This window comes from uncultured Dechloromonas sp. (assembly GCF_945957265.1).
Taxonomy (GTDB): Bacteria; Pseudomonadota; Gammaproteobacteria; order Burkholderiales; family Rhodocyclaceae; genus Azonexus.
This window is the reverse complement of sequence record NZ_CAMFKO010000033.1, coordinates 1-47527: the sequence shown is the minus strand read 5'-3', so window position 1 is coordinate 47527 and position 47527 is coordinate 1. Positions and strand designations below refer to the sequence as shown.

At 63.8% G+C, this 47527-nt stretch carries 37 protein-coding genes and 1 pseudogene; 15 read left to right on the top strand and 23 right to left on the bottom strand.

Translation table 11 applies throughout. From position 1 onward, the window contains the following. Both Q0P59_RS15535 and aceK read right to left on the bottom strand, forming a co-directional pair. Positions 1 to 256 (bottom strand): annotated as a pseudogene (locus Q0P59_RS15535) (NAD(P)(+) transhydrogenase (Re/Si-specific) subunit alpha); the annotation flags it as partial. A gap of 65 nt (positions 257 to 321) precedes the next feature. Beyond that, on the bottom strand, positions 322 to 2094 hold the full coding sequence (gene aceK / locus Q0P59_RS15530; protein WP_295007900.1) for a bifunctional isocitrate dehydrogenase kinase/phosphatase: 1773 nt from the start codon (positions 2092 to 2094) through the stop codon (positions 322 to 324). A 214-nt stretch (positions 2095 to 2308) separates the two neighbouring features. Between aceK and Q0P59_RS15525 the strand changes: the two genes are divergently transcribed. The 4 genes from Q0P59_RS15525 to Q0P59_RS15510 all read left to right on the top strand — a co-directional run bounded on the left by Q0P59_RS15525 (position 2309) and on the right by Q0P59_RS15510 (position 8048). After that, complete coding sequence (locus Q0P59_RS15525; protein ID WP_295007898.1) at positions 2309 to 4546, top strand: NADP-dependent isocitrate dehydrogenase; 2238 nt, start codon at positions 2309 to 2311, stop codon at positions 4544 to 4546. 209 nt (positions 4547 to 4755) lie between these two features. Continuing rightward, positions 4756 to 5997, top strand: coding sequence for an NADP-dependent isocitrate dehydrogenase (icd, locus tag Q0P59_RS15520; protein ID WP_295007896.1), 1242 nt, complete (start codon positions 4756 to 4758; stop codon positions 5995 to 5997). Positions 5998 to 6061: 64 nt separating this feature from the next. Next, entirely contained in the window at positions 6062 to 6847 is a 786-nt protein-coding gene (murI, locus tag Q0P59_RS15515) for a glutamate racemase (RefSeq protein ID WP_295007894.1), read from the top strand. Between the two features lies 1 nt (position 6848). Beyond that, positions 6849 to 8048 (top strand): CaiB/BaiF CoA-transferase family protein, encoded by a 1200-nt coding sequence (locus Q0P59_RS15510; RefSeq protein WP_295007892.1) that lies wholly within the window; start codon positions 6849 to 6851, stop codon positions 8046 to 8048. A 100-nt stretch (positions 8049 to 8148) separates the two neighbouring features. Here the strand turns inward: Q0P59_RS15510 and Q0P59_RS15505 are convergent, their stop codons facing one another. Then, a complete protein-coding gene (locus Q0P59_RS15505) occupies positions 8149 to 9777 on the bottom strand; it encodes a methyl-accepting chemotaxis protein (protein ID WP_295007890.1) in 1629 nt (542 codons plus the stop codon). Between the two features lie 314 nt (positions 9778 to 10091). Beyond that, positions 10092 to 10619: an energy transducer TonB gene (locus Q0P59_RS15500; protein WP_295007888.1), complete on the bottom strand. Its 528-nt coding sequence runs from the start codon at positions 10617 to 10619 to the stop codon at positions 10092 to 10094. A 79-nt stretch (positions 10620 to 10698) separates the two neighbouring features. Here Q0P59_RS15500 and Q0P59_RS15495 point away from each other — a divergent pair, with 79 nt between their 5' ends. Both Q0P59_RS15495 and Q0P59_RS15490 read left to right on the top strand, forming a co-directional pair. Continuing rightward, on the top strand, positions 10699 to 11685 hold the full coding sequence (locus tag Q0P59_RS15495) for an ankyrin repeat domain-containing protein (protein WP_295007885.1): 987 nt from the start codon (positions 10699 to 10701) through the stop codon (positions 11683 to 11685). Between the two features lie 89 nt (positions 11686 to 11774). Continuing rightward, a complete protein-coding gene (locus Q0P59_RS15490; protein ID WP_295007883.1) occupies positions 11775 to 12107 on the top strand; it encodes a hypothetical protein in 333 nt (110 codons plus the stop codon). A gap of 47 nt (positions 12108 to 12154) precedes the next feature. On the opposite strand, the gene Q0P59_RS15485 is transcribed toward Q0P59_RS15490, so the two are convergent. From Q0P59_RS15485 to Q0P59_RS15445, 9 genes are all read right to left on the bottom strand, one after another. Beyond that, positions 12155 to 12763 (bottom strand): response regulator transcription factor, encoded by a 609-nt coding sequence (locus Q0P59_RS15485; protein WP_295007881.1) that lies wholly within the window; start codon positions 12761 to 12763, stop codon positions 12155 to 12157. After that, positions 12756 to 15119, bottom strand: a complete 2364-nt coding sequence (locus tag Q0P59_RS15480) for a PAS domain S-box protein (RefSeq protein WP_295007879.1) — start codon at positions 15117 to 15119, stop codon at positions 12756 to 12758. Before Q0P59_RS15480 ends, Q0P59_RS15485 begins: the two co-directional genes overlap by 8 nt. 80 nt (positions 15120 to 15199) lie before the next feature. Then, positions 15200 to 17497 (bottom strand): ATP-binding protein, encoded by a 2298-nt coding sequence (locus Q0P59_RS15475; RefSeq protein ID WP_295007877.1) that lies wholly within the window; start codon positions 17495 to 17497, stop codon positions 15200 to 15202. Then, complete coding sequence (locus Q0P59_RS15470) at positions 17494 to 18597, bottom strand: ABC transporter substrate-binding protein (RefSeq protein ID WP_295007875.1); 1104 nt, start codon at positions 18595 to 18597, stop codon at positions 17494 to 17496. Before Q0P59_RS15470 ends, Q0P59_RS15475 begins: the two co-directional genes overlap by 4 nt. Next, on the bottom strand, positions 18594 to 20810 hold the full coding sequence (locus Q0P59_RS15465) for an EAL domain-containing protein (protein ID WP_295007873.1): 2217 nt from the start codon (positions 20808 to 20810) through the stop codon (positions 18594 to 18596). The genes Q0P59_RS15470 and Q0P59_RS15465 overlap by 4 nt, the downstream gene beginning before the upstream one ends. A gap of 115 nt (positions 20811 to 20925) precedes the next feature. Further along, complete coding sequence (locus tag Q0P59_RS15460; RefSeq protein ID WP_295007871.1) at positions 20926 to 21648, bottom strand: LrgB family protein; 723 nt, start codon at positions 21646 to 21648, stop codon at positions 20926 to 20928. Beyond that, on the bottom strand, positions 21645 to 22004 hold the full coding sequence (locus Q0P59_RS15455) for a CidA/LrgA family protein (protein ID WP_295007868.1): 360 nt from the start codon (positions 22002 to 22004) through the stop codon (positions 21645 to 21647). The genes Q0P59_RS15460 and Q0P59_RS15455 overlap by 4 nt, the downstream gene beginning before the upstream one ends. 98 nt (positions 22005 to 22102) lie before the next feature. Beyond that, complete coding sequence (locus Q0P59_RS15450) at positions 22103 to 23041, bottom strand: nucleoside recognition family protein (RefSeq protein ID WP_295007866.1); 939 nt, start codon at positions 23039 to 23041, stop codon at positions 22103 to 22105. A 122-nt stretch (positions 23042 to 23163) separates the two neighbouring features. Further along, on the bottom strand, positions 23164 to 24081 hold the full coding sequence (locus tag Q0P59_RS15445) for a LysR family transcriptional regulator (RefSeq protein ID WP_295007864.1): 918 nt from the start codon (positions 24079 to 24081) through the stop codon (positions 23164 to 23166). Positions 24082 to 24193: 112 nt separating this feature from the next. Here Q0P59_RS15445 and Q0P59_RS15440 point away from each other — a divergent pair, with 112 nt between their 5' ends. Together Q0P59_RS15440 and Q0P59_RS15435 are read left to right on the top strand one after the other, a co-directional pair. Continuing rightward, complete coding sequence (locus Q0P59_RS15440) at positions 24194 to 24967, top strand: glucose 1-dehydrogenase (protein ID WP_295007861.1); 774 nt, start codon at positions 24194 to 24196, stop codon at positions 24965 to 24967. Positions 24968 to 24978: 11 nt separating this feature from the next. After that, positions 24979 to 25977, top strand: coding sequence for an aldo/keto reductase (locus tag Q0P59_RS15435; RefSeq protein WP_295007859.1), 999 nt, complete (start codon positions 24979 to 24981; stop codon positions 25975 to 25977). A gap of 111 nt (positions 25978 to 26088) precedes the next feature. On the opposite strand, the gene aceB is transcribed toward Q0P59_RS15435, so the two are convergent. Next, the gene (gene aceB / locus Q0P59_RS15430) at positions 26089 to 27687 is read right to left on the bottom strand and encodes a malate synthase A (protein ID WP_295007857.1); all 1599 of its coding nucleotides are present in this window, start codon (positions 27685 to 27687) and stop codon (positions 26089 to 26091) included. A gap of 114 nt (positions 27688 to 27801) precedes the next feature. Between aceB and Q0P59_RS15425 the strand changes: the two genes are divergently transcribed. Together Q0P59_RS15425 and Q0P59_RS15420 are read left to right on the top strand one after the other, a co-directional pair. Continuing rightward, entirely contained in the window at positions 27802 to 28704 is a 903-nt protein-coding gene (locus Q0P59_RS15425; RefSeq protein WP_295007855.1) for a LysR family transcriptional regulator, read from the top strand. Next, the gene (locus tag Q0P59_RS15420; RefSeq protein ID WP_295007853.1) at positions 28704 to 29057 is read left to right on the top strand and encodes a YbaN family protein; all 354 of its coding nucleotides are present in this window, start codon (positions 28704 to 28706) and stop codon (positions 29055 to 29057) included. Before Q0P59_RS15425 ends, Q0P59_RS15420 begins: the two co-directional genes overlap by 1 nt. Here the strand turns inward: Q0P59_RS15420 and Q0P59_RS15415 are convergent. Then, complete coding sequence (locus tag Q0P59_RS15415) at positions 29054 to 32596, bottom strand: EAL domain-containing protein (protein ID WP_295007851.1); 3543 nt, start codon at positions 32594 to 32596, stop codon at positions 29054 to 29056. The two genes, Q0P59_RS15420 and Q0P59_RS15415, sit on opposite strands and share 4 nt — an antisense overlap. 279 nt (positions 32597 to 32875) lie before the next feature. Continuing rightward, entirely contained in the window at positions 32876 to 34186 is a 1311-nt protein-coding gene (aceA, locus tag Q0P59_RS15410; protein ID WP_295007849.1) for an isocitrate lyase, read from the bottom strand. A 324-nt stretch (positions 34187 to 34510) separates the two neighbouring features. On the opposite strand from aceA, the gene Q0P59_RS15405 reads away from it, so the two are divergent. Then, complete coding sequence (locus tag Q0P59_RS15405) at positions 34511 to 36307, top strand: methyl-accepting chemotaxis protein (RefSeq protein ID WP_295007847.1); 1797 nt, start codon at positions 34511 to 34513, stop codon at positions 36305 to 36307. A gap of 54 nt (positions 36308 to 36361) precedes the next feature. Here the strand turns inward: Q0P59_RS15405 and rraA are convergent, their stop codons facing one another. The 3 genes from rraA to clpS all read right to left on the bottom strand — a co-directional run bounded on the left by rraA (position 36362) and on the right by clpS (position 39484). After that, complete coding sequence (gene rraA, locus Q0P59_RS15400; RefSeq protein WP_295007846.1) at positions 36362 to 36853, bottom strand: ribonuclease E activity regulator RraA; 492 nt, start codon at positions 36851 to 36853, stop codon at positions 36362 to 36364. A gap of 64 nt (positions 36854 to 36917) precedes the next feature. Further along, positions 36918 to 39176 carry an ATP-dependent Clp protease ATP-binding subunit ClpA gene (gene clpA, locus Q0P59_RS15395; RefSeq protein ID WP_295007844.1) on the bottom strand — a complete coding sequence of 753 codons (2259 nt, stop codon included), beginning with the start codon at positions 39174 to 39176 and terminating at the stop codon, positions 36918 to 36920. After that, positions 39176 to 39484: an ATP-dependent Clp protease adapter ClpS gene (clpS, locus tag Q0P59_RS15390; RefSeq protein WP_295007842.1), complete on the bottom strand. Its 309-nt coding sequence runs from the start codon at positions 39482 to 39484 to the stop codon at positions 39176 to 39178. Before clpS ends, clpA begins: the two co-directional genes overlap by 1 nt. Positions 39485 to 39756: 272 nt before the next feature. Here clpS and Q0P59_RS15385 point away from each other — a divergent pair, with 272 nt between their 5' ends. After that, positions 39757 to 39960, top strand: coding sequence for a cold-shock protein (locus Q0P59_RS15385; RefSeq protein ID WP_150429503.1), 204 nt, complete (start codon positions 39757 to 39759; stop codon positions 39958 to 39960). A 77-nt stretch (positions 39961 to 40037) separates the two neighbouring features. Here Q0P59_RS15385 and soxZ read toward each other — a convergent pair whose 3' ends face one another. Genes soxZ through moaC form a run of 3 tightly spaced genes read right to left on the bottom strand, consistent with a single transcriptional unit; the run spans position 40038 to position 41321 of the window. Beyond that, positions 40038 to 40349, bottom strand: a complete 312-nt coding sequence (gene soxZ, locus Q0P59_RS15380; protein WP_295007840.1) for a thiosulfate oxidation carrier complex protein SoxZ — start codon at positions 40347 to 40349, stop codon at positions 40038 to 40040. Between the two features lies 1 nt (position 40350). Next, positions 40351 to 40824 (bottom strand): thiosulfate oxidation carrier protein SoxY, encoded by a 474-nt coding sequence (gene soxY, locus Q0P59_RS15375; RefSeq protein WP_295007838.1) that lies wholly within the window; start codon positions 40822 to 40824, stop codon positions 40351 to 40353. Positions 40825 to 40829: 5 nt separating this feature from the next. Beyond that, positions 40830 to 41321, bottom strand: a complete 492-nt coding sequence (gene moaC / locus Q0P59_RS15370; protein WP_295007836.1) for a cyclic pyranopterin monophosphate synthase MoaC — start codon at positions 41319 to 41321, stop codon at positions 40830 to 40832. 64 nt (positions 41322 to 41385) lie between these two features. Here moaC and Q0P59_RS15365 point away from each other — a divergent pair, with 64 nt between their 5' ends. Genes Q0P59_RS15365 through pabB form a run of 3 tightly spaced genes read left to right on the top strand, consistent with a single transcriptional unit; the run spans position 41386 to position 44857 of the window. Then, entirely contained in the window at positions 41386 to 42834 is a 1449-nt protein-coding gene (locus Q0P59_RS15365) for a M48 family metalloprotease (RefSeq protein WP_295007834.1), read from the top strand. A 38-nt stretch (positions 42835 to 42872) separates the two neighbouring features. Beyond that, positions 42873 to 43100 carry a sulfurtransferase TusA family protein gene (locus tag Q0P59_RS15360; protein ID WP_295007832.1) on the top strand — a complete coding sequence of 76 codons (228 nt, stop codon included), beginning with the start codon at positions 42873 to 42875 and terminating at the stop codon, positions 43098 to 43100. Then, complete coding sequence (gene pabB / locus Q0P59_RS15355; protein ID WP_295007902.1) at positions 43043 to 44857, top strand: aminodeoxychorismate synthase component I; 1815 nt, start codon at positions 43043 to 43045, stop codon at positions 44855 to 44857. The genes Q0P59_RS15360 and pabB overlap by 58 nt, the downstream gene beginning before the upstream one ends. A 44-nt stretch (positions 44858 to 44901) precedes the next feature. On the opposite strand, the gene Q0P59_RS15350 is transcribed toward pabB, so the two are convergent. Continuing rightward, positions 44902 to 45384, bottom strand: coding sequence for a hypothetical protein (locus Q0P59_RS15350; RefSeq protein WP_295007830.1), 483 nt, complete (start codon positions 45382 to 45384; stop codon positions 44902 to 44904). Positions 45385 to 47527: the final 2143 nt, after the last annotated feature.

The window sequence follows — 47527 nt, the reverse complement described above, 5'->3', positions numbered from 1 at the left end:
GCATGGCGGCGATTTCCTCGGCGCTGGGCGGCGTGACGCGAAGGATCAGGCCGGCGTTGGCGTAGGCGTCGGCAATGCCGCCGACGAGTTTGACTCCGGCGTAGTCCGAGTCGAGGAAGTGGCTTTGGATGCCCGCGCTTTGCTCCATGCAGAGCTGGGCGCCGAGGGCGGCGAACTTCTTGGCCGTCTCGGGAACCAGCGCGACGCGGCTTTCGCCGGACGAGCGCTCCCTCACGACCGCGATGGTTAGCGGCATGCTGTTACTCCAGTGGGTAGCACAGGGGTATTTTTCCCCTGTATTTTTTTGTTGATGAAAATGCGTCAGTCTGCTTGGGTCGGATTGTTACAGAAACGCAGCGCTTGTGGGTAGGGGAAAAAGTCCTCGACGTGCCCATCGCGGATTTTCTGCTGCGATTCCTGCCAGAATTTGGGTGAAAGCAGGTCCTTGTGATGCTTCATGAAAATCTTGCGCACCTGTGGCGAGGCGAGCAGGAAGGTGGCGAACTCCTCCGGGAAGACGTCGTTCCGGGCCACCGCATACCAGACCTCGCCGGACATTTCCGTCTCGAAGTCGGGCGCCGGCGGAATCTTGCGGAAGTTGATGTCGGTCATGTATTCGATTTCGTCGTAGTCGTAGAACACGACGCGGCCGAAACGGGTGATGCCGAAGTTCTTCCACAGCATGTCGCCCGGGAAGATGTTGGCCTGGGCCAGTTCGCGGATGGCGCTGCCGTATTCCCTGATGGCGTGTTCCATGCCTTCGAGGTTGTTGGTCTTGTCCATGCGGTCGAGGTGGATGTTCAGCGGCTCCATGCGGCGCTCGATGTACAGGTGCTTGATGATCAGCTGGTCGCCGTCGACCTCGAACTTGGAAGGGGCGAGTTTCTGCAGTTCGCCCAGCACTTCGTCGTCGAAGCGCTTGAGGGGGAACATCACGTTGGAGAATTCCAGCGTATCGGCCATGCGCCCGACGCGGTCGACCTGCTTGACCATCATGAACTTGCGCTTGACGGTGGCCTGGTCCATTTCCTTCGAGCTGCCGAACACGTCCTTGATGATCTTGAAGACGTAGGGGTAGGACGGCAGCGTGAAGACGAGCATGACCAGGCCGCGGATGCCGGGGGCCATGATGAATTTGTCTTCCGAATGGTGCAGGTGGTAGATGAAATCCCGGAAAAACATGGTCTTTCCCTGCTTGCCGAGGCCGAGCATGATGTAGATCTCGGAGCGCGGCTTGTTGGGCATGATCGAGCGCAGGAATTGCACGTAGCCCGAGGGGACTTCCATGTCGACCATGAAGTAGGCCCGCGACAGCGAGAAGAGCAGGCCGATCCGCCAGGCGTCGAGCAGGATGGTGTCGAGGTAGAGGCGGTCGTTGTCGTCGTGCAGGACGGGAATGGCGAACGGGTATTCGTTGGCGCCGTTGATCGCCTTGCCCAGGATGTAGGCGGCCTTGTTGCGATAGAAGGCGGAAGCCAGCACCTGGATCTGGAAATTCACCTCGCGCCGCGGCATGCCGCTCAGGTAGCCGAGCACGGCCTGGTAGACATGCTCCAGGTCGCGATCCAGGTCGGCGAACGGGCGCTGCCAGCCGAAGTCCGCCACGATGTCGCGGACGGCGCCGCGGAGCCCGTCTTCCTTGGCGTAGTAGCTGCGGTAGGTCGGCGTGTCCTCGCTCTCGATGTTCTCCGTCGAGATGGTGGGGCGCACGAAGATGAAATCGTTGTGGAAATAATTGCGGTGCAGGATCTTGGTGGTGACCGAGTTGAAGAAGGTCTCGGCCAGCTCGGGTTGCTTGTGGTTGAGCAGCAGGCCGATATAGAGCAGCTTGACCTGCTGCCAGGTGGCGTCGTCGATGGTCCCCGCGTCGAACTCGCTGCGCAGGCGCTCCACGCACTCGTCGACACGGTCGTCGTAGAAGCGGATCCGTTCCTTGACAGCCTTGTGCACGCCCAGCCAGTCGCTTTGCTCGAAGCGCGTCTTGGCCTCGCGGCTGGTTTGCCGGAAGAGGGTGTAGTGCTTGTTGAATCCCTGGATCATGGCCAGGGCAATCTGGTGCGCGTTGGTGCCGTAGAGTCCGACAGATATCTTCATGGTGGCCGATCCAATGGACAGTCTGAAATATAGCATCGGGCAGGTTCTGAAAAAAATGCCATTTTTCAAGGACATCGCAATGTGAAAACGCGTTTCGTTGACTGAGATTCGATGGGGGCCGATACTCTCAATGTTTTGCTTCTGCAAACCGGTTTACAAAGGGTCGAGTCTTACCCTCGGCCCAAAAAACTCAATCCAACGCAAGGGGATATACATGGCTGGTGGAAAGTCAAAAATCATCTACACGCTGACCGACGAAGCGCCGCTGCTCGCGACGTGCGCGTTCTTGCCGATCATCCGCACCTTTACCGGTCCGGCTGGCATCGAGGTCGAAAAGGCTGACATTTCCGTGTCCGCCCGTGTCATTGCCGAATTCCCGGAATGCCTGACCGAAGCGCAGCGCCTGCCGAACACGCTCGGTGAACTGGGCAAGAAGTGTCTGCTGCCGGACACCAACATCATCAAGCTGCCGAACATTTCGGCCTCCGTCGCCCAGCTCAAGGCCTGCGTCAAGGAATTGCAGGAAAAGGGCTACGCCATCCCCGACTACCCGGAAACCGCCGATACCGATGAAGCCAAGGCGCTGAAGGCCCGCTTCGGCAAGTGCCTCGGTTCCGCCGTCAACCCGGTCCTGCGCGAAGGCAACTCCGACCGCCGCGCGCCGGGCGCCGTCAAGAACTACGCCAAGAAGCACCCGCACTCCATGGGCGAGTGGAAGCAATGGTCGCAGACCCACGTTTCCCACATGCACCACGGCGACTTCTATCACGGCGAAAAGTCGATGACCCTCGACAAGCCGCGCGAAGTGCGCATGGAACTGATCGCCAAGGGCGGCAAGACCACCGTGCTGAAGCCGAAGCTGTCGCTGCTCGAAGGCGAGATCATCGACTCCATGTTCATGAGCAAGAAGGCGCTCTGCGACTTCTACGAAGACCAGCTCGAAGACTGCCGCCAGTCCGGCATCCTGTTCTCGCTGCACGTCAAGGCGACGATGATGAAGGTGTCGCACCCCATCGTCTTCGGCCACTGCGTCAAGATCTACTACAAGGAAGCCTTCGAGAAGCACGGCAAGACCTTTGCCGAACTGGGCATCAACGTCAATAACGGCATGGTCGATCTGTACGAGAAGATCAAGGCCCTGCCCGAATCCAAGCGCGACGAGATCATCCGCGACCTGCACGCCTGCCAGGAGCACCGTCCGCGTCTGGCCATGGTCGATTCGGCCAAGGGAATCACCAACTTCCACTCGCCGAACGACATCATCGTCGACGCCTCCATGCCGGCCATGATGCGTCAGGGCGGCAAGATGTGGGGCGCCGACGGCAAGCAGTACGACTCCAAGTGCGTCATGCCGGAATCGACCTTTGCCCGCATCTACCAGGAGATGATCAACTTCACCAAGTGGCATGGCAACTTCGATCCGAAGACCATGGGCACCGTGCCGAACGTCGGCCTGATGGCCCAGCAGGCCGAGGAATACGGCTCGCACGACAAGACCTTCGAGATCGCCGAAGACGGCATCGCCAACATCGTCGACAACAACAGCGGCGAAGTGTTGCTGACGCAGAACGTCGAAGCCGGTGACATCTGGCGCATGTGCCAGGTCAAGGACGCGCCGATCCGCGACTGGGTCAAGCTGGCCGTCACCCGCGCCCGCAACTCCAACACCCCGGCGGTGTTCTGGCTCGATCCGTACCGTCCGCACGAAGCCGAACTGATCAAGAAGGTCGAAAAGTACCTCAAGGATTACGACACCTCGGGTCTCGAGATCAAGATCATGTCGCAGGTCCGCGCCATGCGTTTCACGCTGGAGCGCGTCGCTCGCGGCCTGGACACCATCTCGGTGACCGGCAACATCCTGCGCGACTACCTGACCGACCTGTTCCCGATCATGGAACTGGGCACCTCGGCCAAGATGCTGTCCATCGTCCCGCTGATGAACGGCGGCGGCATGTACGAAACCGGTGCCGGCGGCTCGGCCCCGAAGCACGTGCAGCAGTTGACGCAGGAAAACCACCTGCGCTGGGATTCGCTGGGCGAGTTCCTGGCCCTGGCCGTGTCGCTCGAAGAGCTGGGGATCAAGGAAAACAACGCCAAGGCCAAGCTGCTGGCCAAGACGCTGGATGCCGCGACCGGCAAGCTGCTCGACAACAACAAGTCGCCGTCGCCGAAGACCGGTGAGCTGGACAACCGCGGCTCGCAGTTCTACCTCGCCATGTACTGGGCGCAGGAACTGGCTGCGCAGAAGGACGATGCCGAACTGGCCGCCCACTTCGCGCCGCTGGCCAAGACCCTGACCGACAACGAAGCCCAGATCGTCGCCGAAATGAAGACGGTGCAAGGCAAGGCGGTCGATATCGGCGGCTACTACAAGGCCGATCCGGAGAAGACCAAGGCCGTGATGCGTCCGAGCCCGACGCTGAATGCAGCGCTGAAGTCGGCACGCGCCTAAGCCGCAGTCAGGCCCTATGGCCCGGCAGGTCCGACAGGGCCTGCCGGGCCTTTTTCTTTGTTGCCGCCGCCTGGCCGACGGCTGACACGGCCCCGGCTTTTGCCGCATAATCATCGCCAACGTCGGGGAGGGAGACGCAGCCCCCGGCGCCATCGCAGAGACCGGCTTCGACGTCAGGCCGCCGTCCGATAACAACGCATGGAGTGACTATGACTTCTCACATCAAGGTTCCGCAAGGTGGTTCGAAAATCGTTCCGGGGCAGGCGATTCCGGATAATCCGATCATTCCGTTCATCGAAGGCGACGGTATCGGCATCGACATCACGCCGGTGATGATCAAGGTCATCGATGCGGCGGTCGACAAGGCTTATGGCGGGAAGAAGAAAATACACTGGATGGAAGTGTACGCCGGCGAGAAATCGACCCGCCTCTACGGTTCGGACGAGTGGCTGCCCAAGGAAACCTTCGATGCGCTGAAGGAATACGCGGTGTCGATCAAGGGGCCGATGACGACGCCGGTCGGCGGCGGCATCCGCTCGCTGAACGTGGCCCTGCGCCAGGAGCTCGACCTCTACCAATGCGTCCGGCCTGTGCAGTATTTCAAGGGCGTTCCGTCGCCGCTGAAGCATCCCGAGCTGACCAACATGGTCATCTTCCGCGAGAACACCGAGGATATCTACGCCGGCATCGAATGGGCCGTCGGTTCGGAAGGCATGAAGAAGGTCGTCAAGTTCCTGCAGGAGGAAATGGGCGTCAAGAAAATCCGCTTCCCCGAGAGCTCGGGCATCGGCATCAAGCCGGTTTCGGTCGAGGGCACCTCGCGCCTGGTGCGCGCCGCCATCCAGTACGCCATCGACAACGACCGCAAGTCGGTGACCATCGTGCACAAGGGCAATATCATGAAGTTCACGGAAGGCCTGTTCCGTGACACCGCCTACAAGCTGGCCCAGGAGGAATTCGGCGCCGAGCTGATCGACGGTGGCCCGTGGTGCAAGATCCGCAACCCGAAATCCGGGCGTGAGATCATCGTCAAGGATTCCATCGCCGACGCCTTCCTGCAGCAGATCCTGCTGCGTCCGGCCGAGTACGACGTGATCGCCACCACCAACCTGAACGGCGACTACATTTCCGACGCGCTGGCGGCGCAGGTCGGCGGCATCGGCATCGCACCGGGCGCCAACATTTCCGACAAGTATGCCTGCTTCGAGGCCACCCACGGCACGGCGCCGAAGTACGCCGGGCTGGACAAGGTCAACCCGGGCTCGCTGATCCTCTCGGCCGAAATGATGCTGCGCCATCTGGGCTGGGTCGAGGCGGCCAACCTGGTCATCAAGTCCATGGAAGCGGCCATCGGCGACAAGCAGGTGACCTACGATTTCGCCCGCCTGATGGACGGCGCCAACGAGCTTTCCTGCTCGGAATTCGGCGACGCGATGATCGCCCGGATGTAATTCGCTGCCGATTGTGATTGAATGAGGCCCCCGCCAAGGGGGCTTCTTTTTTATCAGGCCAATCTTGAGTAACCAGCACATTGCCGTCTTCGATTCGGGCCTGGGTGGCCTGACCGTGCTGCACGCCCTGCGAGAGCGCTTGCCGCATGAGGATTATTTCTACTTTGCCGACACCCGGTTTTTGCCCTATGGCGACCGTTCGGAGAGCTTTCTCCGGGAGCGTGGCGTGGTCATCGCCGAGGCGCTGGCGCGGCGTGGCGCCAAGGCCCTGGTCGTCGCCTGCAATACGGCCACGGCAGCTGCCGCCGAAGCCATTCGCGCCGCCATCGAGTTGCCTGTCGTTGCCCTTGAACCAGGGGTGAAACCGGCGGCTGCGCTGAGCCGGCGAGGCGTCATCGGTGTTTTGGCAACGACCCGGACGCTGCATAGCGAACGCTTCCAGCGACTGGTCGGCAATCATGCCCATCAGCTTCGCGTCGTGACCCAGGCCTGTCCGGGGCTGGCCGAGGCGATCGAGGGCGAGGGGCCGGGCAGCCCGCTGGTCGAGCATCTGCTCGACGAATACGTCGCGCCCCTGGCCGATGCGGCGGCGGATGTCGTGGTGCTCGGCTGTACGCATTACCCCTGGGTCGCCGCTTCGATTGCCCGCCGTTTGCCGGATGGCGCGACCCTGCTCGACACCGGGGAAGCGGTAGCGCGGCAACTCGAACGCCTGCTGGCGGCCGGCGGCCTGCTCGGCGGCGGCAGCGGCTGCTTGAGTCTGGCAACCAGCGGCGCGCCGCAACAGGTCGCGGCGACGGTTGACCGTTTGCTCGGACAGAAAATGCGGGTCGAACATTGGGAGCCCTGACATGAAGGATGCGATAAAGCCGCTTGCCGGGCTGCGCGTTGTCGAACTCGGTACCTTGATTGCCGGGCCGTTCTGCACCCGCATCATGGCCGAGTTCGGCGCCGAGGTGATCAAGGTCGAAGCGCCGGATGGCGGCGATCCCCTGCGCAAGTGGCGCAAGCTGTACGAAGGGACGTCGTTGTGGTGGTACGTCCAGGCGCGCAACAAGAAATCGGTGACGGCCAACCTGAAGCATGCGGAAGGGCGCGAGTTCGTGCGTCGCCTGATCGCCGGGGCCGATATCCTGGTCGAGAACTTCCGGCCGGGCGTGCTGGAAAAGCTGGGCCTGGGCTGGGAGCAGCTCAAGGCGGACAACCCCGGCCTGGTCATGGTGCGTCTTTCCGGCTTCGGCCAGACCGGGCCGTACAAGGATCAGCCGGGTTTCGGCGCGGTCGGCGAGTCGATGGGCGGCTTGCGCTACATCACCGGCTTTCCCGATCGGCCGCCGGTGCGCACCGGCATCTCGATCGGCGACTCGATTGCCGCGCTGTGGGGCGCCATTGGCGCCCTGATGGCCCTGCGCCACAAGGAGGTCAACGGCGGTGCCGGGCAGGTGGTCGATGTCGCGCTCTACGAGGCGGTGTTCGCCATGATGGAGTCGCTGGTGCCGGAGTGCGACGTATTCGGCTTCGTCCGCGAGCGAACGGGCAACATCATGCCCGGCATCACGCCGTCGAACACGCACACCACGCGCGACGGCAAGCACGTCACCATCGGTGCCAACGGCGATGCCATCTTCAAACGCTTCATGACGGCCATCGGGCGCCAGGATCTGGCCGACGATCCGGCGCTGGCCGATAACGCCGGGCGGGATGCGCGGCGCGACGAAATCTATGCGCTGATCGACACCTGGTGCGCCGCCCGCGACGAGCGCGAGGTGCTGGCGATTCTGGCCGGGGCGGAGGTGCCGTCGTCGCGCGTCTATTCGGCGCTCGACATGTTCGCCGACCCGCAGTTCATCGCCCGCCAGATGTTCCAGTCGGCCACCCTGCCGGACGGCAAGGCCTTCAGGATGCCCGGCATCGTGCCGCGCCTCTCCGACACGCCGGGCGCTACGGAGTGGATCGGCCCGGCGCTGGGCGCCCATACCGACGAGGTATTGCAGGGGTTGGGCTACACGCCCGAACGGATAGCGGTCTTGAGGGCGGATGGCGCGGTGTAGGCCCTGCAGACCGGGAGGGCTGGCCGTGAACGGCATCGCCCCCGGTTGGGCGGGGGCGATGGTGTAGCCGGCGGGAACAGGCTGCTCCCGTCGCCGGCCTTCAGGTCTTGAACTGGCCGACGAGCTCCCGCAGGTTGCCGGCGATGCTTTCGAGTTCGTGCGCCGATTCGGTCGTCCCCCGGATCGTCGCCGTCGTTTCCTCGACCATGTTGGCGATCTGCTCGACGCGCTGGGCGATCGAGGTGCTCGCCGAACTTTGCTCCTTGGTGGCATCGGCCACCTCGCCGACGCGTTCCAGCGTGCGGCGCGCGCTGTCCTCGATGGCGAGCAGCGAATCCGACGCCGAGGAGGCCAGCTGGACGCCTTCCTGAACCTCGGGCAGGGCGGCGTTCATGGCTTCCACGGCGCCCACGGTATCGGCCTGGATGCCGCCGATCATCTGCTCGATCTCCAGGGTTGCGCTGGAGGTCCGTTCGGCCAGCTTGCGCACCTCATCGGCCACGACGGCGAAGCCGCGCCCCTGTTCGCCGGCGCGGGCGGCTTCGATGGCCGCATTGAGGGCGAGCAGGTTGGTCTGGCCGGCGATGTCCTTGATCACGCTGGCGATGGTGGACACCTGCTTGGCACGTTCTTCCAGCGCATGGATGCGCCCCGATGCATCGGATACCGTCGACGCGATCTTCTCGATGGCAGTACTCGCCTGCATGACCCGCTCGCTGCCCTGCGCGGCCAGTTCGGCGGCCTCGGAGGTTTCCCGGGCCGTTTCATGGGCGCTGTCGGAGATGTGGTTGGAACTGACCGTCAGCTCCTCGATGGCTGCCGCCATCGCCGAGGTCGAGTCGGCCTGGTGCTCGGCGGCCTTGGCCACTTCGTCGGAAGCGCGGGCGATGTGCTCGGCGTTGGCGACCAGCTTCGCGGCGTCGGCGTTGATGCCGCTGACCATGCGGTGCAGCGAGCCGACCATGTTGCCGAGCGAATGCAGCAGGCTGCCTTCCGGCATCTTGTCGAGGCGCGCGGTCAGGTCGCCGCCGGCCACGCGTTGCATGATTTCCGAAGCGGCCTGCGGCTCGCCGCCAAGCTGGCGTAGGATGCTCGACGAAATCTGCCAGCCGATCAGAACCAGGGTAAGCAGCAGGAATAGCGAGATGCCGCCGAGCAGCATCGCGCTCTGGCGGAACTGCTGGTCGACGTCGTCGATGTAGATGCCGGTGCCGACAATCCAGCCCCACGGCGCAAAGCCTTTGACATACGACAGCTTGGGAACGGGCTTCGTATCGCCGGGCTTGCTCCAGTAGTAATCCACGAAGCCGGCACCATTGGCTTTGACGACCTTGACGAACTCGACATAGAGCTGCTTGCCGTTGACATCCTTGTTGTCGGTCTGGTCCTTGCCTTCCAGTTCCGGCTTGATCGGGTGCATCAGGGTCCGGGGGTGGAAGTCATTGATCCAGAAGTATTCCTTTTCGTCGTAGCGCGCCTTGCGCAGGCTGTCCTGGGCCAGCAGCTGGGCCTGCTCGAGGGGGAGCTTGCCCGAGCGGGCCTGTTCTTCGTAGTAGGCAAGCTGGGTGTGCGCATATTCCACCAAGTTGCGCACCTTCGCCTTGCGGTCTTCCAGCATGTTGTCCTTGAGCTGGAAAAGGGTGATGACGCAAAGTGTCAGCAGGCCGAGGAGTGTCAGTCCGATCAATACATAGATACGGGTCGAGACACGCAAGCCGGATAGTCCCATGATCGCTTCTCCCTATTACGTTGGTTATAGTTCAGATTAACTTCAAATTTGTCAAAAATCCATTTTATTTGATCGGAGGTCGGGGGCCGCGCTACGGGCTATCGGGCGTTCAGTGAGGCGGGCTCGCTGATTGCGGCCGGCAGGAGGCAGCGGAAGATTCGACCTGAATTGCCTGGGTGGGGCGAGACGTGAAAACACAATTCCATTGTTTGTATTATTTTTGGCAAATTATGGTGTCATTAGATTGCGCTCAAAACACCCAATGTGCAAGGGAATGTTCGGTGCAGGGTTGTCCGGCCGTGCCGGCCTGACGCTCAGCGCAGGCGGAAACGAACCGGCAGCACGGTCTGGCGCGGCGCGTCGGCGGGCAGGGATTTCAGCGTGCGGGCGGCGCGCAGCGCGGCTTCGTCGAGGATGGGGTGGCCGCTGCCCTGTTCGACCCGGGCGGCGACGACCTGTCCGCCTTCGTCGATGATCAGCAAGACGTTCACCTCGCCTTCCAGCCCCCGGGCAATGGCTTCGGCAGGATAGAACTGCCCGGCAGCATCGAGCTTCTTCAGTTGTTCGCGGACGGCATGGGTCCAAGTTTTGGGCGCGTCGGCCGGGCGGCTTTCCGCTGCTTTCCTGGCTGGCGCGGCCGGGCGTGGGGGCGGGTCGGGCAGACGCAGCGGCGGGGTGGTGGAGACGTTCTCGGCGCGGGGCGGTGGGCGCAATTCGGCCTGCAGCGGCGATGCCGCCGGCGGCGGGGGCGGGCGCGTGAAGGCATCCGGCAGGACGGGCAGCAGATGCAGGGAGAGCGACAGCGCCAGCGCCGCAAATAACCGGTAATCGGTTCTGGTCATGAGAAAATGGGGGCTGGCCTGTGGAAATGGAAACGCAATGAGACGGACTGCAAAAAGACTGGTCGTCATGATAATCGGGATGGGAAGCTTGCTGTTGGCGGCGGCCCCGGTTTTTTCCGCGAGCGCGACGCCCGATCCGGTGGCCTTTACCAACAGCATGGAACTGGGCGATGTCCGCCAGGCCGAGCAATGGCTGGATGCCGGCATGGCACCGGATTACCTGGGCAGCCGGATCGGCAGCGGCCTGATGATCGGGGCCTGGGAAGGCAAGATCGAACTGATGCGGCTGTTCATTTCGCGCGGTGCGGATATCAACCTGCTCAACGGCAACGGCGAATCGGCACTGGTCATGGCCGCCTGGCGCGGCCAGCTGGAAGCCGTCAAGTGGTTGCTGGAACGCGGGGCGCGGATCAACGCGCCGAGCCGCAAATGGTCGGCGCTGCACTACGCCGTGTTCAGCGGCCACGCCGAGGTGGCCGACTACCTGATCGAGCAGGGGGCGGACATCAACGCCCAAAGCACCAATGGCTCCAGCGTATTGATGATGGCGGTTTACGAAGGGCATCAGGATCTGGCGCGCAAGCTGATCGAAAAGGGCGCCGACCGGACGCCGAAGAACGATTGGGGCGATGGCGCCCTGGAATGGGCGATGCGCCAGAACCGCCTGGAGATCGCCCGCCTGGTCAGCCAGCCGGAAGAGTTCAACATCGCCGTCGCCAAGCCCAAGGAGAGCTGGGGCGAGCCGGTCCGTTCGCTGCGAACATCCCGGGAACTCGAGAGCCTGCTCAACATTCGCGAAACCCTGGTCAAGCGCGGCTTTTCGACCGAGGCGGTGGACAAGCGCATTTCCGTCGAGCGGATGCGCATCGTGCGTTCCGACATGGACAGGAGCGCGCCGGGGCGGGCCGCCACCATGGAAATCACGGCCAGCCGCGCCAAGCCGCAGGAGCAGTCGACCCAGATCATCTACGACGACAAGGGCAAGGCGGTGGGCTACAAGGCGCCGCCGGCGACTTATTTCGGAACGCCGAAAATGCCGCCCAAGGCGCCGCTCAGGAATTACTGAGGCGGCCCGGGCGGGACTGGACGGAGGTCCAATTGCAAAGGCTGGCGGGCTGATGCAGACTTCCCCGAATGACAGATGAAGGAGCCGGCATGCTTTACGTGAGCAGGGATGACCAGGGGCAGATCGCCGAATTGCATTCGACGCCGCTCAGCGCGACGCAGGAGTCGCTGCCCAGCGATCATCCCGACGTTCTCCAGTACCTCCACGACCGCTGGCGGCAGAGCGAGCTGGACCAGCTCGACCGGGGCTTCGTCCGGGCTGTCGAGGACTTGATCGAGTTGCTGATCGCCAAGGAGGTGATCCTGTTCACCGACCTGCCGGCCAAGGTTCAGGAAAAGCTGCTGCGGCGCAAGGAAGTACGCCAGCAGACCCACTATCTGGGCGACATGGGGATCGGCGGCGACGACATCATTCCGCTGTGAAGTGTCGCCGGCCGGTGGCGGGCCATTGAGGAGGCGCCCGCCCCGGGTCAGTTGACCGACATGACCGCCTTGACCAGTTCGGCCAGGGTGCGCACGCCCATCTTTTCCATGACCCGCGCCCGGTGGGCCTCGACGGTCTTCATGCTGATGTTCAGGTCGTCGGCGATCTGCTTGTTCAGCTTGCCGGCGACCACCAGGTCCATGACTTCGCGCTCGCGCTGGGTGAGCTGATCGAGGCGCGACGAGATTGCGCCGTCGCGCTGGCGGCGTTCGGCCAGTTCGTTGTCGAGCGCCAGGGCGCGGACGATGCGCGACAGCAGGTCTTCGTTGTGGAAGGGTTTCTCGATGAAATCGCAGGCGCCGCGCTGCAGGGCGCCGACCGCCATCGGCACGTCGCCGTGGCCGGTGACGAAGATGACCGGCAGCTGCGAACCCAGGCTGTCGAGCTTTTCCTGCAGTTCGAGTCCGCTCATTTCCGGCATCCGGACGTCGAGCACCAGGCAGCCGCGCATGTCGCCGTGATACGCCTTGAGGAAGGCCTCGGCCGAGTCGAAGCAGGCCACCTTGTAGCCTTCGCCCTCCAGCAGCCAGGTCATCGAGTCGCGCATGGCCTCGTCGTCGTCGACCATGTGGATGGTCTGTATCTGCTCACTCATTGCTATCCCCGTTGCATTCCTCGGTCGGTACGGTGAAGTGGAACTCGGTGCCGCCGTCGCGGCGCGGGCTGACCCACAGGCGCCCCTGGTGGAACTCGATGATGGAGCGGCAAATGGCAAGCCCGATACCCATGCCTTCCGGCTTGGTCGTGTAGAAGGGGGCAAAAATCTTCTCGACGTCCTCTGCCGCAAGCCCGTGACCGTGATCCGAGACGGTGACCTCCATCATCCGCTCGTCGACCAGGCGGGCCAGCAAGCGCAGCTGGCGTCGCTCGACCGGAACGTCGCTCATCGCCTCGATGCCGTTCTTCACCAGATTGAGCAGCACCTGTTCGATCATGATGCGGTCAACGACGATGCGTGGCAAGTCCTCCGGGATGTCCACGATGATCTGCGTTCCGGTGCGCTGGGCCTCGATGTCGGCAAAGGCGCGGGCTTCGTCGATCAGTTCCGGCAAGGCGATGGGTTGCCGGTTGGGGTCGCCCTTCTTGACCATGTCGCGCATGCGGCGAATGATCTTGCCGGCCCGCTCGGCCTGGCTCGAGGCCTTCTGCATGGCGGTCAGCAGGTCGTCCAGCTTGTAGTTGCCGGCCTGCATGCGCTTGACGCAGCCGGCGCAGTAGTTGGCGATGGCCGACAGCGGCTGGTTCAGCTCGTGGGCCAGCGACGAGGCCATCTCGCCCATGGTGATCAGTCGCGAGGTTTGTTCCAGGCGCTTTTGCTGCTGCAGGTTGACCTCGTCGATATGCTTGCGGTCGGTGATGTCGGCGGCCACCTGGACACGGACGGTGCGGCCGTCCACCCAGCGGATGGCGCGCTCGTGCAGGTGATACCAGTGACCCGACAGGGCATGCTGGATTTCGCCGTCGTAGATTTCGCAGGGCAGTTCTTCGCCGCTGATGCGCGCCGGATCGTGCAGGTAGGCGTCCGGCGGGGGGCGGCAGGGAGAGGTGACCAGCGCGGTATCGCGGCCGACGGCGTCGAATCCGTAGATGTTCTGGAAAGCGCGGTTGGCGAACAGGATCTCGCCGCTTTGCGCATCGGCGACGTGCACGGCCGAATCGAGGCCGTCGATGACCGTCACGAAGCGTTCGTGGGCGCGCTCGAGTTCGACGCGGACCCGCTTGGGTTCGGTGATGTCGTTCAGCGAGGCCATCCAGCCGATCTGCTGGCCGTTGGTGTCGATCAGCGGCGAGAAGTAGAGGCGTACGTCGAAGCGTTCCCCGTTCTTGCGCATGATCCGCATCTCGAAGCCGCTGGCCGGCGCCTTTCCCGCCAGCGCCGTGTCGATGTTGTTCTGCAGCTTGTCGAATTCCTCGGGCGGCCAGTAGGGGTAGGGGGGCTTGATGCCGACCAGCTCGTTTTCGTTGAATCCGGTCATCCGGCAGAACGAGGCGTTGACGAAGGTGATCCGGCCGTCGAGGTCGATGGCGCGCAGGCCGGTGATCAGCGAGTTCGACATGGCCTGGCGGAAGGCGTAGGCCGCCCGCAGTTCCTCTTCGGTGGCGGCGCGATGCCTGGCGTGGCGGCGCAGCAGGATCAGGGTGACCGTCGCGATCAGGGTGAGGACGATGATCAGCGCCGCGGGAAGGAAGGGGAGCCAGGCGCCGCCGCCGCGATAGGCGACGATGTTCAGCCCGAGCCGGTTGTTCGGCAGCTCCAGGTTGATCAGGCCGGAGAGCTGGCGGTCCGTCGGCTTGACCGACGAATTGGTGTACACCTCGCGGTTGTCGGCGCTGACGACGGTAAGGCTGTAGCGGGTCGTGAACACGGCGGGCAGCGTGGACCTCAGCAGGCCCTCGAGCGATTGCAGGGCGATGAAGGCGCCGAGGTCGGCACTACCCCGCTGGACCGGCAGGATGATGTCGTGGACCGCGCGCTGGGTGACATCCCGGTAATCCGGGGAAACCAGTTCGCGGCGGATGCGCAGCGCCTCCTGCAGGGCGCTCAGGCGGTTGCCCTCGATCTGCTCGCCGACGAAGGTCGCCGTCGCTTCGTTGGGGGCCACCCATTCGACCTTGCCGTCGGTGTTGACCCAGACGATGGCCAGGATTTCGCTGTTTTCCCGCACATAGCGCGAGGCGCGAACCTGGAAGGTCTCGTAGGTCAGCTGCTTGAATTCCTGTTCGCGCCCCAGTTCGGCCAGAAAATCCTGGTGGGCGTGGAGGCGGGATTCGATGGTCCGCTCCGCCCAGTGCATGTCGCCCTCCAGCGCCGAGCGGGCGGTATCCAGCTCGCGCCACTGGAGGATGGCGGTCACGATGAGCATGGCCACGGCAAAAACGCCGATCGCGACGTAGGGGGCCAGCCAGAGCCAGGCTTGTTTTGGGGGCTTGGACGAGATGCGCGGCAACATGGCCGAATTCTTCGTCCGCCGCGGCATTACGGCCATTGGTAGTTACCCTAAGCCGAATGACCGGCGGATATCGGCGGCGCTCAGGCGGGCACGCTGTCCGGGACCGGCGCCGTCAGGGGGATGTTCAGCTCGAATGTCGTGCCCCGGCCGGCGGTGCTGCTTACCGAGATGCTTCCGCCGAGTACGTTGGCGGCGATGTTGTGCGCGATGTGCAGGCCGAGACCCGTGCCGCCGCGTCCCATCCGGGTGGTGACGAAGGGGTCGAATATGCGCGACAGCATGTCGGGCGCGATGCCGATGCCGTCGTCGCTGATGCGCAGCTTCAGGCGCTCGCCGTCGCTTTCGGCGCGGACCGCGATGGTGCCGTGCTCCCTGTCGGTGAAGGCATGCACGGTGGCATTGGTGATCAGGTTGGTGACGATCTGCCCCAAGGGTCCGGGATAGCTGTCCATCGTGATCGTCGACGGGATATCCACGTCGAGCCGGGCGACGCTGTGCCTGAGCGTCGGCCCCAGCGTCAGGGCGATTTCGCGGACGACTTCGTCGAGCTTGAAGCTCCGGCGCTGGGAACTGGTCTGGTCGGCCGCGACCTGCTTGAAGCTGGCGACCAGTTCGGCGGCGCGTTCCAGGTTGCGCTCGGCAATCGTCGATCCGGTGTCGACCGCCTCGATGAAACTGTCGAGAACGGAGCGCTTCAGGCCGCTCGCACTTTCTTCGCGGAAGCGCTTCAGCGAGCCCCGCATGGTGCTCACGGCCATCACGCCATTGCCGATGGGGGTATTCAGTTCGTGGGCCACGCCGGCGACCAGGGAGCCCAGGGAGGCCAGCTTTTCCGAGCGCACCAGTTCGTTCTGGGCAAGTTTGAGGTATTCGACGGTGGTCGATAGCTCGGCGTTGGCCTTGCGCAGTTGCTCGGTGCGTTTCTGGACGCGGGCTTCGAGTTCGGCATTGAGTTCGCGGACCTCGTTCTCGATGCGGCGGAATTCGGTGATGTCCTCGGCGACCCAGATCGTTCGCTTGGCGCCGCCCATGTCCACCGAGCGCGCCTGCATGAAGGCGAGGAACTCGCTGCCGTCCTTGCGGTAAATCCAGGTTTCGATCTGGCCGATATCCTGATTGTTCAACTGGGACAGTATCGCCTCGCGATCTTCCAGATGTTTCCACAGGCCCAGCTCCAGCCCGCTCTTGCCAAGCATCTCGTCGCGCCGATAGCCGAGCAGTTTGAGGACGGCTTCGTTGGCCCGGGCGAAGGTGAAGCTGGGGTTCGGTTCGGTCAGCAGCATGCCGACGGGCGACGATTCGACGATGGTTTCCAGTTCCCGCTCGCGTTCCCGGATCACATTCGACATGTGTTCGATGTCGGCGGACAGCTGGTTCAGCTCGATGACCGAGCTGCGCGGCCATGCGCCGCCGGTTTCCCCCTCGGTCTGCTGCCTGGCGCGCTCGGCGATGGCGTTGATCGGGCGGGCGGTACGCGCCGCCCAGATGGGAGCGAACACCAGGCTGAGCAGCATCAGCGAGATCATTGCGGTGAGGCCCAGGTTCAGGGTCGTGCGCAGTTGGGGGGAGGCGAGGCCGGCCGGGCTGCGCACGACGAAATACCAGTGCATCCGGGTCGACCGGGAGACGGCCATGTCATATGTCCGCCCCTCGAAGTCGGCCTGGTCGACGACCTGGCTCTGGCTTTCCGCCCTGGCGAAAATCGGCAGGCTGGCGATATTGACGACACCGACGCGCTCGCCGCGCTCGGAGTCGGCGAGAAGGTCGCCGTAGGCATCCGTAACCCAGATCGACCATGCCGCCGGATGGCTCGAATCGGTCAGCGTTTCCAGGATGTAGGAAAGCGGTATCTCGCCGATGATCACATCGTCGCCGGTCCACACGCCAATGGCCACCGCCAGGCGCCGGGAGGATGGCGAAAGATACTTGTCGCTCCACGTCGTTTGCAGGCGTTGCATGACGAGCAGGCGAAGGCGGTCGTTGCTCAGGTCGAAATCGCGCAGTTCGGCAACCTGCTTCTGGCTGTCCTGGCGCACCGCGGCGTGCGTGATGCGGCCGTTGCTGCCGATGTGATAGAGGGCCGAGAAGGCGCCCTGGCCGATCATCAAGTCCATCTGCTCCTGCGCGGTGCCGATGTTGCCGTTTTTGGCGCTTTCCGCGACCAGTTCGAGTTGCCCCTGCAGGATGGACAACACGCGCTCCGAACGGCCGGCCAGGTCGTTGCTCAGCTTGCCCAGTTCGCTCCGGGTCTGGACCGCAAGGCGCGGCTGGAAATAGGCCAGGAGCAGCGAAAAGGCAATGAGCAGGGCAATGGCCGACGATGCGACGAGCAGCAGGGTCAATGAACTGCGGAGGTGCCAGCGGGGATGCAGGGTCATGGCGTACGGATCAGGCGACTGTTCCGGATCTCGGTCATGGTGGCCGTGCGTCGGGTGTCGCCGTAACGGTCGAACTGGATGCTGCCCTGCAGGCCCTCGAACGGCCCCAGTTCGGTCAGCGCCGTTTTCAGCGAGGCGTTGTCCTGGCGCCGGGCCAGGGTGTCGAGCAGGACCGTGCCGGCGTCGTGGGCGAGAATGCTGGGAGCCCCCGGCAGGCGGCCGAATCGCTTCATGTAGCGCTGCTGGAAATCGGTGTAGCGCGGGGAGCGGTCCTCGACGTTGAATTGCATGAGGATCGTCATGCCTTCCACGGTGCTGCCGCCGAGTTCGATCAGTTGTTCGGTGCCCGCCCACTCGGTGGCCAGCAGCGGGATGCGCGGATTCAGCTTGCGCGTCTGTTGCGCCAGGCGCGCCGAGTCGCCGGCGTTGGCGACGAAAACCAGCCCGTCGGGGTGCGATGCCAGGAGTTTTTGCACCAGTCGAAGCAGGCTCTCGTCGGCGGAATGGAAGTGCTGCATGGCGAGAATCTGGCCGCCGCCCTTTTCGAAAGCCTGCTTGAACTCGCCCATCCAGCTCGTCGCGAAGGTGTGGTTGTCCATGTTGACTGCCGCACCCAGGCGCTTGATGCCGCGTGCGAGACAATGCGCGGCGGCGACCTGGGCGTCGTCGCGGGTCGTCCAGCTGAGACGGAAAAAATAGTCGTCGTTGCCGGCGAACTGGGTCGCGGTGACGCTGGGTGAAAGCAGGACGAGTTGGGCGGCGTTGTGGAAGGGCACCAGCGTTTTGGCGGTCGTGCCGGTCATCGGGCCGATGACGGCGAGCACCTTGGCGTCGCGCAGCTCGCTGGCCGCCTTGATGGCGCTGTCGGGCGTATTGCCCGTGTCGCGGACCAGCAATTCGATCCGGCGCCCGTTCAGGCCGCCGCTGCTGTTGTACTGGTCGATCGCCAGCATCACGCCGTTACGCCCGGCTTCGCCGAGGTCGGCGGAGGGGCCTGTCAGTTCGCCGATGAAGCCGATGCGGACCGGTTCCCTGTCCATGCATCCGGCCAGCAGGATGCAGGCTGCCAGGGCGGCGCCAAGCCGGGCGGCGAAGGTCACGCGTGTTCCTTCATCCAGTCCAGGAAGCTGGTTTCGTCCATCGGGTGCGCGTAGTGGTAGCCCTGGGCCGCATGGCAGCCGAATTCACGCAGGCGATCCCCGGTGCTTTGATTCTCGACGCCTTCGGCCACGGTCCTGACGTCGAGCTCGTTGCCGAGCAGGGCGATGGTGCGGACGATGCGGCTGCCCCGTTCGCTCGAGGCGAGCGAGGTGACGAAGGAGCGGTCGATCTTCAGGTGGTCGATGGGCAGTTGCTCGAGATAGTTGAGCGACGAATAGCCGGTTCCGAAATCGTCGATGGCGATGGTGATGCCGCGGCTGCGCAGCTGGTTGAGCAGGGCGATCATCGTTTCCAGGCTTTCCAGCGCGATCGACTCGGTAATCTCCAGTTCGAGATGGTTGGGGGCGACGTCCGTTTCGGCGAGGCTGGCATTGACGAAATCGAGGAAGCCCGGCTGCCGGAGTTGAATGCTGGAGACATTGACGGCCATGTGCAGCCCGTCGAGCCCGGCCTGATGGAAGCGTTTCAGCGTGCGCAGGGCTTCCGGCAGCATCCAGCGACCGATGCTCACGATCAGGCCGGATTGTTCGGCGATCGGGATGAACTGTTCCGGCGGCACGAACTGGCCGTTGCGGCGCTGCCAGCGCATCAAGGCCTCGGCGCCGATGATGCGGCCGGTCTGCAGGTCGATCTGCGGCTGATAGACGATGGATAGCTCGCGCTGCTCGAACGCCTGGCGCAAATCCCTGAGCAGCGAGGTGCGCTGGCGGGCGGCTTCCCCGATTTCGGGCGAGAAGGTGATCGACTGTCCGATCCCCAGCGCCTTGGCTCGCCGCAGGGCGACGTAGGCGTTGTTCAGGGTGTCCTGGCTATCGGCGCTATCCGCGCAGGCGGCGATGCCGAGGCAGACCGAGACCGCGTGGTCGATGTCGTCGATCAGGAAGGGGTGGGCGAACAGGCGCTGGATGCTGTCCGCTTCCAGGAGATGGGCCGGGCCGGTCAGGGCGAAGGCGTCGCCGGCGAGGCGCGCCACGAAGACGCTGCTGTCGAATAGGGCGCGCAGGCGTTGCGCCATCGCCCGGAGCAGGGCGTCGCCGTAAGCGTGGCCCAGCATGTCGTTGGTTGCCGCGAACTGGTCGATATCGACCAGGGCGACCACGTTGGATGTCGCCCCGTCGTGGGCGCGGCGATCGAGTTCGGCAATCAGCGCGTTGCGATTGGGCAGGCCGACCTGCCGGTCGACCAGCGCGTCGAGGCGCAGCTCGGTGACCAGATCGATATTCTTGGCGCAGAGGGCGATGTTGGTGCAGAAAATCTCGAGCAGGTGCTGGTCTACATCGCGAATCGGCGCTGCCGACTCGATGTATGCCGCGAAGCCCTCCGTGCTGTTCTTGCGGAAGAACAGGGTGATATCCCGACTGCCCACGACGCTGTAGTGGTTGCGCAGGACCTGGTTCAGCGAACGGGCGATATGCACGTTGTCGATTTCTTCCAGGCGGTGCTGAATGAGATGCTGGTAGCGGCCGGCTGCGGCGATGACGCGATATTGCTCGGGGTCGCCGGCGCCTTCGGACGAGGTGGCGCAGACCAGGCCCTCGGGGGCGATGCCGATGAGGCTGGCCAGTTGCGTGATGACGCCATCGGCAAATGCGTTCAGTCCCTTTTCGGCGATGAACTGGTTGCTGGCCGACACGATCTTTTCCAGGCCCAGGCGGCTGGCGTCGAGGCATTTCAGCTGGCTGTAGGAGCGAATCGCCGAGGTCAGCGTGGTGAACAGGCGGGCGTGGGTGAGTTCGCTCTTGGTCTTGTAGTCGTTGATGTCGTAGCGGGCGATGGTATCGGCCTCCGGAGCCTGGCCCGGCTGGCCGGTACGCAGGATGATGCGGATGTTGAGCAGCATCAGCTCCTGGCGTATCGCTTCGACGGTTTTCAGCCCGGCATCGTCGCTTTCCATCACCACGTCGAGCAGGACCACGGCGACGTCCTGCTCGCGCTCGAGCAGCGCAATCGCCTCCTTGCCGGAAAAGGCGTGAATCAGTTCAAGTTTCCGGCCGAGAATCTCGACGCCGGACAGGGCGAACTCCGTCGCTTCGTGCACATCGCGGTCGTCGTCGACAATCAGGACGCGCCAACTCGAATCCTGGGCCGAAGGCCCCTGCGGATGTCGCTCCTCTTCGATAAAGACCAGGTCGTCGTCCGAACCGTCATCCATATGCGCCCCCAATCGCCATGATTTGTTGCTTTTGTCAGTTTCCCCCAATTGTCTGCGAATGGCAAGCGATCTGACATTCGTAGCAGGATTCGATGGCGATTCGGGCTTTTCCGCGTCAGATCTGCATCCAGCCCGCCAGCAGGGGGACCAGCAAGGCGGTGAACGCACCGTTCAGGCCCATGGCCAACGCCGCGAAGGCCCCGCTTTGCTCGTTGACCTGAAACGCTCGCGCGGTGCCGATGCCGTGCGAGGCGACGCCGATGGCAAAGCCGCGAATGGCCGGGTCGCGGCAATTCAGGATGTCGAAAACCCAGCGCGCGCCGAGGGCGCCGAGAATGCCGGTGACGATGACCAGCACGGCGGTCAGCGACGGAATGCCGCCGATTCTTTCGGCGATGCCCATGGCGATCGGCGTCGTCACCGACTTGGGGGCCAGCGACAGCTGGGTGGCCTTGCTGGCGCCGAACAGCTGACCGATCGTCACGGCGGAAACGATGGCCGTGAGGCTGCCCGCGACCAGTCCGGCGAGCACGGGAAACCACATGGCGCGCACCCGCCTGAACTGGGTGTAGAGCGGAACGGCCAGCGCCACGGTCGCCGGCCCGAGTAGAAAGTGAACGAACTGGGCGCCCGAAAAATAGGTGTCGTAGCTTGTTTCGGTGCCCAGCAGGAACAACACCAGCGCCGCAACCGCGATCAGCACGGGGTTGGCCAGCGGATTGCAGCCGCTGCGCTGATAAATCCAGTAAGCGCCCTGGTAGGCGAGCAGGGTGATGGTCAGTCCGAGCAGCGGGGAGGCGGACAGATAGACCCAGATCTGGCCGATATCCTGCGTCATGGCCGTTCTCCCGGCGCGGCGGCGGGGCGCAGGCAGAGCTTCATCGCCAGCGCGGTGACCGCCAGCGTCGCCGCCGTGCTGATGAGCAGGGAGAGCAGCAGGGGCAGCCATTCGCTGCTGACCCGGTGGAAGTGGACCATGATGCCGGTGCCGGCGGGAACGAACAGCAGGGAGAGATGCTGGAGCAGATGCTGGCTGCCGGTTTGCAGGTGATGGCCGGGGCCGCCCTTCAGGATCAGGGCGACGAACAGGAACAGCATGCCGAGGACGGGGCCGGGAATGGGCAGGGCCAGGCCGCGGGCGACAATTTCGCCGGATAGCTGGAAAACGAGTAGTTGTGTCAGTGCGGAAAGCATCGAATATCCTCATGGAAGCGATGCTTCGAGTTTATTGATTATTCCGGGTAATCAATAGCCGCCATATTGTCTTGTTATTTGTTACTGGAAGTATCGTATCAGGCGACGAAGGCGTGGCCGATGGTCCGCACGGCGATGCCCAGGCAGGCGCCCGCGGCGGCCGGTTTCCATACCTCGGCAACGCGCCGGCCGGCGGAAATGAGGACCGCCACGCCGGGCAGATCGAATGGCGAAATCAGGAAACCGGCGCTGGCGTTGAGCAGTTCGACGCTGACCTGTCCGGCCCGCCGCATGTCGTCCATGACCCCCATCATCGCCGTACCGCCGGCCAGGTACTTGGTCAGGGAGGGCAGGATCAGGATGGGGTCGATGCCGGCCAGCTGCAGGGCGGGGGCGATCAGCGCGGTCAGGGCGTCGATGGCGCCGAAGCGCTTCAGGGCGGTGACGGCGACCAGCGACAGGACGAGCATGGGAATGGCGCCGACGGCGATCTTGAAGGCTTCGGCGCCGGCGCGGTTGATGACGTCGAGAACGCCCTTGGCCGTTTCGGCGACCGGGTGATGCAGGGTTTCGTCGACAACGGCCTCCGCCGTCGACAGGTGCCGGCCGAACACGTAGTAGGTGGCCGCCGCCGCGCACAGGCCGCCGAGCAGCGAGAAGACGAGCAGGGGAACGAACTGCAGGCCCATGGTCAGCATCGGGAAGGCGGCATTGGCCTGGGCCATGGCGAAGACCATGGCCAGGGTTGCAGCCAGGTGGCGGTCCGAGGTACCGCGCTGTTCCATCATGGTCAGGGTCGCCATCGGCGCCGCGAAGCTGACGAAGTTGATCTGCAGGGCGGCGAAGACCCCCAGCCCGGTCAGGCCGAAAGGGCGCAGCAACGGGCCGAGCCTGGCGACCACCCAGTCCAGCGCGCGGCGGGCTTCGAGCAGGCGCATCAGCGAGAGCATGACGACCATGACCGGGAGCAGGACGAACAGCGATAGTTCGACCGCCGAGCGGCCGGCCTTGAGGATGATGTCGATCAGGATGTCCATGGGGCGGATATCGGGTTGATGGGAAAACGCCCGAAGCGTGTCGTCTTTTGCCGGCGGGCGCAATCATGGATTACCAGCAGAGGGGCGAGCCCCGCCCCTCGCTTGCGGCCGACGGCAAGGGCTCAATGCGGCGCCGGGCCGGGCGGTTCGTCGCGCAAGAAATCGATGAAGGCCCGCAAACCGGCCGGCGGCAGGCGATGGCTGGGGTAGTAGAGGAAAAACCCCGGTTCGCTCGGCCGCCAATCGTCGAGCACGGTGCGCAGCCTGCCGGCGGCGAGCGCCGCTTCCGCATATTGCCGATAGACATAGGCGCATCCCAGGCCGGCCTCGGCGGCGGCGATGCTCTGGCGCGTGTCGCTCACGGCGAGCGGTCCGTCGACCTCGATGTCGATCTTCTCGTCGTCGCGCTGGAATTCCCAGCGGTAGTGGCTGCCGTTCGGGAAACGGATGCGTATGCACGGGTAGCGGACGAGGTCGCGCGGGCAGCCCGGGGTGCCGTGCGCGGCCAGCAGCGCCGGCGCGGCGACCACGACAAAGCGCTGCGGCGGGCCGATGGGCACGGCAACCATGTCCTGCTGCAGGCTTTCGCCGAAGCGCACGCCGGCGTCGAAGCCCGCGGCGACGATATCGATGAAGCTGTCGTCGCCGACCAGCTCGACGCGCATGCCGGGGTGGGCGGCGAGAAAACGGCTGACCAGCGGCACCAGCACAAGCTCGCAGGCGGCGCGCGGTGCGTTGATGCGCAGCGTGCCGATCGGCGTCCGGCGAAAGGCATTGACTTCATCCAGCGCACCGCCGATGTCCTGCAGGGCGGGCAGCAAGCGGGCGAGCAGTCGTTCGCCGGCCTCGGTCGGCGCGACGCTGCGCGTGCTGCGGTTCAGCAGGCGGACTTCGAGGCGGGTTTCGAGGTTGCGCAGCGCGTGGCTCAGCGCCGAGGCCGATACTCCCAGTTCGGCGGCGGCGCGACGGAAATTGCGGTGGCGGGCGACGGCGGCAAAGACCTGGAGGTCGTTCAGGCTGGCAAGTGGCGGTCTGCTCATTGCTGAGAATTTTTCAATAAGTCATCAATCAGTATGCGTATTGTTGCACAGTAAAGCCGGCCGTAAGCTTGCTGGCGTCATCGATCCCCGATGACGCATCAAGGAGAACAGCATGCATCACACGAATCATTCCCTGGCCGACCTGGCCGGCAAGGCCATCCTCGTCACCGGCGCGTCGTCCGGCATCGGCGCGGCGACGGCATTGGCGTTGGGCCGTGCCGGCGCCCGCGTCGCACTGGCTGCGCGCCGGGGCGATTTGCTGGAATCCCTGGCGGGCGAGATTCGGGGCGGCGGTGGCGAGGCACTGGTCATTCCGACCGATGTTGCCGACGAAAGCGCGGTCGCCGCGGCCGTTGCGGCGACGCTCAAGGCCTTCGGCCGGCTCGACGGGGCCTTCAATAATGCGGGCCAGCTGGGTCGCGTCGCGCCGTTGAGCGACATCGACGCCGCCGATTTCCTGCAGGTGATGCAAAGCAACGTGCTCGGGGTGTTTTACGCGCTCAAGCACGAAATGGCGGCAATGCGGGCGCATGGCGGCGCCATCGTCAACACGGCCTCGATCGTCGCGCATGTCGGTTTCCCGCATTTTGCCCCCTATAACGCCAGCAAGCATGCGGTGCTCGGGCTGACGCGCACGGCGGCGCTCGAAGGCTGGCCGCAGGGCATCCGGGTCAATGCGGTCAGCCCCGGCCCGATTGCAACGCCGATGGCGGAGATCGGCTTCGGCGGTCTCGATAATTTGCACGCGACCTTGCAAACCATGCCGGTCGGCCGGCCGGGAACGCCCGAGGAAGTGGCCGGGCCGGTGCTCTTCCTGCTCTCGCAGGCGTCCAGCTACATCAACGGTCATTCGCTGCTGGTCGACGGCGCCATGACCGCCGCGTAAGGGGAGGCGACATGAAACAGCGCCGATTCGGGGCGGGCGGCCCCCTGGTTTCCGCCCTTGGGCTGGGCTGCATGGGCATGAGCGAGTTCTACGGCCCGAGCGACGACCAGGCGTCCTTGCTGACGCTGGCCAAAGCCCTGGAGCTGGGCGTCAATCTTTTCGATACCGCCGATACCTACGGCCATGGCCACAACGAGCGCCTGCTCGGGCGCTTCATCGCCGAGGGCGGGGCGGCAAGGCGGGCGCGGATGGTGGTCGCCACCAAGTTCGGCATCGTTCGCGCGCCGGGTTCCGGCGAGCGGCGCATCGACAACAGCCCGGCCTACATCCGGGCCGCCTGCGATGCCTCGCTGGCGCGTCTCGGCGTCGAGCGGATCGATGTCTACTACTGCCACCGCCGCGATCCGGTGGTACCCATCGAGACGGTGGTCGGCACCATGGCCGAACTGGTGAAGGCCGGCAAGGTCGGTTCGCTCGGCTTGTCCGAGGTGTCGCCGGAAACCTTGCGCCGCGCGGCGGCGGTGCATCCGATAGCCGCCGTCCAGAGCGAGTATTCGCTGTGGAGCCGCGAGCCGGAGTCCGGCATGCTGGCGACCTGCGGCGAATTGGGCACTGCCTTTGTCGCCTACAGTCCGCTCGGCCGCGCCTTCCTGACGGCGACGCTGGCCAGCGGGCAGCTGGCGGAGGGTGATTTCCGCAAAGGCAATCCGCGTTTCAGCGGTGATGCGGAAGCCAGCAACCGCGCCCTGGTGGCGGAACTCTCGACGTTTGCCGCGGCGCGGGGATTGACCAATGCCCAGGTCGCACTGGCCTGGTTGCTGGCCAGGTCGCCGCAGGTCATCCCCATTCCGGGAACCCGCCGTATCGCCTACCTCGAGCAAAACGCCGCGGCGACGGATGTGGACTTGTCCGCCGGCGAGGTGGCCTGGCTCGACCGGCTGTTCACACCGGAAAGCATCACCGGGGAGCGCTATCCCGAGGCCGGGATGCTCGGCATAGAGCGGGAATGAATCGGCGGCGGACGGTTTCGAATCGCGGATACGTCGCGCGGCCATCGGTCCGCGCATAAAAAAAACGCCGGGTTGCCCCGGCGTTCCTGTCTCTCTCCACTTTGTATTTTTTTAGGCCATCGCTTCGTACAGCGGCAGCGTCAGGAACTCCGGGTATTCCGGGGTCAGCGACATTTCGTCGAAAATCACAGCGGCCTTGTCGTAGCTGGCGGTGTCCTCGCCCTGAGCGCTGACGGAAGCCTTCACCTTGGCCAGTTCCTCGGCGATCATCGGGCGGACCATCTCGACGGTGACCTTGCGGCCGTCATCGAGCACGCCCTTCGGCGACACCACCCACTGCCACACTTGCGAGCGGGAGATTTCGGCGGTGGCGGCGTCTTCCATCAGGTTGTGGATGGGCACGCAGCCGTTGCCGGCGAGCCAGGAGCCGAGGTAGTGGATGCCGACGTTGATGTTGTTGCGCAGGCCGGCTTCGGTGATCGGGGTGGTCGGCTGGAAGTCGAGCCACTGGGCCGGGCCGAAGCTGCCGGCAACCTGCTTGTCGAACTGGTTCGGACGGTCGCCGAGGACCTTGACGAACTCTTCCATGGCGATCGGCACCAGGCCCGGGTGGGCCACCCAGCCGCCGTCGAAGCCGTCGTTGGCGTCACGGGTCTTGTCGTGGCGGATGCCGGCCAGCGCCTTTTCGTTGGCGACCGGGTCGTTCTTGATCGGGATCAGGGCCGACATGCCGCCCATGGCCGGGGCGCCGCGCTTGTGGCAGGCCTGCACCAGGGCCAGGGCGTAGCCGCGCATGAACGGCACTTCCATGGTGATGGCGCCGCGCTGGGCCAGGCAGAAGTCCTTGTTCTTCTTGAACTTCTTGATGCACGAGAAGATGTAGTCCCAACGGCCGGCGTTGAGGCCGGCGGAGTGGTTGCGCAGTTCGTAGAGGATTTCTTCCATCTCGAAGGTGGCGAGGATGGTCTCGACCAGCACGGTGGCCTTGATCGTGCCTTGCGGCAGGCCGACGTGGTCCTGGGCCATGACGAAGGCGTCGTTCCACAGGCGGGCTTCGAGGTGGGATTCCATCTTCGGCAGGTAGTAGAACGGGCCGGCGCCGCGGGCGATCTGCTCCTTGGCGTTGTGGAAGAAGACCAGGCCGAAGTCGAACAGGCCGCCGGAAACGCGCTGGCCGTCAACGAGGACGTGCTTCTCGTCGAGGTGCCAGCCGCGCGGACGGATCTGCAGGGTGGCGATCTTGTCGTTGAGCTTGTATTCCTTGCCGTTCTCGTTCTTGAACGACAGTTCGCGGCGGATGGCCTTGTACAGGTTCACCTGGCCCTGGATCTGGTTGTCCCAGTTCGGGGAGTTCGAATCCTCGAAGTCGGTCATGTAGGAGTCGGCGCCCGAGTTGAAGGCGTTGATGATCATCTTGGCCTCGACCGGGCCGGTGATTTCGACGCGGCGGCACTGCAGGGCGGCCGGCACCGGGGCGACCTTCCAGTCGCCTTCGCGGATGGCCTTGGTTTCCGGCAGGAAATCCGGCATTTCGCCGGCGTCGATGCGGGCCTGGCGCTCGACGCGGGCCTTCAGCAGTTCCTGGCGGCGGCCTTCGAAGGCGCGGTGCAGCTTGGCGACGAATTCCAGTGCCTCGGTGGTGAGGATGGATTCCCATTCGGGCTTCACGGGGGCGGTAATTTGCATACCGGCGGGCAGGTTGATGGCCATGCGGATCTCCTGAAAAAAGATGGTTTGGAATACGGCGATGGGATGCATTCTATGGGTCTTCTATAAGACTTGAAAGACGGCTAAAATCACTTCATCTTTTACTTAAAGTATTAAATGGACCGCCTCAAGCAGATTGAAGCCTTTGCCAGCGTCGCAACCCGGGGCAGTTTGTCGGCGGCGGCGCGGGTCGAGGGGGTGACGCCGGCGATCATCGGCCGCCGCATCGACGCCCTGGAGGGCAGGCTGGGCGTTCGCCTGCTGGTGCGCACGACGCGCAAGCTGACCTTGACCTTCGAGGGGCAGGCCTTTCTCGAAGACTGCCAGAAGCTGCTCAACGACCTGGCCAATGCCGAGGCGGCGGTTTCGCTCGGCGGCCTGAAGGCCAGCGGCTACCTGAAGGTATCCGCCCCGGCGGGATTCGGCCGCCAGCACGTGGCGCCGCTGGTCGGCGATTTCATGCAGGCCAACCCGGAGGTGCGGGTCAATCTCAACCTGAGCGACCGCCTGGTCGACCTGATCAACGAGAACATCGATTGCGCGGTCCGCATCGGCGAAATGACCGATTCCAGCCTGATCAGCGTGCGGCTCGGCGAGATGCGGCGCATGGTGGTGGCCAGTCCGGCCTATCTGGTCGGGCATGGCGTGCCGCGCTCGCCGGCCGATCTGGCCCGGCACGACTGCCTGTCGCTCGGCCAGCAGCGGGGCTGGATCTTCCGCCATCCCGATACCGGGGAAACGGAAACCATCAAGGTCAGCGGCACTTTCGAGTGCAACGATGGCGCCGTGCTGCACGAATGGGCGCTGGCCGGGCGCGGCCTGGCCTGGCGTTCGCTGTGGGAAGTCGGGCGCGATCTCAAGGAAGGCCGCCTGACCTCGGTGCTCGATGCCTGGCAGGCGCCGCCGATGGGCATTTACGCCGTCTTTCCGCAGCGCCGCCATCTGCCGCTGCGGGTCAGGCTGTTCATCGACCTGCTCAAGGACAACTACAGCCGGCCCAGCTACTGGGAGCTGCGCTGATGAAGGTGCCGGTCTATCGCGCGCTGGGGGCGCTGTCCGTCGCGCTCGGCGTCATCGGGGCCTTTCTGCCCCTGTTGCCGACGACGCCTTTCCTGCTTCTGGCCGCCTGGTTTTTCGCCCGTTCCCACCCGGAGTGGGAGGCCAGGTTGTTGGCGCATCCCAGGGCCGGTCCGGCGATTCTTGCCTGGCGCGATCATCGGGCCATTCCGGTTTCCGCCAAATGGGCAGCGGCGATCATGATGGGCATCAGCGCCCTTGGGGGCTGGTACGGCTTGCCCGAGCCGTGGCGTTATCTGCCGTCGGGCATCGCCGTCGTGGTGCTCGGCTGGATGCTGACCAGGCCTTCCGTCTAGCCGGAACGCGCGGTCCGGCGGCTTTCGCCGGCGTCGTTGCAGAAACTGAAAAGACTCCGGGTCAGCGCATCCCGCAAGCCTTCGAGTTCGGCCAGGCGAGCGCCGAGGTCGGCGTGCTTGTCGTTGCGGTAGTCGGCGATCAGTTCCTGCGCCATGCGATGGGCTTGTTCGTGCAGCCTGCTCGCCGCCGCGATGTCGGCCATTTCGTCGGGGGCGGCCTTGGCCAGTTTGCTGCCCAGCCAGCTGCCGAAGCGGCAAAGCCCCGGGTCCAGCTCGGGCGGCGTGTCGCGTTGGCCGCCCAGGTAGGCCGTCAGCTGGCGCATCCAGGAGCGGTGTTCGACCATCGCGTAGAGCGTCGGCAGTTCGTCGCGCCCGATGCGTCGGGCGGTCGACCAGAGCGCAGGCGGCGTCCACTGCCTGACCCAGGCGGGAATGTCGTCGCCGGGCATCGGTGGGGCAATGCCGAAACCCTGGCCCAGTTCGCATCCCAATTGCAGCAGCAGTTCGCCGTGGGCTTCGGTTTCGACGCCTTCGGCGATCAGTTCGCGCGCGAAGGCATGGGCAAAGCCGATGATGCCTTCGAGGATGGCCAGGTCGTCGGCATTGTCCAGCATGTCGCGGACGAAGCTCTGGTCGATCTTGAGGGCTTGCGCCGGCAGGCGTTTGAGGTAGGTGAGCGAGGAGTAGCCGGTGCCGAAGTCGTCCAGCGCGAAATGGATGCCGAGCTGCCGGCAATCGGCGATGACTTTCGAGACCTGGGCCAGTTCTTCGAGCGCGCTGGTTTCCAGCACCTCGAGCTGGACGAGCGAAGGCGAGACGTCCGGATGCAAGGCCATCGCGGCATCCAGGCGCTCGACGAAATCGCGCTGCTGCAGCTGGTAGGCGCCGACATTGATGCTGACCGGGATGGCGTGGCCGAGTTTCTGCCAGCGGCTGATTTGCGTCAGCGCCTGGGCAATGACCCATTCCCCCAGCACTTTCCCCAGGGCGTGCTCTTCGATGGCGGGCAGGAACTCGGCGGGCAGCAGCGTGCCTCGCTCCGGGTGCAGCCAGCGGATCAGCGCTTCGGTGCCGACCAGGCTGCCGTCGCGCATGTTGACCTTGGGTTGGTAGTGCAGCGTGAATTCGTCGTTCTCGATGGCCTCGCGGATACGTTCGATGCTCTCGTGCCGCCCGCGGGCGCTGCGATCCTGCTCGATGTCGAAGAAATGGTAACGGTTCTTGCCGGCCAGCTTGGCCTGGTACATGGCCTGGTCGGCCTGGCGCAGCAGCTGGTCGGCGTCGGTCGGGTCGGATTGCGGATAGAAGGTGACGCCGATGCTGGCCGATACCCGGTGTCCCGTCCCGTGGAGGTGAATGGGCCGGGCAGCCGCGGCCAGCAGGCGCTCGAGGAGCGGCACGGCAATCTGGTGCGACGGCAGGTCGAGGAGAATGACGACGAATTCGTCGCCGCCCAGGCGGGCGATGGTGTCGCCTTCGCGCAGGGCCTCTTTCATTCCCTGGGCGATGGCGATCAGGAATTGATCGCCGGTCTGGTGTCCGAAGCCGTCGTTGATCGACTTGAAGCCATCGAGGTCGATATAGGCGACCCCGAGCAGGAGGTGGCGGCGCTCGGACTGGCGCATGGCCTGGCGTAGCCGGTCGCCGAGCAGGACGCGGTTGGGCAGGCCGGTGAGCGCATCGTAGTGGGCAATGGACTCGAGCTCGCGCTGATGCTCCTTCTGCGCCGTGATGTCGGAAAACAGGCCGATGTAGTTGGTCGGCCGGTCGCTGGAGTCGCAGACCGAGCTGATGGTCAGCAGCTCGGCATACACCTCGCCGTTCTTCCGGCGATTCCATATCTCGCCGGTCCAGTGCCCCTGTTCGAGCAGCTGTTTCCACATCGCTTCGTAGAATTCCGGCGGCTGGCTTCCCGAGCGCAGGATATTGGGGTTGCGCCCTATCGCCTCCTCGCGGCTGAAACCGGTGATCCGGGTGAAGGCCTCGTTGGCGTCGACGATCGTGCCGTCGGTGGCGGTGACCACGATGCCCTCGCGGGCATGGGAAAACACGCTGGCCGCCCGGAGCAGGGCATCGTTGGCCAGCTTGCGTTCGGTAATGTCGTGGCAGAAGCCGATGTAGCCAATGAAGTTGCCGTCGCTGTCGTAGCGCGGCGTGGCGTCGTCGAGGATCCAGCGATATTCGCCGCTGGCGTGGCGCAATCGATACTCCATGCTGAACGGTTCGTGGCGCTCGAAATGGCTGACGTAGGTCTCCTGGCAAGGCGCGAAGTCGTCCGGATGCACCCCCTCCATCCGCCCTTGTCCGCTTTCCTGCTCCAGCGTGCGCCCGGTAAAGCGAAGCCAGGGCTCGTTCACGTAATTGCACAGCTTGTCGGTTCCCGAGGTCCAGATCAGCGCCGATCCGCCGTTGGCGAGGGTCCGGTAGTGCTGCTCGCTGTCCTTCAAGGCCTGTTCGCGCTGGCGCAGAGAATCGAGCAGCACGTTGAAGCTGCCGATCAACCGGCCGACCTCGTCCTGCCGCTTCACGTCGAGCGGCTGATCGGCGATGCGGTTGCCCGAGCTCATGTCGGTCAGCGCTTCGGTGGCGGCCAGCATGGGGGCGAACTGCTGGCGAAGCGTGCGCCGGACGAGCCACCAGGCCAGCGAGCCGGCCAGCATGCTGAGCAGCAGGGCGGAGGTCAGTACGCGCTGCTGCAGCGCGCTGAGCGGGGCAAACGCTTCGGCGGTCGGCAGCACGCTGACCAGGAGCCAGTCTGCCACCGGGATGCGCCTGGCGGCCGATATCTCCTCGATGCCCCGCGAGTTGAGGGCGATGCCGTAGCCCTCGTAGCCGGCGACGTAGCGATCGTTCATCGCGTTGACGCCCTGCGGCGGCGTGGGCGTCATGTCCCGGCCCCGGTCGGTGCCGGCGACGACGATATTGTGCCGGGGGGCGATGATCAGGTAGCCGCCGGTCTGCCCGTAGCGGGTTCTGACTATCTTCTGGAAGATGCTGGAGTCGCCGAGGATGATCGCCCCGACGACGGCGCCAATCGCCTGCCCGCTCGTCGATTTGATCGGAAAGGCCAGGCCGATGACCGGCGTGCCGAGAATCTTGCCGATCACCGGCTTGCCGATGTTGGGGCGCCCTTCCCGGAGCGCGGCGATCATGTAGTCGCGGTCGGCGTATGAAACGCCGATGCGGTCCTCGGAATAGGGAAAGCTGGCCAGGGTCTTGCCTTCTTGGTCCGCAACGCGCAGGCCGCCGTTGAAGGGGCGAAGGTGCTCGGAATGCCTGACCAGGTAATCCTGCAGGCGTTGCGGCGAGCGCAACAGCTCCGGATCGATTTCGCCGGCCATGTGCCCCAGTTGGGCGAGCCCGTCCTCCAGTTCGTCGTTGAGCTGCGCGGCCAGGGTCGAAACGGTCGAATATTGCTGGTTCCCGATGACCCGGATGAAATCGTGGCGCAGGCTGCGGGTCGCATAGAGCGTCACCGACCAGATGCCCAGAAGGAAGACGAGCAGCGTCACCAGCGTGATACGGTTCTGCAGGGACAAGCTTCCTGTTCGGGCACGCCAGCGGATCACGGACTCCCCTTCGACGGTTTCGCCTCGGCGCCTCGGCGCCGGCTATCTGACGACAAGACTACCTCGAAGGTAATGGATTGGCAAGTTTATTGAATTTGTCGATATTGGTGATTGCGGCTCGGTGTTTCGCGAGCTTTCCAGGCAGATGGCTCTTGCCGGAGCGGGCAAAAAAAAGACCGGCCCCTTGTGGGAGCCGGTCTCTGAACGCTGCCGGGTAGGGCAGCGAGATGCCTAAATCGTAAAGTCCGATTAGTGGAACTGCTCTTCTTCGGTCGAGCCGGTGAGGGCCTTGACCGAGGAGGAACCGCCCTGGATGACGGTGGTCACGTCGTCGAAGTAACCGGTACCGACTTCCTGCTGGTGCGAAACGAAGGTGTAGCCTTGTTCGCGAGCGGCGAATTCCGGTTCCTGAACCATTTCAACGTAGTGCTTCATGCCTTCGCCGCCGGCGTAGGCCTGGGCGAACTTGAAGGTGTTGTACCAATTGACGTGGATGCCGGCCAGGGTGATGAACTGGTACTTGTAGCCGAGGGCCGACAGTTCTTCCTGGAAGGAGGCGATCTGCGAGTCGTTGAGGTTCTTCTTCCAGTTGAAGGACGGCGAGCAGTTGTAGGACAGCAGCTTGCCCGGGCAGGCGGCCAGCACGGCCTGAGCGAATTCGCGGGCGAAGCCGATATCCGGCACGCCGGTTTCGCACCAGACGAGGTCAGCGTACGGTGCGTAGGCAACGCCGCGGGAGATCGACTGCTCCAGACCGTTCTTGACGCGGAAGAAGCCTTCCTGGGTGCGCTCGCCGGTGAGGAACGGCTTGTCGTTCTCGTCGTAGTCGGAGGTGATCAGGTTGGCGGCTTCGGCATCGGTACGGGCCAGGATCAGGGTCGGAACGCCCATGACGTCGGCGGCGAAACGAGCGGAGATCAGCTTTTCGCAGGCTTCGCGGGTCGGCACGAGCACCTTGCCACCCATGTGGCCGCACTTCTTGGCGGCAGCCAGCTGGTCTTCGAAGTGCACACCGGCGGCACCGGAGGCGATCATGTTCTTCATCAGTTCGAAGGCGTTCAGCACGCCGCCGAAACCGGCTTCGGCGTCGGCCACGATCGGCAGGAAGTAGTCGATGAAGCCTGCGTCGCCCGGGTTGATGCCGCGCGACCACTGGATTTCGTCAGCGCGCTTGAAGGTGTTGTTGATGCGGCGAACCATGGTCGGCACGGAGTCGTAGGCGTACAGCGACTGGTCCGGGTACATGGTTTCGGAGGTGTTGCCGTCGGCGGCGACTTGCCAGCCGGACAGATACACGGCTTCCAGGCCAGCCTTGGCCTGTTGCATGGCTTGACCGGCGGTGATGGCGCCGAAAGCATTCACGTAGCCCTTCTTGGCGCCGCCGTTGACCTTGTCCCAGAGCACCTTGGCGCCGCGTTGGGCCAGGGTGTATTCCGGCTGCAGGGAGCCGCGCAGACGGACGACGTCAGCAGCGGAGTAACCGCGCTTGACGCCCTTCCAGCGGGGATTTTCAGCCCAGTCTTTTTCGAGGGCGGCGATTTGCTGTTCGCGAGTGCTCATGTGAATTCCTCAAGAGATTTGGTTTGGGGGAACGGCGTTGTGACGCTAGGTCCGTTGCAACGTCGATGGGAGAAGTATAGATATTTTTCCGCAGGGCAGCAATAGTCTTATATAAGACATAAGACAATATTTTCTTGTTTTATTTCATTGGTTTGCGGTTGGTATTTCGTATTGTGAAACACCGTTTGCTGCGATGAAATGCGATGCAGCATTTTTTAACCCGAATATTAGGCTGTTTTCCGGATTTCATGCGGGCGACTTGCCTTGACCGTTCTCAAAATTGGGTGTTGAATCCGTCGAATTTTATAATTTGCGGCTATTAATATGGAAATTCTGAGACAACTATATGACTGGAACGAGCGAACCTTCTGGAATTCGCTGACCAAGAAGTTGATGAGCTTCCTGTTGCTCTTTTTTATCGATGTCGGCTACCTGGCAATCTATTTCCATCAAAAGGGGGTGGTCAGCGATGCCCTGCATGCTTCCGGGGCCAGTCCCGAGGCCCTGCAGCGGGCCTTGGCCAGCCTGGACAGCGGATTGGCGCTGATGATCGGGCTGACGGTCGTCGCCCTGCTGTGGACCGTATTGCAGATCGTCTATATCCGCTACCTGATACTTCGTCCGATTCGCCTGATCTCCACGATTTTCGACGAGATCGCGCGCGGGGAGGGCGACTTCTCGCGCAACCTGCCGACGATCAGCCACGACGAGTTGCGGACGCTGGCCGAATCCTACAACCGCTTTGCCGACAAGATGCGCCAGATCATCAGCGAAGTGCGCCAGATGAGCGTCAATATCGCCCGCGAAGCCGTGCTCGTGAAAAAGACGGTTGCGGTGACCGCGACCCGGGCAAGCCGCCAGGGCGAAATCGCCGACGCGGTGTTTGGCGCCAGCAACGAGGCGACGCAGGCGATTCATGAAGTGTCGGCTTCCGCCGAAACGATTTCCCATTCCACCGATTCGAACCTCGATTCGGCCCGCCACTCGCTGAACGAAATGCATGAAATCGTCGTCAAGGTGCAGTCGGTCAGCGACAAGCTGAGCAGCTTCAACGGCACCGTCGATCAGTTGGCGACGCGTTCCGACAGCATTCGGCAGATCGCCGGGCTGATCAAGGATATTGCCGACCAGACCAACCTGCTGGCGCTCAACGCGGCGATCGAAGCGGCACGCGCCGGGGAAATGGGGCGCGGCTTCGCCGTGGTGGCCGACGAGGTCCGCAAGCTGGCGGAGCGGGTCAATGTGGCGACGCAGGAAATCAATGAAAACATCGGGGGCATGATCTCGCTGGTCAAGGAAACGCAGCGCGAAAACGAGATGATCAACACCGACATTCGGCAAACGCGCCAGGTCGTCGAGCGCTCGTCCGGCGAATTCCAGCGCATGGTCAGCGATTTCGAGCGGACCGGCGACCAGCTCAACCAGATCGCCACGGCAATGGAAGAACTGTCGGCGACCAACGGCCAGGTGCACGAGGCCGTTGTCCAGGTGCACTCCCTGTCCAACGAGGTGGCGGCCAGCATGGAGTCCTCGGAGAATTCGACCGGCAAGCTGAGCGCGGCGACCGAAAGCGTGCAGGAGCTGGTATCCCGCTTCAAGATCGGGCGCGGGGTGTTCGACTACAACGTCGAGCAGGCGCGCAAGGCCTTGACGGTCATGGAAGCCAGGCTGGCCCAGCTGGAAGCGCGTGGCGTGAACATCTGGGACCAGAACTACCGCCCGCTGCCGAACACCAATCCGCAAAAGCACGACGTCAGCTATGCGGCGGATTTCGAGCGCGACGTCAGGCCGCTCGGCGAAGATACCCTGGCCGCGCTCAAGGGGGGCATCTTTGCCCTGATCGTCGACACCAAGGGCTATGCCGCCGTCCATCACCTGAAATACTCGAAGGCGCTGACCGGCGATTACGATGCCGACCTGGTTGGCAACCGTACCCGTCGCATCTGGGAAGACCCGACCGGCCAGCGCGCCGCCAAGAACCTGAAGCCGCTCCTGCTGCAGACCTATGTCCGGGACACCGGCGAGATCCTGTCGGAAATCGATTTGCCGATCATGGTCAATGGTCGCCACTGGGGCGGCCTGCGCATCGGCTGCGACAGCGCCGTGCTGCTCGAGGGCTGACCGGGTATTGCCCGGGCCAGGGGGGGCTTCCGGCCTCCCCGCCCGGCAGGCAGGTCAGACTAGCGGGTGGCTGGCGACCAGGACGCCGTCCTCGTCGGCGTAGATCCACTCGTTCGGGTTGAAGGTGACGCCGCCGAAGGTGACGGCCACGTTCCTGTCGCCGATTCCCTTCTTGAGGGTCTTCTGCGGGTGGGTGTTCAGCGCGCGGACGCCGATGTCGATGCCGTTGATGTCGCCGGAGTCGCGGATGCAGCCGTAGACGATCACCCCTTCCCAGCCATTCTTGTTGGCCAGGATGGCCAGCTGGTCGCCGACCAGCGCGCAGCGCAGCGATCCGCCGCCGTCGATGACCAGCACCTTGCCCTTGCCGTCCTCGCCGAACACCTCGCGAACCAGGGAATTATCCTCGAACAGCTTGAGGGTGACGATCTGGCCGGAAAAACTCGTTTTGCCGCCATAGCGCTGGAACATCGGGGCGACGACGCGCACGGCGGTGCCCAGTTCGGTTTCGAAAGCGTCGCACAGGTCGGGGGTCTTGAAGCTCATTCTGCAGTCCTCGAAATAAAAAAGCCGTGCAATGGTGCACGGCTTTGGGGGCGGATGGCAATCGTCAGACGGTTGCTTCGGCCTTTTCTTCCTCGAAATTGAGCTTGATCTTGCCATCCTTGTCGAGGCCGACCGCGACGTGGCCGCCGTTGGCCAGCCTGCCGAACAGCAACTCGTCGGCGAGCGCCGAGCGGATGGTGTCCTGGATCAGGCGGGCCATGGGGCGGGCGCCCATCAGGGGATCGAAGCCCTTCTCGGCGAGCATTTCCTTGACCGCGTCGCTGAAGCTGGCGTCGACCTTCTTCTCATGCAGTTGCTCCTCGAGCTGCATCAGGAACTTGTCGACCACGCGCAGGATCACCTCGTGGTCCAGCGGCGCGAAGGAGATGGTCGCATCGAGGCGGTTGCGGAATTCCGGCGTGAACAGGCGCTTGATCTCGACCATCTCGTCGCCGGTCTGCTTCGTGGCGGTGAAACCCATGCTCGTCTTCTGCAGGTCGGCGGCCCCGGCATTGGTCGTCATGATGATGATCACGTTGCGGAAGTCGGCCTTGCGCCCGTTGTTGTCGGTCAGCGTGCCGTGGTCCATGACCTGCAGCAGGATGTTGAAGATGTCCGGATGCGCCTTCTCGATTTCGTCGAGCAGCAGCACGGTGTAGGGCTTCTTGGTGATGGCCTCGGTGAGCAGGCCGCCCTGGTCGAAGCCGACGTAGCCCGGAGGCGCGCCGATCAGGCGGGAGACGGCGTGACGCTCCATGTACTCGGACATGTCGAAACGCTGCAATTCGATGCCCAGGAAGTAGGCGAGCTGCTTGGCGACTTCGGTCTTGCCGACGCCGGTCGGGCCGCTGAACAGGAAGGAGCCGATCGGCTTGCCGGGATTGCCGAGGCCGGAACGGGCCATCTTGATCGCCTTGGCGAGCGCGTCGATGGCCTTGTCCTGGCCGAAGACGGTGGCCTTGAGGTCGCGGTCGAGGTTCTTCAGCGCGCTACGGTCGTCCATCGTCACGTGTTGCGACGGGATGCGGGCGATCTTGGCGACGATTTCCTCGATGTCGGTCTTGTTGATGACCTTCTTCTGCTTCGACTTGGGCAGGATGCGCTGCGCCGCGCCGGCCTCGTCGATGACGTCGATGGCCTTGTCCGGCAGGTGGCGGTCGGTGATGTAGCGGGCCGACAGTTCGACGGCCGACGAAATCGCCGTCGCCGAGTACTTGATGCCATGGTGCGCCTCGAAGCGCGCCTTCAGGCCCTTGAGGATCTCGACGGTTTCGGCGACGGACGGCTCATTGACGTCGATCTTCTGGAAACGGCGCGACAGGGCGCTGTCCTTTTCGAAGATGCCGCGGAACTCGGTATAGGTCGTCGCCCCGATGCACTTCAGCTGGCCGGAGGACAGGGCGGGCTTGAGCAGGTTCGAGGCATCCAGCGTGCCGCCGGAAGCCGAGCCGGCGCCGATCAGCGTATGGATTTCGTCGATGAACAGGATGGCGTTCGGGTTGTCCTGCAGGGCCTTGAGCACGGCCTTCAGGCGCTGCTCGAAATCGCCGCGGTACTTGGTGCCGGCCAGCAGCGAACCCATGTCCAGCGCGTAGACATTGGCCTTGCCCAGGATTTCCGGCACGTCGCCTTCGACCACCTTGCGTGCCAGTCCCTCGGCGATCGCCGTCTTGCCGACACCGGCCTCGCCGACCAGCAGGGGGTTGTTCTTGCGGCGGCGGCACAGTGTCTGGATGACGCGCTCCAGTTCCTTGTCGCGGCCGATCAGCGGGTCGATCTTGCCCTGCAGGGCCAGTGCGTTCAGGTTGATCGTGTACTGCTCGAGCGGGCCGGCCTCGGTCTTCTCGCCTTCGGTTTCGACTTCTCCTTCGGGCGCCGCCTTCTGTTGCGGGACCTTGCTGATGCCGTGCGAGATGAAGTTGACCACGTCCAGGCGGGTGACTCCCTGCTTCTGCAGGAAATAGACCGCGTGCGAATCCTTTTCGCCGTAGATGGCGACCAGGACATTGGCGCCGTTGACCTCCTTCTTGCCGGAGGACTGCACGTGCAGGATGGCGCGCTGGATGACGCGCTGGAAGCCCAGCGTCGGCTGCGTGTCGATGTCGTCCTCGCCGGAAACCGTCGGCGTATGTTCGTCGATGAAGCTGGAGAGATCCTTGCGCAGCGTGTCGGTCTTGGCGCCGCAGGCGCGCAGGGCCTCGGCTGCCGATGGATTGTCGATCAGCGCCAGCAGCAGATGCTCGACGGTGATGAACTCGTGGCGTTTTTGACGCGCCTCGACAAAGGCCATGTGCAGGCTGACTTCGAGTTCCTGGGCAATCATCAGTTTTCCTCCATGATGCAGGCGAGCGGGTGTTGATGCTGGCGGGCGAATGCAAGTACCTGTTCTACTTTGGTCGCGGCGATGTCGCGCGGAAATATTCCACAGACCCCTCGCCCGTCGTTGTGAACTTTGAGCATGATTCGCGTTGCTTGTTCAGTGTCCAGAGAAAAAAAGCGCTGCAGAACGGTGATGACGAAATCCATTGGCGTGTAATCGTCGTTCAGCAACACCACCTTGTACATCTTCGGCGGCTCCAGCTTGCTGCGCTGGGCCTCAAGTTGTCCGCCTTCCTGAATCTTTGTAGCCATGCGTTCGATTCTATACAGTCCGACTCAATGTGCAATACATCATATAAGGCTCAATCGGCCAATTTCCAGTCTGTATCAAGCAATTCCCTTGCCTGGAATATGCTGCGCTGCGGCATCGAAACTTGTTGACGACATATTTCAAGTCGCGTAGAAAGCCATTGTGTTTGGCTTCAAGCGGTATCGGGATTGCCGTGAGCACCGGGTCGTTGAGCACAAACAGGGAGTCGGGGAGACCCGGAAATTCGTTCGATTTTTGTAAGAAAGTAGCAAACATGGCACTCGGTACCGTTAAGTGGTTCAATGATTCCAAGGGTTTTGGCTTTATCACGCCGGATGATGGTAGTGAAGACCTCTTCGCACACTTCTCCGCTATCAACATGAACGGCTTTAAGACCCTGAAGGAAGGCCAGAAGGTGTCTTTCGACGTCGTCCAGGGCCCCAAGGGCAAGCAAGCTTCCAATATCCAGGGCGTTTGACTCGGATACCAAGATAATTAAAAAGCCCGCCTGATTCAGGCGGGCTTTTTTTCGTTCGTTCCCTGTGGTTTCGGCGGTCAGGCGACGGTGATCTCGTCCTGCCTCTTGTCGCCGGTATTGTCTGTCCACGCCACGGCGAGTTTGTCGCCGGACTTGATGCCACGCGCCCTGAACGTGAATAGCGGGTTTTTCGAGACCGAGGTGTTGAGCTGCCCGTCGATGATGAGCTTGCCGTTCAGGCTGACCGTGAACGTCTGGATGAACTGGGCCGGAAAGGTCTGCCCCTTGTCATCCTTGCGCTGACCAGTTTCCATCGGATGCTGCATCAGGATGCGTATGTCGGTGGTTTCGCCCTGATTTTGTGCGCGAATCTTGATCGGCTCACCCATGTCAGCCTCCGCAGCCGCCGAGGGTCACCTTGATCTCCCGGAAGGCGACGTGGAATTTGCCTTCTCCGGTCCTGGCGACGACGCGGATGCGCGTCGTCTCCGAAAGCTTGATCTGCTCGCGGAGGTAGGGAAGGACGGGGCCGGAAAACTCGATGGAGGAGCACAGCGGCATCGGGTTCTTGTCGGCAAACACGGCCAAATTGCGCGTGTTGGCGATATTGCTGGTGATTTCGATCTCGACCTTGGCGCCGTTTTCGGCGATCTCCGGGGCGTTGATCAGGATGTCGCGGCTTTCGGCGGCGTTGGCGCTTCCGTAGGCCTTCAGGGCGTCGCCGACGTTGCGGGCGGTGAAGGCGGGCCTGTTCCAGTCGGCGGCGAGGACGCGGCTGGGCGTCAGCAGGCCGGTACCGAGCAGCGGCGCGAGCAGGGCGGCCGACAGGCCTCCCTTCAGGAAGTGTCTGCGTAGTTCGAGCATGGTCTTCAGCCTGCTTGTTCGGCCAGCCAGTGGCCCGACTTACCGCCGGACTTCTCCAGCAGGCGGATATGCTCGATGCGCATGCCGCGATCGACCGCCTTGGCCATGTCGTAGATGGTCAGCAGGCCGACGGAGACGGCCGTCAGGGCTTCCATTTCGATGCCGGTGCGCCCGAAGCACTCGGCGGTCACTTCGCAATGGACCGCATGCTGTTGTTCGTCGATGGTGAACTCCGCTGCGACGCGGGTCAGCGCGATGGGGTGGCACAGCGGGATCAGGTCGCCGGTGCGCTTCGCGGCCTGAATGGCGGCAATGCGGGCAATGCCCAGCACGTCGCCTTTTTTGGCCGATCCGCTGCGGATCAGGGCCAGGGTTTCGGGGCGCATGAAAATGCTGCCGGCGGCGCGGGCGATACGGGCGGTTTCGGCCTTGGCGCCGACGTCGACCATGTGGGCCTGGCCGGCACTATCGAAATGAGTCAGTGTGGAGTCGGTCACGAGCGTTACGTTTGGTTACCATCCGCCGGAATGGCGGTATTGAAGGCTGCGCTATCATAGCACCATGCGTCTGACCCAACGATTCGTCGCCCTGACTCTGGCTTGTTCCCTGGCTCTGCAGCCCGTTCGGGCCGATGAGTTGCCGGAGCTGGGCGACATTGCGAGCAGCGAGTTTTCGCTGAGTACCGAGAAGAAGATCGGCCTGCAGATCATGCATGACATTCGCTGGCGCGAACCGGCCTATCTCGACGATTCCGATATCGAAACCTACCTCAATCAGTTGGGTGGGCGCCTGGCGGCAGTCAGCAACGATCCCGGGTTCGGCTTCACCTTCTTCGCCATCAACGATCCGAATATCAACGCCTTCGCGATGCCGGGCGGCTATATCGGCGTGCATACGGGCCTGATCCTGTCGTCGCAGACCGAATCGGAACTGGCCGGGGTGCTCGGCCACGAAATCTCGCACGTCACGCAACGCCACATTGCCCGCCAGATCTACCAGTCGAAGCAGATCGGCATGGCCTCCATGGTGGCCATGGCCCTGGCCCTGCTGGCGGCGCGTTCGAGCGGCCAGGTGGCGGGCGCGGCGATCGCCACCACGCAGGCCGGCGCCATTTCGGCGCAATTGGCCTTCTCGCGGGATTTCGAACGCGAGGCCGATCGCCAGGGTTTCGATATTTTGCGCAAGGCCGGTTTCGACGTGCGCGGCATGGCCGCATTCTTTGCCCGCCTGCAGCAGGCCGTCCGCCTCTACGAGAACAACGCGACAGCCTACCTGCGTACCCACCCGTTGTCGGGCGAGCGTCTGACCGACATGCAGAACCGCGAGCAGGCGGTGCCTTATCGCCAGGTGGTCGATAGCGTCGATTTCCACCTGGTTCGCGCCAAGGTCAGGGCCATGCAAGGGACGCCGCGCGAGGCGGTGAAGGATTTCGAGGCCTTGCTCCAGGACAAGAAGTTCGCCTCCGAGGGTGCCATTCACTACGGTCTGGCCTATGCCCGCTATCGACTCCGCGACTGGGCCGGGGCGGAAAAGGAACTCGAGGCGGCGCGACGTCTGAAGGTGACGGCCGCCATGCTCGAGCATCTGCGTGCCGACGTGCGCCTGGCGCAGGGCGATACGGCCGGCGGCCTGGCAGTCTATCGCGATGCGATGGTGCGCTACCCGCTGAATCTGGCGCTGCTCTACGGTTACGGGGCCTCGCTCGCCGGGGCTCGCCGCTTCGACGACTCCCTGCGTTTTGCCGAGGCCCAGCTCCGCAACTATCCCGAGGATGTCAGGCTGCACAAGCTGCGCGCCGAAAGCTATGCCGGCCTGGGGCAGCGGGCCATGCAGCATCGGGCGCTGGCCGAGGTGTTCATCCTGCAGGGACAGACCGCCGGCGCCATCGAACAGTTGCAACTGGCGCAGAAGGCGGGGGATGCGAATTTCTACGAAATGTCGTCGATCGATGCCCGGCTGCGCGAGATGAAACGGCGTCAGATCGATGAACTCAAGGAAAAACGCAATTAAGGTTAGAATCGCAGCTTGAATTCATCCGCAGAATGACCATGCAATTTGATCGCGATCTCGATGTCAAGGGGCTGAACTGCCCGCTTCCCATTCTCCGTACCAAGAAGACCCTGGCTGAAATGGAAACCGGCCAGATCTTGCGCGTTCTGGCGACTGATCCGGGCTCGCTGAAGGATTTTCCCGCCTTCGCCAAGCAGACCGGCAACGAATTGCTGGAGCAGAAGGAAGAGAACCGGGTCTTCGAGTTTTACCTGAAGCGCAAATAAGCTCCGAATTCACCGCATTTTTTGAAGACAGGCAGGCGCCGGCAGGCGAACCTGCCGCTTGGCGTTTCGAGGGCCTGATCGACTGCCTCGAGGTTCGTGATGCCGCCTCTTTCGCTTCGGCGATGCGGCTTATTGGCGAACAGCCCGCTTGGGTCGTGGCGGCCATTGGCTATGAGCTCGGGTATCTGCTTGAGCCGTGTTCCGCGCCTGTGGATTGGCAGCCCGGACGGGATGTTCTGGCGCGTTTCTGGCGCTTTCGCCAGCGCCTTGCCTTGTCGGCGGCCGATGCGGAAAGCTGGTTGGCCGGGCAGGCTGCCGGCGGGCCTGCCGGTATCGGCGATTTGTCCCCGGTGGCGGACGAATCCGGCTACCAGCTTGCCGTCGAGCGGATCAAGCAGTTGATTTACGAGGGTGATTGCTATCAGGCCAATTACACCTTTCCGATCGAATTTTCCTGGTTCGGGTCGCCGTTGGCGCTGTATTCCCGCTTGCGCCAGCGCCAGCCGGTACGCTACGGCGGTTTTGTCGGCAGTCCGCAGGGCGGCATCGTTTCCCTGTCGCCGGAATTGTTTCTTGAGCGGCATGGCGAGCGCCTGCTGACCAGGCCGATGAAAGGCACCGCGGCGCGCAGCATGCCGCGCGAGACGCTGCGCGATTCGGTCAAGGATCGTGCGGAAAACCTGATGATCGTCGATCTGCTGCGCAACGACCTCGGCCGCCTGGCCGAACCGGGCAGCGTGTCGGTCGACCGTCTGTTCGAGATCGAGGATTATCCGACCGTCTGGCAGATGGTTTCCGAGGTTTCGGCGCGGATCGGCCGGCAAGACTTCGAGGCTGTCCTGCGCGCGCTCTTTCCCTGCGGCTCGATTACCGGCGCGCCAAAAATCCGCGCCATGCAGATTATCGGCGCTTTGGAGGCTGCACCGCGCGGCCTGTATACCGGTGCCCTCGGCTGGCTGGCGCCGACCGGGGATTTTCGGTTGAATGTGGCCATCCGGACGCTCGAACTGGCCAGCGGCCACCGGGGGAAGATGGGGGTGGGCAGCGGCATCGTGGCCGATTCCTTGCCCGCTGCCGAATGGCGGGAGTGCCTGCTCAAGGCCGAATTCCTGCGCGCCATCGATCCCGGTCTCAAGCTGATCGAGACCCTGCGCCGTGAGAACGGTGTCTATCCGATGTGGGCGGGCCATCTGGCGCGGCTTCGTCGCTCGGCCGCATGGTTCGGTTTCCCGCTGGACGAGCAGCGCCTGTGTCGCGAACTCGGCAAGCAGCCTTCGCAAGGCGTCTGGCGCGTGCGCCTGACGCTGGACAAGGCGGGCGAGATCGACATCCAGTCCGTCGAACTGGCCGATACGCCGCCCTCCGTGCGATTGGCCGAGCTGGCCGAGGCGCGTATCGATAGCGGCGATCCGCTGCGTGCCCACAAGACGACGGCGCGCCCGCTGTACGATGCGGCCCTGCAAGGGTTGCCGGCCGATTCGCCGGTATTCGACCTGATCTTCGCCAATGAGCGCGGGGAGATTGTCGAAGGGGCGCGCAGCAATGTCTTCGTCGAGCGGGATGGCGTGCTGCTGACCCCGCCGCTCGCCTGCGGCGCGCTGCCCGGCGTGCTGCGGGCCGAGTTGCTGGCCAGCGGCAGGGCGCGCGAAGCCGTGCTCCATCCGGCCGATCTGGGCGGCGACTTCTTCCTCGGCAACGCGCTGCGCGGGCTGATTCCCGTTCGCTTGCAACCGGCCAGAAAAAACGGCCAGATGTGACTCTGGCCGTCGTCCCGGTTGATCGCGCCTAGCGCGTATTGCGCTTAACGGCGCAGACGGCGCAGGTTGAGGCCGATCACCAGGAACATGGCGGCACCCATGCCGTAGAGGAAGGCCTTGGCGACATCGACGTCCTGGACGGCGACGAGGACCGGCGCATCCTTCTCGAGCTTGTAGCGGATGCTGGTCTGGAAGTGCCAGGACGACGCCTTGACTTCATAGACCCCGTCGTTCCTGCTCCATTTGAGCCAGTTCATAGGCTCCTCGAACTCGCCGGCGGTCTCGGTCATTTCCAGGCTGCCGACCTGTCCCTTGGCCTTCGCTGCGTCCAGTTCGCCGTAGCTGATGCCGCAGGCTTCCTTCTTCTCGCCGCAGAGGGCGACCAGGCGGAAGTTCGGTTTCCACTCGGGGTTGGCCTTCTCCCACGGCCAGGAATAGATGAACGCCACCGTGCTGGCCCCGACGGCCAGGGAGAAGATCATCAGGGTCGTGAAGATTTGCGTGAAGAAACTGCGGTTATCTTGCATGGGCGCTCTTTGTTCAGCCGAGTTTGGCGAGTTGAGGTTTGAGTTTTTCCAGCGTCGCCGTGAATTCGGCAACCCGCTGTTTTTCCTGGTCGACAACGGCGGCCGGGGCGCGGGCGACGAAGCCTTCGTTCGAGAGCTTGCCCTGGGCGATGGAAATCTGCTTCTCCAGCTTTTCGATTTCCTTCTTCAGGCGCTCGCGTTCGGCGGCGACGTCGATCTCGACCTTCAGCATCAGGCGCGTCTCGCCGACCACGGCGACCGGTGCCACGGCGTCGGCCGGCATGTCGTCGACTATTTGTACCTCGGACAGCTTACCCAGAGCTTGCAGGATGGGGGCGAACTCGGCGATTTCATCGCCACCGCCGGCGATCAGCAGCGGCGTGCGCTGGGCCGGCGAAATGCCCATCTCGCCGCGCAGGTTGCGGCAGGCATAGGCCAGCGCCTTGAGGCGCTCGACCTTGGCTTCGCTGGCGGCGTCGATCTTGTATTCCTCGGCGCGCGGGTAGGCGGCGAGCATGATCGAGTCGTGGGTCTTGCGGCCGGCGATCGGCGCCACGGTCCGCCACAGCTCCTCGGTGATGAACGGGATCAGCGGGTGAGCCAGGCGCAGCACGGCTTCCAGCGTGCGGACCAGCGTCCGGCGGGCGCCGCGCTGCTGGGCATCGTTGCCGGTCTGAATCTCGACCTTGGCGATTTCCAGATACCAGTCGCAGAACTCGTCCCAGATGAACTTGTAGACGGTCTGGGCGACCAGGTCGAAGCGGTAGTCGGTGAAGTGCTGCTCGACTTCCTTCTCGACGCGTTGCAACTGGCTGACGATCCAGCGGTCGGCGAAGCTGAATTCGAGCGGCGCCGAGCCGCCGCAGGCCGGGCCGCCCTGCTGGTGTTCGAGAGCCAGGTCGTGGCCTTCGACGTTCATCAGCACGAAACGGGTGGCGTTCCACAGCTTGTTGCAGAAATTGCGGTAGCCGTCGCAGCGGTTCAGGTCGAACTTGATGTCGCGGCCGGGTGAGGCGAGCGAGGCGAAGGTGAAGCGCAGCGCGTCGGTGCCGAAGGCCGGGATGCCTTCCGGGAATTCCTTTTTGGTCTTCTTGGCGATGCTGTCGGCCTGCTTGGGGTTCATCAGGCCGAAGGTGCGCTTCTCGACCAGCGCGTCGATGCCGATGCCGTCGATCAGGTCGATCGGGTCGAGCACGTTGCCCTTGGACTTGGACATCTTCTGGCCTTCGCCGTCGCGGATCAGGCCATGCACATAGACGTGCTTGAACGGGATCTTGCCGGTCACGTGGGTGGTCATCATGACCATGCGGGCGACCCAGAAGAAGATGATGTCGAAGCCGGTGACCAGCACCGAGGAGGGCAGGTACTGCTGCAGCATCCGGTTGGCTGCGTCGGTGGCTTCGTCGCCGCTCCAGTCCAGCGTCGAGAACGGCCACAGGGCGGAGGAGTACCAGGTGTCGAGGACGTCCTCGTCACGGGTCAGCTGGCCGGCGTAACCGGCCTGGTCGGCCTGGTGGCGGGCTTCTTCCTCATTCTGGGCGACGAAGACCTCGCCGTTGACGCCGTACCACGCCGGAATCTGGTGGCCCCACCACAACTGGCGGGAGATGCACCAGTCCTGGATGTTGTTCAGCCACTGGTTGTAGGTATTGACCCAGTTTTCCGGGTAGAACTTGATCTCGCCGGAATGGACGACTTCCAGCGCCTTTTCCGTGATCGACTTGCCGTCGGCGCCCGGCTTGGACATGGCGACGAACCACTGGTCGGTCAGCATCGGCTCGATGACGACGCCGGTGCGGTCGCCGCGCGGCACCTTCAGTTTGTGCTTGTCGGTCTTTTCCAGGATGCCGAGGGCTTCGAGGTCGGCGACGACGGCCTTGCGGGCGTCGAAGCGGTCCAGGCCGCGGTATTTCTCCGGGGCAGCATCGTTGATCTTGGCGTCCAGCGTCAGGATGGAGATCATCGGCAGGCCGTGGCGCTGGCCGACGGCGTAGTCGTTGAAGTCGTGCGCCGGGGTGACCTTGACGCAGCCGGTACCGAATTCGAGATCGACGTAGGAGTCGGCGATGATCGGGATTTCGCGCTCGGTCAGCGGCTGTCTCTTATACACATCTCCGAGCCCACGAGACCGAGGCTGATCTCG

What these genes read in the sequence shown, in the direction of transcription:
- Q0P59_RS15445 (WP_295007864.1), bottom strand. Translation starts at nt 24,081, where the DNA reads ATGAGCAGACCGCCACTTGCCAGCCTGAACGACCTCCAGGTCTTTGCC.
- aceB (WP_295007857.1), bottom strand. Translation starts at nt 27,687, where the DNA reads ATGGCCATCAACCTGCCCGCCGGTATGCAAATTACCGCCCCCGTGAAG.
- Q0P59_RS15495 (WP_295007885.1), top strand. Translation starts at nt 10,699, where the DNA reads ATGGGAAGCTTGCTGTTGGCGGCGGCCCCGGTTTTTTCCGCGAGCGCG.
- clpS (WP_295007842.1), bottom strand. Translation starts at nt 39,484, where the DNA reads ATGGCTACAAAGATTCAGGAAGGCGGACAACTTGAGGCCCAGCGCAGC.
- soxZ (WP_295007840.1), bottom strand. Translation starts at nt 40,349, where the DNA reads ATGGGTGAGCCGATCAAGATTCGCGCACAAAATCAGGGCGAAACCACC.
- Q0P59_RS15510 (WP_295007892.1), top strand. Translation starts at nt 6,849, where the DNA reads ATGAAGGATGCGATAAAGCCGCTTGCCGGGCTGCGCGTTGTCGAACTC.
- Q0P59_RS15460 (WP_295007871.1), bottom strand. Translation starts at nt 21,648, where the DNA reads ATGACGCAGGATATCGGCCAGATCTGGGTCTATCTGTCCGCCTCCCCG.
- Q0P59_RS15455 (WP_295007868.1), bottom strand. Translation starts at nt 22,004, where the DNA reads ATGCTTTCCGCACTGACACAACTACTCGTTTTCCAGCTATCCGGCGAA.
- Q0P59_RS15505 (WP_295007890.1), bottom strand. Translation starts at nt 9,777, where the DNA reads ATGGGACTATCCGGCTTGCGTGTCTCGACCCGTATCTATGTATTGATC.
- Q0P59_RS15440 (WP_295007861.1), top strand. Translation starts at nt 24,194, where the DNA reads ATGCATCACACGAATCATTCCCTGGCCGACCTGGCCGGCAAGGCCATC.
- aceA (WP_295007849.1), bottom strand. Translation starts at nt 34,186, where the DNA reads ATGAGCACTCGCGAACAGCAAATCGCCGCCCTCGAAAAAGACTGGGCT.
- Q0P59_RS15405 (WP_295007847.1), top strand. Translation starts at nt 34,511, where the DNA reads ATGGAAATTCTGAGACAACTATATGACTGGAACGAGCGAACCTTCTGG.
- Q0P59_RS15420 (WP_295007853.1), top strand. Translation starts at nt 28,704, where the DNA reads ATGAAGGTGCCGGTCTATCGCGCGCTGGGGGCGCTGTCCGTCGCGCTC.
- Q0P59_RS15350 (WP_295007830.1), bottom strand. Translation starts at nt 45,384, where the DNA reads ATGCAAGATAACCGCAGTTTCTTCACGCAAATCTTCACGACCCTGATG.
- aceK (WP_295007900.1), bottom strand. Translation starts at nt 2,094, where the DNA reads ATGAAGATATCTGTCGGACTCTACGGCACCAACGCGCACCAGATTGCC.
- Q0P59_RS15485 (WP_295007881.1), bottom strand. Translation starts at nt 12,763, where the DNA reads ATGAGTGAGCAGATACAGACCATCCACATGGTCGACGACGACGAGGCC.
- Q0P59_RS15525 (WP_295007898.1), top strand. Translation starts at nt 2,309, where the DNA reads ATGGCTGGTGGAAAGTCAAAAATCATCTACACGCTGACCGACGAAGCG.
- Q0P59_RS15365 (WP_295007834.1), top strand. Translation starts at nt 41,386, where the DNA reads ATGCGTCTGACCCAACGATTCGTCGCCCTGACTCTGGCTTGTTCCCTG.
- Q0P59_RS15500 (WP_295007888.1), bottom strand. Translation starts at nt 10,619, where the DNA reads ATGACCAGAACCGATTACCGGTTATTTGCGGCGCTGGCGCTGTCGCTC.
- soxY (WP_295007838.1), bottom strand. Translation starts at nt 40,824, where the DNA reads ATGCTCGAACTACGCAGACACTTCCTGAAGGGAGGCCTGTCGGCCGCC.
- clpA (WP_295007844.1), bottom strand. Translation starts at nt 39,176, where the DNA reads ATGATTGCCCAGGAACTCGAAGTCAGCCTGCACATGGCCTTTGTCGAG.
- Q0P59_RS15490 (WP_295007883.1), top strand. Translation starts at nt 11,775, where the DNA reads ATGCTTTACGTGAGCAGGGATGACCAGGGGCAGATCGCCGAATTGCAT.
- Q0P59_RS15465 (WP_295007873.1), bottom strand. Translation starts at nt 20,810, where the DNA reads ATGGATGACGGTTCGGACGACGACCTGGTCTTTATCGAAGAGGAGCGA.
- Q0P59_RS15435 (WP_295007859.1), top strand. Translation starts at nt 24,979, where the DNA reads ATGAAACAGCGCCGATTCGGGGCGGGCGGCCCCCTGGTTTCCGCCCTT.
- Q0P59_RS15360 (WP_295007832.1), top strand. Translation starts at nt 42,873, where the DNA reads ATGCAATTTGATCGCGATCTCGATGTCAAGGGGCTGAACTGCCCGCTT.
- Q0P59_RS15450 (WP_295007866.1), bottom strand. Translation starts at nt 23,041, where the DNA reads ATGGACATCCTGATCGACATCATCCTCAAGGCCGGCCGCTCGGCGGTC.
- Q0P59_RS15385 (WP_150429503.1), top strand. Translation starts at nt 39,757, where the DNA reads ATGGCACTCGGTACCGTTAAGTGGTTCAATGATTCCAAGGGTTTTGGC.
- icd (WP_295007896.1), top strand. Translation starts at nt 4,756, where the DNA reads ATGACTTCTCACATCAAGGTTCCGCAAGGTGGTTCGAAAATCGTTCCG.
- Q0P59_RS15425 (WP_295007855.1), top strand. Translation starts at nt 27,802, where the DNA reads ATGGACCGCCTCAAGCAGATTGAAGCCTTTGCCAGCGTCGCAACCCGG.
- Q0P59_RS15480 (WP_295007879.1), bottom strand. Translation starts at nt 15,119, where the DNA reads ATGTTGCCGCGCATCTCGTCCAAGCCCCCAAAACAAGCCTGGCTCTGG.
- Q0P59_RS15475 (WP_295007877.1), bottom strand. Translation starts at nt 17,497, where the DNA reads ATGACCCTGCATCCCCGCTGGCACCTCCGCAGTTCATTGACCCTGCTG.
- rraA (WP_295007846.1), bottom strand. Translation starts at nt 36,853, where the DNA reads ATGAGCTTCAAGACCCCCGACCTGTGCGACGCTTTCGAAACCGAACTG.